Below are 55700 nucleotides of genomic sequence, written 5' to 3' on the forward strand. Positions count from 1 at the left end.
AAAGTCCAAGGGTTCCTGCGCAAGGTTAATCCACGCAGGGTGAGCCGGCCCCTAAGGCGAGGCCGAAAGGCGTAGTCGATGGGAACCACGTTAATATTCGTGGGCCAGCGGGTGTGTGACGAATGGGAAAGCGTGTCGGGCCTTATCGGATTGGCCCGGCTGGGGACCCGTTCCAGGAAACAGCCCCCGCATCAGACCGTACCCCAAACCGACACAGGTGGACTGGTAGAGTATACCCAGGCGCTTGAGAGAATGGTGTTGAAGGAACTCGGCAAATTGCCCTCGTAACTTCGGAAGAAGAGGGCCCCGTCGCGGCGCAAGCCGGGGCGGGGGGCACAGACCAGGGGGTGGCGACTGTTTACTAAAAACACAGGGCTCTGCGAAGCCGTACAAGGCGACGTATAGGGTCTGACGCCTGCCCGGTGCCGGAAGGTTAAGAGGAGGGGTTCACGCTCCGAATTGAAGCCCCGGTAAACGGCGGCCGTAACTATAACGGTCCTAAGGTAGCGAAATTCCTTGTCGGGTAAGTTCCGACCTGCACGAATGGCGTAACGACTTCCCCGCTGTCTCCAACACCAACTCAGCGAAATTGAACTCTCCGTGAAGATGCGGAGTACCCGCGGTCAGACGGAAAGACCCCGTGCACCTTTACTACAGCTTTGCAGTGGTGCTAGGGATCTCATGTGTAGGATAGGTGGGAGGCTAGGAAACCCGGGCGCCAGCTCGGGTGGAGCCACCCTTGAAATACCACCCTTGAGGTCTCTGGCATCTAACCGCGCTCCGTTGATCCGGAGCCGGGACCCTGCATGGCGGGTAGTTTGACTGGGGCGGTCGCCTCCCAAAGTGTAACGGAGGCGCGCGATGGTGGGCTCAGAGCGGTCGGAAATCGCTCGACGAGTGCAATGGCATAAGCCCGCCTGACTGCAAGACAGACAAGTCGAGCAGAGACGAAAGTCGGCCATAGTGATCCGGTGGTTCCACGTGGACGGGCCATCGCTCAACGGATAAAAGGTACGCCGGGGATAACAGGCTGATGACTCCCAAGAGTCCATATCGACGGAGTCGTTTGGCACCTCGATGTCGGCTCATCACATCCTGGGGCTGGAGCAGGTCCCAAGGGTTCGGCTGTTCGCCGATTAAAGTGGTACGTGAGCTGGGTTTAGAACGTCGTGAGACAGTTCGGTCCCTATCTGCCGTGGGTGTCGGAGTTTTGCGAGGATCTGTCCCTAGTACGAGAGGACCGGGATGGACATACCTCTGGTGCACCGGTTGTCACGCCAGTGGCATGGCCGGGTAGCTAAGTATGGACGGGATAACCGCTGAAAGCATCTAAGCGGGAAACCCACCTCAAAACCAGAACTCCCTTGAGAGCCGTGACAGACCATCACGTCGATAGGAGGCATGTGGACGGGCGGCAACGCCTGAAGCTGAGCCTTACTAATCGCTCGATCGGCTTGATCCTTCCCAGTCGGTAGCCCGCGCGCAGCGGCAAGCCCTGGGCGCACGAGCCAACACCGCAAAGAACAAGAGCAAACGTCCTCGCTCAAACGAAACCCTCTGCCGTCCCTGTCCGGATGGTTCGCGTGTGCCTTGGTGACCTGGTGGTCATGGCGAGGCTCCCAACACCCGATCCCATTCCGAACTCGGCCGTGAAACGCCTCAGCGCCGATGGTACTGCGTCTTAAGACGTGGGAGAGTAGGTCGCCGCCAGGTCACCACGGCACACGCCAAACCAAAACGGATGTGGACGCAGCAGGCTTCGCACGCACTTGACAATCGTCGCCACACTGCCGGTTCCCAGCAGCCCAACACCCGCGGGGTGGAGCAGCCCGGTAGCTCGTCAGGCTCATAACCTGAAGGTCGCAGGTTCAAATCCTGCCCCCGCAACCAAAGCAAAAAAAAGCCCTCCTGGAAGCGCAACGCTTCAGGGGGGCTTTTTGCGTGTTCCGTCCACCAGAGGCTTTGTGCAAAGTTTCGTTTGACCTGAGACCGGAAAGTTCCTCCAGGAATGGGTAGAGTCCGTCATCGAGAGGAGACGGACGCATGAGACGCAACCGCATCACCATCCTTGGCCAGACCGGCAACGTCGCCGCTTGGTTCGGCTGAGGCGGCAGATGCGCCAACCGAAACGGCGGGATCGGAGCCTTCGGATTTCGGAACCCGCCGTCTTGCGTCGGCTTACCCGAACGGAGGCGACGGGCTAATCCGTAGGGGTCTTTGCCGCCGTGGCGTTATCGGTTGGATGATGGCTCACCCGATCGAACGAATCCTCGGAGCCATTCCGCCATGCCGACATCGCCGCACGGATCGCCCGACCGCAGGCTTAAGCCGTTCATCCTCGCCATTCATCGCGAAGCGCTGAAAACCGCCGCAGCCAAAGGGCTGACCGGCAGTCTGGCTCAGGTCGCGGCCCTCCAAGACACCGCCAGCCTCGTCTCGGTCAAGGCCGGACGCCTCGTCACGGAGGAGGAGGTGATGCGCCTGTTGCTTCGGGAACGTCGCGCCCGCAAGATCCATGAGGCGGTGGGAACCGCACCGGTTGCTCCGCTCAGAAAGCCGGCGGCCCCCTCCCGATTCCGTCTGGGACGTTGGCGTGCGTTGGCGATGGGTGTGACCCAGTCGACATCCGCCGGCTTGGCGGGAAAGGTCCGGTTGTAAAATCAGGTGGCAAGCGGTCCGCCGGTACCGAGTGAGTACACCCATTGCCCTGTTGAGTGAGTAGCGGGGCGCACTGAGGCTGTCGCTTCCCCGCTGTTGGGCACGAAACACACAATGGGAGGTCTCATGTCCGTTCGCCTGGATCGCCGCCAATTGCTGCTCTCCGCCGGAGCCGCCGCGCTGGTGCTGGCCGTGGCGCCGCGCTTCGTCCTGGCCCAAACAACAGGGGGCCAAACTCCGGGCGGCAAGGGCTTCATGCTGCCGCCGCTGCCCTATGCGCCCGCCGCGCTGGAGCCGCACATCGACGCGACGACCATGAGCGTGCATCACGACAAGCACCATCAGGCTTACGTCGACAACCTCAACAAGGCGCTCGCCAACCACGGCGACCTTCAGGCGATGCCGCTGGCCGACCTGCTGAAGCGCGTACCGGAACTGCCGGAAAGCATCCGCACCGCGGTGCGCAACAATGGCGGCGGTCACGCGAACCACAGCATGTTCTGGAGCATCATGGGGCCGAACGCCGGCGGCGCCCCGGACGGCGAGGTGGGGGCTGCCATCACGCGCGATTTCGGCAGCTTCGACGATTTCAAGACGCGCTTCAACACGGCGGGTGCCGGGCAGTTCGGCAGCGGTTGGGTCTTCGTCACTGCCGACCCGTCGTCGGGCAAGCTCGCCATCGCCGCCCGTCCGAACCAGGACTCCCCCGCCATGGAGGGGGTGCCCGTGTTGATGGGCAACGACGTGTGGGAGCACGCCTATTACCTGAAGTACCAGAACCGCCGCGCCGACTATCTGGCGGCCTGGTGGAACGTGGTCGACTGGGGCGCGGTGAACCGCCGCTACGCGGCGATCCGCAAGGGCGAACTGGTGATCTAACCGGACAGCTGACCTGAAACGGAAAAGGGCGGCGGGTCATCCCCGCCGCCCTTCACGCGAAACAACTGGTCCAAGCGGCCAGTCCGGGGAGCCGGTCAGGCGCCCTGGTGCAGGCGGACGTTGAACAGCGGCCCCCGGCTCTGGCGGCGCAGCGCCTTGGCGACGGCCAGCACGGCGAGGTCGGCCAGCGGCTCGACGATGATGACAGTCATGTAGGCGGCGCCGAAGGAGGCGACCTCCGTCATGGTCTCGGCGGTGAAGCCGTGGCCGTAGAAGGCCCAGAAGGCCACCCAGGCGACGATGCCGCCCTGGTAGGCGGTGGAGAGGGCCAGAGCCTGCGAATACTTCAGGTCGACATAGGGGGTGGCGTCGGGGACGATCCGCTTCGCCAGCAGGCTGATGCCCCACAGCGGGACCAGCAGCGTGGTGACGTTCATGCCGTACTGCGGCAGGTCGAAGGGCGCGAAGAACAGGCCCTGGATCAGCAGGCCGGCGGCGAGGCCGATGGAGGCCGCACCGGCGCCGAACAGCAGGAGCAGCGTCGAGCCGAGGATCAGGTGAACCTCCGACACGCCCACGGGGTGGTGTGGGAACACTTCGAAGAAGCTGAAGACCAGCGCGGTGGCGATCAGGCTGCGCAGCACCAGCGGCGCGACCCCGCCGTTGTTGCGGACGTCGTCGCGCGCCAGCTTTCCGGCCATCGCGAAGCCGCCGGCGGCCGTCGCGTAGCTGAGAGCGATCTTGGCGCCGTCCACGACGCCGGGTTCGATGTGCATGCTCTATGCCCTTTCCGAGTCTGCCATGCGTTGGGAGGGGCGTCGTTGCTGGCAGGCACCGGCATCGCAACCCCCTTGGTCCCCTTGGATGGGCGCACCGGAGGGACGGCTTGCGGAAGACGGGCGGCCGTCGGGCCGGACATCGGCAAGCGACCACCGGGGCACCCCGCCCGAGGACGTACGTTCGGTTACGGCAGGTCTCCTGGCTCGCGGGTCAAGGCGGCATCGTCCGGCCTTCCCGGCGCCCGTTCCCGCAGGCGGCGCCAGTGACACGGAAAGGACGAGGCCGCTCACCGCTCACAGTTGCGGGGGCAGCGCCGGATTTGCCGTTTCTCCCCGATCGGGGCGGCGCACCGGCTTCCCTCTTAGCCCCGCGACCGGAGGGCGCGGGGAACCATAACCGGCGCCAGGGTAGGGGCGGGGTCCCCCGCCGTCAAGAGGGGGATGGCGATCCGTCGGGGAGTCGCACGGCTTCCTTGACACCGCTCCCGCGGAACCGACAAGGTCCGGCGGACTGCGCGAGGCCGGATCAACGGGCGAAGGACGGGGTTGCGGGCATGCTACCGGTTCATTTCCTGACCATCGTGCTGAACGGCGATCCCTTCATCCGCTACCACCTGGAGGTTTTTCGCCAACTGCCCTTCCCCTGGCATTGGCACGTCGTGGAGGGGGTGGCGGAGCAGGTCCGCGACTCCTCCTGGTGCGCGCAGCGGGGTGGGCGCGTTCCGCAGGACCTTCACCGCGACGGGCGCAGCAGCGACGGGACGTCGGCGTATCTCGACCGCATCGCCGCGGAGGAACCCGGGCGCGTGTCGGTGTACCGCAAGCCGCCGGGCGTCTTCTGGCAGGGCAAGGTGGAGATGGTGACCGCGCCGCTGGCCGCCATGACGGAGGACTGCCTGCTCTGGCAGGTCGATGCGGACGAGCTGTGGACGGCGGAGCAGATCACCCGTGCGCGCCGGATGTTCCTCGATTCGCCGTCGCGTACGGCGGCTCTGTACTTCTGCCATTTCTTCGTCGGCCCGTCCCTTGTCCTCGACCGCCTGGACCAGTATGGCAATTACCGCGCCTACGAATGGCTGCGCACCTGGCGGTATCGGCCGGGGGATTTCTGGCACTCGCACGTCCCGCCCCGGCTGATGCGCCCACAGCCCGACGGGGCGGACCTCGAACTCGGCGCGGCCAATCCCTTCCTGCACGAGGAGACGGCGGCGGGCGGGCTGGTCTTCCAGCATTTCGCCTACGCGACGCGGGAGCAGGTCGCGTTCAAGGAAGTCTATTACGGCTACGACGGCGCGGTCCGTCGGTGGGACGCCCTGCAGGCGGCGGGTCGAGCGGTCGGCAATGGCGCCCTTCCGTTGCGCGATTTCTTCCCCTGGGTGACCGACGCGGCGACCGTCACGCGCGCCGAGCATGCCATGGTGGAGCCGCTGGCGCGCCCGGATGCCGAGGGAAGCTGGGGCTTCGTGCCGCCGGCGCGGGGCGCCTCGACCGCCCCGGCGGTGGCGCTGCTGCGGAACTCCGGACCCGCCGTTCGCCGCCGCACGCTCGTCCCCGGTGAACCGCCGCCCTTCCCGACCGACCTGATCCGCAGCGTCGGCGTGTTCCTGCCGGACGGGATAGGGGCCGTGCTGCGGGAGTCGGGTTTCCTCCGGGAGTTGCGGCGGGCCTTGCCGCTGGCCCGGATCACCGTCTTCGCGACGCCGGACGCGGAGGCGGCGCTCGCCCTCTGCCCCTACGTCAACCAGCGCGTCACCCTGCCGCCGCTGAAGGGGCGGGCGCCCGACGACGCGCTGGTGACCGCCGTGCGCCAGGAGATCGGCCAGCAGTTCAGCGGTGCCTTCGACCTCACGATCAATCCCCACCGGGGCGAGGATGCCAGCTTCGCCAACCGCCTGATGCAGGATACAGGGGCGCCGCTCCGCCTCGGTTGCAGGGTCGGACGGCCGGTGCGCGGCTATTACGCCGACGCTTTCCTGACCCACGTCGCGGCGACTCCCGCCGGCCTGCTGGGGGCGTTGGCCGCCGGTGAGCCGGACCCCGCCACGGAGGTCTGGACCTCCCCCGCCGGCGAGCGGGCCGCCGCCGCGCTTCTGGCCGAGGGCGTTCCGGCGCGCTGGCGCTGCGCGGTCGGCCTGTCCGCGTCCGCCGGCGCCGGGACCCTCTCGGAGTTGTGCCGTCGCCTCGCCGCGCGGGGCGATACCGCGCTGGTCCTTGTCGGCGAGGAGGCGGCGAAGGGGGCCGCCGCGCGCATTGCCGGAGACGCGGGGGATGCTTGCCTGAACGCGGTCGGGCGGCTGGGTTTCGACGGGCTGTGCGCCATGCTGCGGCGCTGCGACCTGTTCGTCGGGACCGGCGCGCCGGCGGAGGGCATCGCCGTGGCGGCTCGGCTTCCCATGGTGGGAACCGGCCCGGAGCATGGCGACCCGACCGCCGAGGCGATGGAAAGCGCCATCGCGGGCTGGCTGGCCGACCGCGCCTATTGACAGGCGTTCCACCCGGCCTGTGAGATCCACGAGGGGAAGCGTGGAAAAACGGAGGGACGGGCGCGCAAGGCGCTTGTGTTGGCGCGTTTGCGCCGCAATGATCCGCCCCCACCAAATCCCGGACGGCCGCAAGCGGCGCGCCGCAGCGGGGCAAAACCATGGATTGAATCCGGCGGCCCGGTAAGCACACGATGCGCAGAGCAGTCATGAAACCCCGTGCGGATTGGCGTCCGGGGCTCCGCAAATACCCCTACGGCGTCCGTGCCATGAGCGCCGGCGCCTTCTGGCGCGAGGATGTGCGGTACGAGTTCTCCGCTCATCAGATCGACCTGATCGAAAGCGTCGCCGACGAGCTGCACACCATGCTGCGCGAGGCGCTGCGCGCGACGGTGGACGGGCGGGCGCTGGCCCGGCTGGGGGTCCGCGGCGGCGTGGCGCGGCTCCTCGAAGCCTCCTGGAACGATTATTGGGCCGCGGGGCGTCTGAACGAGCGGGCCGGCGCGCTGATCGGGCGGCTGACGCTGGCCTATGATGGGCGCGATTCGGTCAAGCTGCTGGCCTGCAACTATGACACGCCGGAGGGGTTGTTCGCCGCCTCGATCATCCAGCGCAACTGGCGCGAGGCCCTGATGGGCGACGCCAACCAGTTCAACGGTCTGCACGAGGGGCTGGTGGAGCGCTGGGAGGAGCTGGCGGCGGGCATGCCGGGCCGCGGGCTCGTCCATCTGGCCTGCGCCACCCCTGACCCGATGCGCGAGAGCGAGCTGGTCTATCTGGCCGCCACCGCGGCGGAGGCCGGGATCGCCACGCATCTGCTGCCGCTGCAGAGCCTGGGCTGGGACGGTCAGCGCTTCGTCGACGACGAGGGGCGGGCGGCCTCCTGGCTGGCGAAGATCTACCCGTGGCAGGGGCTGGCCGACGACGCCTTCCTGCAGAAGCTGCGGATGGGCGGCATGAGCATGCTGTCGCCGCTGTGGTGCTGGCCGATGTCGAACCACGGGCTGCTGGCGACGCTGTGGTCGCTCTACCCGCGCCACCCGAACCTGTGCCGCGCCGCGCTCGACCCCGAGGAGCTGGCCGGCTGCGACGCGGTGACCGAGCGCAGCCTGTTCGGGCTCGACGACGCGGCCCAGCGCATGACGGCGCACGGACGCGCCATTTCGGACACCGGCGGCGCCGAGTATCCGGGGGGACGGGTCTGGCTGGAAACTCCGCCGATCTTCGAGGAGGAGGGCGTCCACGCGCTCCTGCACTGCTGGATCATCGGGGACAAGTGCCTGGGCATGTCGGTCCGTGAATCGGCGGACCCGCGGGTCGGCTCCGACGCGGCGATGGTGCCGCACATCTTCCGCGGCTGACGCGCCTTCGGGGTGGAGGAGCCCGCCCTGTTCCAACGGGGCGCAGGGCGGGCGCTTCGGCGGCGATCAACCGGCAGTCCTCAGCGGCTGCGGCCCGGCGCGAAGGGATTGGGCAACGGCGAGCCGAACGCCGCCCGGCGGGCGTCCCGCCACGCGACGTCGTTGCCGACGCCGCTGTGGGTGGCCGACACCGACACCACCTGACTCTGGTGGCGCAGCCAGCCGCGCAGCTTTTCTTCGAAGCGTTGGGCGTCCTGGGCGTCCGCAACCTCCAGTTCCATCGACATCTGCAGCTCGGTCTTCATGGCGTTCCTCCTCTGAACCGTTCCGTTGGACAAACAGCCGGGCGGGCCACTGGTGCCGAAAAACAGAAAAGGGCGGGGAACTTTCCCCGCCCTGCGCTGCAACGCCGTGAACGCGATGGCCGTCGATGCGAGTGGCGACGCCGCCGCTCACTTCCCTTCGGGCTTCGCCGGGCGGGCCGGCTTGGCAATGCTGGCGATCTGCTTCTGCAGGTCGTCGATCTGCTTCTGAAGCTCTTCATAGGTGTGGCTGGCCGCCGCGGCCGCGCCGTTGGGCGGAACGGCGGATGGGCCGGGGGCCGCCGGGCGGGGCGGGACGGCGGGGTGCTCGCCGGGCTGCCCGTCCTCGGCGCCGCCGAAGGGCGAGAACATGCGCATGGCCCGTTCGAACATCGCCATGTTCTGCTTGCCGACCTCTTCCAGCCGGCCGAAGGGGAACATCCCGCCCAGCGTGTTCTGGAAATAGTCGCGCATCTGCTCCTGGTTGCGCGAGAAGGACTGCATCGAATATTCGAGGTACCGCGGCACCATCCACTGCATGTTGTCGCCGTAGAAGCCGATGAGCTGGCGCAGGAAGCTGATCGGCAGCAGGTTCTGGCCCTTGCTCTCCTCCTCCACGATGATCTGCGTCAGCACCGAGCGGGTAATGTCCTCCCCGGTCTTCGCGTCATAGACCACAAAGTCGAGCCCGTCCTTGACCATCTGACAGAGATGGTCGAGCGTCACGTAGCTGCTGGTCGCCGTGTTGTAGAGCCGCCGGTTGGCGTACTTCTTGATCGTGATCGTCGCGGACTTCTGGTCTTCCTTGTCGGCCATCGCTGTTTCTTTCAAGAAGGGTCGTGCGGCGAGAATGTTTCAGATATAAGGACTACTCGAAGGAATGCACCCTGTCCAGTGCTGTGCCGCAGCGCTGCGACCCCAGGTGGGCGCCGCCCCGATAATTCGGGATTTGCGGCATTTTCGATCGGTCCTTCGCGACTCTGGTCAAGGGCACCGCCTCCCTCATATACTCCCGGCCATGGCCGAATCGTCCGAATCCGACACCCCGTCCCTGGAAACGCTCGCGCAACGGTACCTCGACCTGTGGCAGGAACAATGGGCGGCCTGCGCCGCCGATCCCGAGATGGCCGATGCCGCCGCCCGCCTGTTCCAGATGATGGCGCAGGGCGCCGCGGCGATGGCGCCCTTCGTCTTGGGGCCGGGCGGTTTCGCCTACACCAGCCCGCCGGGCACCGGCTGGAATCCGGCGCCGGCCCCGTCCCAGCCAGCCTCATCCCAGCCGGCCCCATCTCACCCGTCCTGCGAGGGAGAACCGCGTGACCGGGGACAACGCCACGATCCCCCCGCACCCCACCCCACGGCTGGGGCCGCGGCCCCTGGCGCTGCATCTGGCAACGGTGGCGGCGACACTGCTCAGCTCCTCCGCCGCATTGCCGCACTTGAGGAACGGCTCGCTGCCATGGAAGCCGCATCTGCGGGAGCGGGCGGAAGGCCTGCGCCGGCGGATCGCCGCAACCGACGCGGACGCGTTCGCCCAGGCGGTTGACCGCGAGGTCCGCCGCCAGCTCAACCTCGCCTTGACGGGGATCGAGCGCTACCGCCACCACCCCTACCGGCGCGACCTTCCCGACCCGCCCGTGCTGTGGACGGAAGGGGCGTCCCGCCTGCTTGATTACGGGGCGCTCGGCCCGGCGACCGGCGCGCCGGTGCTGTTCGTGCCGTCGCTGGTCAACCGCCATTACATCCTCGACCTTTCGGCGCGCAAAAGCCTGATGCGCTGGCTGGCCGCGCAGGGGCTGCGCCCCTTCCTGATCGACTGGGGCACGCCCGGCCCGCTGGAGCGGCGCTACAGCCTGACCGACTACATCGCCGGACGGCTGGAGCGCGCGCTGGCCGCGGTGGTGGAGGCGGTGGGCCGCCCGGTTCCGGTGGTCGGCTATTGCATGGGCGGGCTGCTCGCCACCGCGTTGGCGCAGCGCCGCCCCAAGGAGGTCGCGGCGCTCGGCCTGCTCGCCACGCCCTGGGACTTCCATGCGGAGGACGCGGGCATGGCCCGCCGCGCCGCGAGCTTTTTCCAGCCCTTCGGCCCGCTGCTCGACGCCTGGGGGGAACTGCCGGTGGACGTTCTCCAGGGGCTGTTCGCCCAGCTCGACCCGCTGCTGGCGCTGAAGAAGTTTTCGCAGTTCGCCCGCATGGAGCCGGACAGCCGCGCCGCGCTCGCCTTCGTGTCGCTGGAGGACTGGCTGAACGACGGGGTGCCGCTGGTCGCCGGGGTGGCGCGCGACACGCTGGCCGGCTGGTACGGGCGCAACGACACCGCGCGCGGCGCGTGGCTGGTCGCCGGCCAGCCGGTGGAGCCGGCCCGGTTGCGCATGCCGGTTCTGGCGCTGATCCCGGAGCGCGACCGCATCGTTCCTCCGTCCTCAGCGGTGGCCTTGGCAAGATCAATCGACCGCGCGCAAATGATCAGGCCGCCGCTCGGCCATATTGGCATGGTGGTCAGCGCCGGTGCCGAAACAGGCGTTTGGCGCCCCCTGGCCGAATGGCTTAGTGCGGCAGGATAACCGCAGCCAGTCAGGTGTCTTGCATTGCGGGAAATCCGCGCATAAGGTTTTTCCCACTCCGTGCGGCCCACTGACACGATAATAAAACTGACAAAATCTGAGGAGCGTCAACATGACCGAGGTTGTGATCGCCAGCGCAGCGCGTACTCCCATTGGCAGCTTCAACGGGGCGCTCAGCAGCGTGCCGGCCCATTACCTGGGTGAGATCGCCATCCGCGAAGCGCTGAGCCGCGCCAAGACCGACGCCGCGGAGGTGACCGAGGTCATCCTGGGCCAGATCCTGACCGCCGGTCAGGGCCAGAACCCGGCCCGCCAGGCCGCCGTCAACGCCGGCATCCCGGCCTCCGCCACCGCCTTCGGCATCAACCAGCTCTGCGGCTCGGGCCTGCGTTCGGTGGCGCTCGGCTATCAGGCGATCCGCAACGGCGACGCCGAGGTCATGGTCGTCGGCGGCCAGGAGAGCATGAGCCAGGCCCCGCACGTCATGCATTTGCGCAACGGCGTGAAGATGGGCGCCGCCGAGATGCTCGACACCATGCTGAAGGACGGCCTGATGGACGCCTTCAAGGGCTACCACATGGGCACGACGGCCGAGAACGTCGCCCAGAAGTGGCAGCTGACCCGCGACGAGCAGGACGCCTTCGCCGCCGCCTCGCAGCAGAAGGCCGAGGCTGCCCAGAAGTCCGGCCGCTTCAAGGACGAGATCATCCCGGTCACCATCAAGGGCCGCAAGGGCGACATCATCGTCGCCGACGACGAGTATCCGAAGCACGGCACCACCGCGGAATCGCTGGCCAAGCTGCGCCCGGCCTTCTCCAAGGAGGGCACGGTGACCGCCGGCAACGCGTCGGGCATCAACGACGGCGCCGCCGCGCTCGTCCTGATGACCGCCGAGAACGCGGCCAAGCGCGGCCTGACCCCGCTGGCCCGCATCGTCTCCTGGGCGACCGCCGGCGTCGATCCGGCGATCATGGGCACTGGCCCGATCCCGGCGTCCCGCCTCGCGCTGGAGAAGGCCGGCTGGAAGCACGAGGACCTGGACCTGATCGAGGCGAACGAGGCCTTCGCCGCGCAGGCCCTGGCCGTGAACAAGGACCTTGGCTGGGACACCTCCAAGGTCAACGTCAACGGCGGCGCCATCGCGCTCGGCCACCCGGTCGGCGCGTCCGGCGCCCGCGTCCTGACCACCCTGCTCTATGAGATGCAGAAGCGCGATGCCAAGAAGGGCCTCGCCACCTTGTGCATCGGCGGCGGCATGGGCATCGCCCTCACCGTCGAGCGGGGCTGATGAAAAGCGGGCCGTTCCCTCCGGGGTGCGGCCCGCTTCGTATGTGCGCCTACAGAAACCGATAAAGAATCCAACACCAAGCTTTGGGGGAGGAGCCAATGGCTCGAGTTGCAGTCGTCACGGGCGGAACGCGCGGTATCGGCGAAGCCATCTCCGTCGCGTTGAAGAACGCCGGCTATGTCGTCGCCGCCAACTACGCCGGCAACGATGAGAAGGCGAAGGAATTCTCGGCCCGCACGGGCATCGCGGTCTACAAGTTCGACGTGTCGGACTTCGACGCCGTGAAGGATGGCATCGCGAAGATCACCACCGAACTCGGGCCGGTGGACGTGGTGGTGAACAACGCGGGCATCACCCGCGACGGCGTGATCCACCGCATGACCCCGCAGCAGTGGAACGACGTCATCGCGACGAACCTGACCTCCTGCTTCAACCTGTGCCGCAACGTCATCGACGGCATGCGCGAGCGCGGCTTCGGCCGCATCGTCAACATCGGTTCGGTGAACGGCCAGGCCGGCCAGTACGGTCAGGTGAACTACGCCGCCGCCAAGTCGGGCATCCACGGCTTCACCAAGGCGCTGGCCCAGGAGGGCGCGGCCAAGGGCGTCACCGTCAACGCCATCGCGCCGGGCTACATCGACACCGACATGGTGCGCGCGGTGCCGCCCAACGTGCTGGAGAAGATCGTCGCCCGCATCCCGGTCGGCCGTCTCGGCAAGGCCGAGGAGATCGCCCGCGGCGTGCTGTTCCTGGTTGGCGACGACGCCGGCTTCATCACCGGCTCGACCCTGTCGATCAACGGCGGCCAGCACATGTACTGATCGGCCGGTGCAGTGACTCCCGGGTCTTCGGACCCGTTTGAAGCGACACGAAGCCTTTGCCCCTTTCCCGCACCCGCGGGGGAGGGGTTTTTCTTTGGGGCGCCGAGGAATTGACGCGCGGCGCGGGACGCCGAAAAAGCGAAACCCCCGCGCGGGGGGCGGGGGTTTCAGCGGTTGTGCCAGGACATCCGCAATGGTTGAGCCGTCTCAACGGCAATGTTCAGAAATGTGTGGCCGAACAGGTCGGCTTCCTCAAGTAAGCGCAGGTGGACTCATGACAATCACACCCTCCTGACTGCGGGAACATTTGCTGTGATGAGAAGTTGGCGTTTGGGCCAACTTGATGCGGTGTCCACCGCGTCTTCACCTCAACCAGTGTTGCTCTGAGAGATAGCGTGCTCTTCCTGGCAGGGGTTGTCAATAGCTGAACTGCGGTCCCGTTACCGCTTGATGACGGGTTTTTTGACGTCACTTGAACTGGAAGCCGACCGGCCTCTTGTCGTCCAGCGAGACCACCGCGCAGCCGCCCAGCGCCGGGCCGACCGACAACTCGCCGTAGGCGGTGACCGCTCCTTCCTCCTTCAGGCGGCCGACGAAGCCGCCGCCGTCGCTGCGGGCGACCCAGGCGAAGGGGATCCAGGTCTGGCGCACCGGCTGGCCGCCGGCGCGGACCACCGCCGTGAAGGCCTCGGCGGTCGGGGTGCCCGGCGGGAAGACGGCAAGCACCGTGCCGCCATCCTCCTCGTTGAGCGCCGCCTGGTTCAACGCCACCCCCGTCACCACCGCCCAGACGGCCAGCGCCAGCGCGCCGAGCGTCAGCGCGAAGCCGTGGCCGAAGCCGGTAGAAGAGGTGGGCGCCGGGTCCGTCATGGCCTCAGGCCTTCGCTTCCGCCGCCAGGGCGGGGGCGGGCTTCTCGGCGATCGGCCAGTTCACCACCGCGGCGGCAAAGGCCAGGGCCACGCTGGCCCACCACACCACGTCGTAGGAGCCGACGCGCTCGTACAGCACGCCGCCCAGCCACACGCCGAGGAAGCCGCCCACCTGATGGCTGAGGAAGGCGAAGCCGTAGAGCATGCCGAGATAGCGCGTACCGAACATCAGAACGACGAGGCCGGAGGTCGGCGGCACCGTGGACAGCCACAGCAGGCCCATCGCCGCGGCGTAGAGGATCACCGAAACCGGGGTGACCGGCAGCAGGATGAAGAGCGCCGTGCACAGGCCGCGCAGCGTGTAGTTGGCGCAGAGCAGCAGGCGCTTGCTCATCTTGCCGCCCAGCACGCCGGACATGTAGGAGCCGACCACGTTGAACAGCCCAATCAGCGCCATCGCCCAGGAGGCGAGGCCGGGGCTGATCCCGGCGGCGGTCAGGTAGGGCGGCAGGTGCGTGGTGATGAAGGCGAGCTGGAAGCCGCAGACGAAGAAGCCGGTGACCAGCAGCACGTAGCTGCGGTGCTTGAAGGCCTGACGGATCGTCGCGGCGAAACCGATGTCGGCCCCGGTGACGGCCTGCGCGCTCTTCGACCCGCCCGCCCCGGCGAAGGAGGAGGCGAGCACCGGGATCATCAGCATCGAGGCGCCGAACAGGATCAGCGCCGTCTGCCAGCCGTAGGCGGCGATGAAGGCTTGGCCGGTGGGGGCGAACAGGAACTGGCCCATCGAACCGGCGGCGGTGGCGACGCCCATCGACCAGCTCCGCTTCTCCGGCGGGACGATGCGGCTGAAGCCGGCGATGACGATGCCGAAGGACGCCCCGGCCAGACCCAGCCCGATCAGCAGGCCGGAACTGAGATGCAGCATCAGCGGCGTGTCGGCGTAGGGCATCAGCGCCAGGCCCAGCGCGTAGAGAATCCCGCTGATCCCCAGCACCAGCGCCGGGCCGTAGCGGTCGCACAGTGCCCCGGCGAAGGGGGTGCCGATGCCCCAAACCAGATTCTGGATGGCGATCGACAGGGCGAAGACGTCTCGGCCCCAGCCGTGCGCCTCCGACAACGGTGCGGTGAACAGGCCCATGCTTGACCGCGGGCCGAACGCCAGCATGGCGATCAGGCAGCCGCAGGCGATGACGAATCCCGGCGTCCGCCAGGAGCGGGGCGACGGCGCCCCACCCACCCGGTTGCTGGTGTCCAAGTTATCCTCCCTCGGCGCGGGCTGTGGCCGGTGCGGCAACGCTGGCCCGCGACTCATCAGGGTCACACGATAAGCGTGCGCCGGGCGTGCTTCAAATTCACAATGGGAAAGAAGGTTATTCGGCCGCGGAATGGCAGGGCAGCGGCAGAGGCGCCTCTTCCGCCGGGGGCAGCAGGTCCAGCAGACTGTCCTCCAGCACGTCGAAGACGGGGCCGATGCGCCCGGTGAAGCGGCCGCGGAGCAGCCACACCGCGACGGTCAGCGCGAAGTCCGGGGTCTCCAGCGGCCGCACCTGCGCGGCGTGCAGGGTCGGGGCGATCAGCCGCAGCGGCGCCAACCCGAATCCGACGCCGCGGGCGACCAGCGACAGCAGAAGCGACTGGTCGAATCCCTCCACCGTGACGTTCAGCGCCGGGCCGTGCTGCGCCATCGCGCGGCCCATGGCGGTCCGGTACTGGCAGCCTTCGGGCTGAAGCACCCAACCCACGGCGTTCATCGCCGGCAGCGTCCAGTCCCGCTGCCCGGCCAACTCGGCGGACGCGACGACCCGCACGGGCTCGCGCGAGATGCAGACAGCGTCCAGGTCGTCCGGCGGCGTCTGGGCATCGTGGGTCAGCACCAGCGCGCCGTCCAGCGTGCCGTTGCGCACCTGCTCGACCAGCGGCGTGCTCCAGTCCGAATGCAGGCGGACGGTCAGGCCGGGGAAGGCGGCGCGCAGCCGGTCCAGCGGATGGTGCGCGGCGATGGCGGTCAGCACATGGGCCACCCCCAGCCGCAGCAGCCCCTGCGGCTGGGCCGCCCCGGCGAAGGCGTCCGACAGCTCGTCCGCCGCCTTCAGCACCCGGTGCGCGTGGGCCAGCGCCATCTCGCCGTCGCGGGTCAGGGCCAGCGGCTTGGTCTGGCGGTCGAACAGGGACACGCCGAGCTCCGCCTCCAGCCGCTGGATCAGGCGCGAGACGGCGGACTGGGTCAGCCCCAGCCGGTGCGCGGCCTCCTGCACCGATTGGGCTTCGGCCACGGCGACGAAGGTGCGGATCTCGTTGAGCTTCATGGCGGCGTCCGGGGCGGCGGTGTCCGAGGGGGGCGGCCTCTTGGCCACTGGTATCCGACTGTCCCCCTGGGTTAGCGTCGGGTCAAGCGCAACGAGGAGCAACCATGTCCACCACACCTTCCGCAGACCGTTCCGGCCGCGAGTATCCCGACCGTCCCTGGGTGGGGGTGGGCGCCGTGGTGTGGCGCGGCGACCGGGTCCTGCTGATCCGCCGGGGCCGTCCGCCGCGGATGGGGCAGTGGAGCCTGCCCGGCGGCGCCCAGTCGGTGGGCGAGACGGTGTTCGAGACGGCGGTGCGCGAGGTGCTGGAGGAAACCGGCCTGCACGTCGTGCCGACGGAGGTGGTCACGGTGGTGGACGCCATGACGCTCGACGACACCGGGGCCGTCCACTACCACTACACCATCGTCGAGGTGGCGGCGGAGAGCCCGGAGGGCGAGGCGGTCTGCGCCGACGACGCGCTGGAGGCCCGCTGGGCCACCATCGACGAGGCCGCGGAGCTGACCGAATGGGACGAGACGGAGCGGGTCATCCGCCTGTCGGCGTCGCGGCGAGCCGCCGGATGAAGTCTGGAACCTGCGCCGTGTCCAGGGGCTTGGCCAGCAGATAGCCCTGGATGCGGTCGCAGCGGTAGGCGCGCAGGTAGAGAAGCTCCTCGTTGGTCTCCACCCCCTCGGCGATCGCCTGCATCCCCAGCGCGTGGGCGAGGTCGATGATCGCCCGCACGATGGCGGCGGCGTCGCGGTCCTGGACCATCGCCTGGGTGAAGTGCTTGTCGATCTTCAGCGCCTCCACCGGCACGCGGCGCAGCAGGGACAGCGAGGAATAGCCCGTCCCGAAATCGTCGAGAACCAGCCGCACCCCGGCGCCGCGCAGTTGCGTCAGCACCTCGCGCGAGGACTCGCTGTGCTCGAACAGGGCGGTTTCGGTCAGCTCCAGCTTCAGGTTGGCGGCGGGCAGGCCGGTTTCGGCGAGGATGCCCAGAACGGTGCGGGCGAAGCCGGGGTCTTCCAACTGCTGTGCCGACAGGTTCACCGCCACCGGCACGTCGGCGATGCCGTCCTGCATCCAGCCCGCGGCGGTTTCGCAGGCGCGGCGCACCGTCCATTCGCCCAGGATGTGGATGGCGTCGCTGGTTTCCGCCATCGGAATGAAGACGTCGGGCGGGATTACCGTGCCATCGTCGAGCCGCCAGCGCGACAGCGCCTCGAACCCGGTCAGCCGCCCGCTGTGGGTGTCGGCCTGCGGCTGGAAGGCGAGGCGCAACTCGCCGTGCCGGATGGCGTCGCGGACGCGGTCGGAGAAGGTCCCGGCACCCGGCGCGATGGCACCCGGCGCGACGGTCGCGTTCTGGTTCACCGCCATATCCCCTCCGGTCCGGCCCTCGGTTGTCGCCCACTCCAGTGGACTTAACAGCCGAAACGAGGCTTGTTAACCATATCTCAGGGGTATTTAAGCGGTTTTTCCAGTTTTACGAAAGAGTTAACGGAATTTGCGGTGGTGATAAGATTGGGAAGCGTTAACCCCTTCTCCCTCATGGAGGGGAAGGGGTTAACGGATTTGCCATCAGACGTTGAAGCGGAAATGGAAGATGTCGCCGTCGTTGACGACGTATTCCTTGCCTTCCTGACGCATCTTGCCGTTGTCCTTGGCGCCCTGCTCGCCGCCCAGCGTGACGTAGCTGTCGAAGTCGATGGTCTCGGCCCGGATGAAGCCGCGCTCGAAATCGGTGTGGATGACGCCCGCCGCTTCCGGGGCCTTGGCGCCGCGGCGCACGGTCCAGGCGCGGGCCTCTTTCGGGCCGACGGTGAAGAAGGTGATGAGGTCGAGAAGCTGGAAGCCGGCGCGGATCAGCTTGTTGAGGCCGGTCTCCTCCAGCCCGAGGGATTCCAGGAACTCCTGCTTCTCGGCGGCGTCGGAGAGCTGGGCGACCTCCGCCTCGATGGCGGCGGAGATGACGACCATGCCGGCGTTCTCGGCCTTGGCCTTCTCGGCGACCTTGGCGGTCAGGCTGTTGCCGGTGGCCGCTGAGGCCTCCTCGACGTTGCAGACGTAGAGGACCGGCTTGGCGGTCAGCAGCATGAACTGCTTGAAGACCGGCTTCTCCTCCTCGCTGACCTCGACGACGCGGGCGGGCTTACCGTCCTGGAGGACCTTTAGCGCGCGCTCCATCAGATCGGCCTTGATCTTGGAGTCCTTGTCGCCGCCCTTGGCTTTCTTCTGGAGGCTGGTGAGCTGGCGCTCCAGGCTCTCCATGTCGGCGAGCATCAGCTCCGTCTCGACCACCTCGGCGTCGCGCAGGGGATCGACGTTGCCTTCCACATGGGTGACGTCGTCGTCCTCGAAGCAGCGCAGGACGTGGACGATGGCGTCCACCTCGCGGATGTTGGCGAGGAACTGGTTGCCCAGACCTTCGCCCTTCGAGGCGCCGCGGATCAGGCCGGCGATGTCGACGAATTCGAGCTGGGTCGGGATGATCTTCTGCGACTTGGCGATGGCCGCCAGCTTGTCCAGCCGCGGGTCGGGCACGCCGACGCGGCCGACGTTCGGCTCCTTGGTGCAGAAGGGGAAGTTCGCCGCCTCGGCCGCCTGGGTGGCGGTCAGCGCGTTGAACAGGGTCGACTTGCCGACGTTCGGCAGGCCGACGATGCCGCAATTGAAGCCCATGGGGGTGCTCGCCGTCGGAAATCTCGGGAATTGGGGCGCTTTATCCTACGTGGAGCCGCAAAGCGCAAACGGGAAGTGGGGGTGGGCAGGGTTGACCGCCGCGTCCGGCGCGCGGGAGTCACCGCGGGCGGAACAGGAAGGGCACGGAGAAGACACGGTCCTGCGCCGTCAGGCCGGGCGGCGGGGTGGGGAAGGGAGACGCCTTGCGCACTGCGGCCAGGGCGGCGCGGTCCAGCGCCTCGTCGCCGCTCGACGTGAGGATGGTGGCGTCGAGCACCTCGCCCGCCGTGCCGAGGGTCAGCTTGACGGTGGCCTGCCCGCCGCCGACCACCTTCTCCGGCTTGTGCCGCCCGATCCAGGCCCAGACCTGCGCCCCGTAATCCACCATCGCGCCCCGGCTCGCGGAGACCGGCTCGACCGCCGCCGCCGCGTTGCGACCGGTTCCGGTTTCGGCGGATGGCGTCGGTGATGGGCTTGGGCCCGGTGCCATCTGCGGTTTCGGCGCCGCCTTGACGGGCGGCTTCGGCTTCGGCAACGGCTTGGGCGGCGGGGGAGGGGACGGTTCCGGTGCGGGTTCCGGGGTTGGCTCCCCCATCGGGGGCACCGGTTCGGGCGCCACCTCCGGCTCGGGTTCCGTGGCCAGTTCCGTGATCGGTTCCGGCTGCGGCTCGCTCTCAGGTGCGGCGGCCGCTGCCGGTGGCGGGCCGCTGTCCGCCTCGGACGCCACCAGCATCACCTCGATCACCGGCGTTATGGTGTCGTTGAGGCTGACGGCGCCGGTCTCCTCCGCGACCGTGCCGGGGGCCGCGCCGGCGGCGGACAGGAGGACGGCCAGGACGCCGGCGTGCAGCGTCCCGGACAGGGCGAGCGCCCCCAGCGGCCGGCGGGCCGGCTGGGGACGCCCATGCAGGCGGATCGCGCGCAAGGCGGGGGGCCTCGTCAGCCGGCCTCCATCAGAACGCCATGGTCAAGCCGAGGGTGAAGGACCGCCCCATGCCGGCCAGCGCGCCGATCGGCTGGCGGCTGCCGTTGGCGCGGAAATCGCCGTAATCGACGCCGCCCAGCGGCAGGTAATACTGGGCGTCGAACAGGTTCTCGATCCCGACGTCGGCGCGCAGATTGCCCCAGACGTAGCTGGTGCGCAGGTTGACCAGGGCGTAGCTGGGGGTTTCCGGCTCGTTCCGCGCGGAGTCGACCAAAGACTTGCGCCCGACCATCTGGAACTCCAGGACGCTGCTCCAGTCGCCCAGCCGGTGGCCGAGGTCGATCGTCCCGTTCAGCGGCATGATGTGATAGAGGTCGCGCCCGGTGTCGAGGTTGCGGCCGCGGACGTAGCTGACCACGGCGCCCACCGTGAACTCGCCCAGCCGCTCGTTCTGGTGGACGATGCTGCGGCCTTCGGCGTTGATGCCGTACAACTCCGCCGTGTGGTTGGCGAAGCGCAGCTGGACGAAGCCGTTTGACAAGGTGCCGATGCGGTCGGCGTCGATGAAGTTCTCGACGTGCGAATAATAGGGCGTGAGCTTGACCGACCAGCGCTTGGCCTCGGCGTCCTGCCAAGCGGCGGTGGCGCCGACCGTGTAGGCGGTTTCCGGCTTGAGGTCCGGGTTGCCGACATAGCCGTTGGCGTCGCCGTACCAGCCGATCATCGTGGAGGACATGCCCCCGGTGCCCCAGGCGAACCGCTCGTACAGGTTGGGCGAGCGGGTCTTGCGGGCGAAGCCCAGCTCATAGCGTTCCGACGCGGACGGCGCGAAGCGGAGCAGGGCGGTGGCGTCCATGTTCACGTCGGTCTTGGAGCGGTCACCGCGGTTGAAGGCCTGCGCCGCCGCAGCGTCCGGGTTCGCCATGCCCATCATGCCCATGCCGATCGTGTTGGCCCAGGAGTAGGGCTGGACCGGCCCGTTCTCCATCCACACCACGTCGTTGCGCACGCCGAGCAGCGAGGTCCAGGCCGGTGTCCAGCGCTTCTCCCACTCGGCGAAGGTGCCCAGCCGGTCGCGCCGCGCGTCGTTCAGGTTCACGAAGGTCAGCGGCGACATCATCGCCGCCCCGGCGACCGGCGGCCACCAGTCGTCGATGCGGTAGCGGACCAGCTCGTTGCCGACGCGCAGCGTGTCCTGCGCCGACAGCGGCACCTCCGCCGAGACGGCGTAGCCCATCTCGTGCGAGTCCGTGTTCATCGGCATGCCGCCGCGGTCGGCGCCGCCCTTGTCGTGCAGGAAGTTCATGGCGTGAACGGTGCGCTGCCAGAAGGCCCGGCCGTCCAGCGTGCCCCAGTCGAATTCGCCCTTGTAATGGCCGTTCAGGGTGGTGCCGCGGTTCAGCGTCATGTCCATGCGCTGGTTTGCGAAGCCGGAGTAGGGCGAATACTGATAGCCGCCGGACAGGGTGATCTCGTGCCCGTCCTTGCGCGCGCTGGCCGACAGCGCGTGGTTCTGCACGTTGTAAAGGGTGGAGCGGACCTTGTCCCCGTTGCCGTTCTCATAGTCGTCCGCCCGGCTCCAGGCGCCGGTGTAGCGCAGGCTGAACCGCTCGGTCGCCGCGGTGGCGGTGCCGGACAGGGTGGTGCCGTTGCCGTTCGAGCGGTAGACGGTGGACAGGATGCCCTCGCCGTGGATCGGTTCGCTGGGCTGAGCGTAGACGGCGGGTTTGCTGATCACCGAGACGGTGCCGGCGATGCTGTCGCCGCCTTTGCTGACCGGGGTGACGCCGGCGATGGCCTCGATGGCGCCGATGACGGCGGGATCGGCGTAGGACAGCGGCGCGTTCATGTGGTTGGCGCAGGCGGCGGTCATCGGCATGCCGTCGACCTGGACGCGCACGCGGTCGTCGGCCAGACCGTTCAGCGCCGGCAGGCTGGAGAAGCCGCCCGCGCTGTAGAGCGACACGCCCGGCAGGCTGCGCAGCAGCGCCGCGGCGTCCGGGCTGGCGAGCTTGCGGCTGGCGATCCCGGCGGCGTCGAGCGTGCCGGCGCCGAGCGGCCGGGACAGGCCCTTCTCCGGTGCCGTGGCGGCCGGCGCGGTCTCCGTCTCGACCGGGACGGCGGGCAGGGCATGCGGGGGCTGGGCTTGGGCCGGCAGTGCGCTCAGCGCGGCAAGGATTGCCGTCAGCAGGGCGGTGGAGGCGAGAAGGCGGTTGGACAAGCGGGGGGCGTTCGCCGCGGACGCGGCGGTGGGCAGACGAATCATCGGGCGCTCGTTCTCGAATCGGACGAGGGAAGATCGGCGCAGCCTTGCCGTCCCGCCCGGCCGTCGATCCGCGCGACAATCGGCGCATAGGATCGGAACCGGCGGGTTGCGATGCGGAGGCTGGCGCGAGGGATGGGGTGGGCACAGCCGGGAGGGCCGCGCCGCCGGGCTCAACAGCCGGAGGCGGCGATCACAAGGCGCATGCCGAGGGTGGTCAGACTAGGGCCGGGGGTGCTCGGGCCTTCAGCCGCGACAGGAACCAGCCGGCGGCGATGTGCTGGCCGGGCAGCCCGATGGAACTGTGGGCGACGACGGAGACCGGCAGCACCACGGTCAGAAGCGGCGGCGGCGCGGTGAGGCCGGCGACCAGCCCGCAGACCGGGCAGTCCTCACCCATGGACAGCGTGGGCTTGCCGTCCGGAAGCAGCGACTCAGGCGGAGGGCCGTCGGGGAGGGTGATGGACGCCATGCCCTGCGGCGTGCAGATCATGACCGTTTCGCCGGTCGTGGCGTTGGCCACCGGAACCAGGAAGGCCCAGCCGAGAAGCTGCAGAAGCAAAGCGACCCCGCCCACCATCACGGCGGCGCGGCCCAGCCTGCGTCCGATGCTCCGAAATCCGGCCGGCATATCCCGGTTCTTCCCCATCTTGAATAGGGATTTAAGCTAGACGGGCTAGGCCGAATGCACAAGCGCGCAATGGCCGCAGCCCCGTCCCGGTGGTTGCCTGCCCGTTGCCCGTCTGCCGGTCAGGGACGGGCGGCTCCTCAATGCGCCTCGTCCCAATTGCCGCCGATGCCGGCCTCCGCCACCAGCGGCACGCCGAGCGTGGCGGCGCCTTCCATCACCGCGCGCACCAGTGCGGAGGCGCGCTCGGCCTGATCCTCCGGCGCCTCGAACAGCAGTTCGTCGTGAACCTGGAGCAGCATGCGGACTTCGTCGAAGCCGGCTTCCTTCAGGGCGCCGGGCACGCGGGCCATGGCGCGCTTCATGATGTCGGCGGCGGTGCCCTGGATCGGCGCGTTGATCGCCTGCCGTTCCGCGAAGGCGCGGCGGGCGGCGTTCTTGTCGTGGATGCCGGGGATGTAGCAGCGCCGCCCGAACAGAGTCACCACATGGCCGTTCTGGCGGGCGAAGGCCTTGGTCGCCTCCATCCACACCTTCAGCTCGTGGAAGCGCTCGAAATAGGCCTTGATGAAGGCGTTGGCCTCGCCCGGCGCGATGCCGAGCTGGCGGCCCAGCCCGAAGCCGGAAATGCCGTAGATGATGCCGAAGTTGATCGCCTTGGCCTTGCGCCGGATCTCCGAAGTCATCTGGTCCAGCGGCACGCCGAAGACCTGGCTGGCGGTGGCGGCGTGAATGTCGATGCCGTCCTGGAAGGCCTGTTTCAGCGCGGCGATGTCGGCCATCTCGGCGACCAGCCGCAGCTCGATCTGCGAATAGTCGATGGAGATCAGCTTGTGCCCCGGCGCCGCGACGAAGGCGCGGCGGATCTTGCGGCCCTCCTCGGTGCGGACCGGGATGTTCTGCAGGTTCGGGTCGGTCGAGGAGAGGCGGCCGGTGTTGGTCGCCGCCATGGCGAAGGCGGTGTGCACCCGCTCCGACCCCTCGACGATCTGGGCCTGGAGCGCGTCGGTGTAGGTATTCTTCAGCTTGGCGAGCTGGCGCCAGTCGAGCACGCGCTGGGCGATGACGTGGCCCTGCTCCGCCAGCTCCTCCAGCACGCTGGAATCGGTGGAGTAGGCGCCGGTCTTGCCCTTCTTGCCGGTCCCCAGCTTCATTTCGTCGAACAGGATTTCGCCGAGCTGCTTGGGCGAGCCGATGTTGAAGCTGCGCCCGGCGTGCTGGTGGACCTCCTTCTCGATCTCCGCCATGCGGACGGCGAGGTCCTGGGACAGGCGGGCCAGCGCCGCCCGGTCCACGCGGATGCCGCAGGATTCCATGTCGGCGATCACCGGGACCAGCGGGCGTTCCAGCGTCTCGTAGACGGTGACCATCCGCTCGTCGACCAGCCGCGGCTTCAGCACCCGCCACAGGCGCAGCGTGATGTCGGCGTCCTCCGCGGCGTAGGCCAGCGCCTTGTCCAGCGGCACGCGGTCGAAGGTGATCTGGTTCTTCCCGGTGCCGCAGACCTCCTTGTAAGGGATGGTCGTGTGGGCGAGGTGCAACTCCGCCAACTCGTCCATGCCGTGGCCGTGGGCGCCGCCCTCCAGCACGTAGGAGATCAGCATGCTGTCGTCGATCGGCGATACGCGCACGCCGTGGCGGGCGAAGAGCTGGTGGTCGAACTTGAAATTGTGGCCGATCTTCAGGATCGCCGGGTCCTCCAGAACCACCTGAAGCGCTTTCAGCGCGTCCTCCGCCGGGATCTGCTTCGGCGCTTCCGGCGTCTCGAAGGACAGCTCCCCGCTGGCCGCGGCGTTGGGGGCCTGATGGGCCAGGGGGATGTAGCAGGCCAGCCCCGGCTCGGTCGCCAACGAGATGCCGACCAGCGTCGCCGTGGCGGGGGTCAGCGAGTTGGTCTCGGTGTCCACGGCCAGGACGCCGGTGGTACGGGCGCGCTCGAGCCAGACGGCCAGGGCGTTGAGGTCCTGCACCAGCTCGTAGCGCTGCTCGACGTCGGTGGGCGGAGCGGGGCGGCTGCGCGGGGCGCCGGCCTCCGCCGCCAGGGCAGGGGAGGGGGCGGCGGTCTTGGCCGGGCCGGCGGACGGCGTGGCGGAGGGGACCGCGCCGTCGGCGATGGTGCCGTCCTTGCGCATCTCCGCCTCGACGCGGCTGACGATGGTGCGGAAGCCCTGGGCGCGCAGGAAGTCGATCAGCTTCTGGTGGTCGGGCTCGCGGACGCGCAGCTCCTCCAGCGGCTTCGGCGGCGGGGCGTGATCGTCCAGCAGGACGAGGCGGCGGGAGATCCGCGCCTGCTCCGCGAAGTCGATCAGCTTCTGGCGGCGGGCCGGCTGCTTGATCTCGCCGGCGCGGGCTAGCAGCGATTCCAGGTCGCCGTACTCGGTGATGAGCTGGGCGGCGGTCTTCACGCCGATGCCTGGCACGCCCGGCACGTTGTCCACGCTGTCGCCGGCCAGCGCCTGCACGTCCACCACCCGGTCGGGGGCAACGCCGAACTTCTCGAACACCTCGTCGGGGCCGATGGGCTTGTTCTTCAGCGGGTCGAGCATGCGCACGCCGGGGCGGACGAGCTGCATCATGTCCTTGTCGGACGACACGATGGTGACCTCGCGCCCGGCCTCGTTGGCCAGCCGCGCGTAGGTGGCGATCAGGTCGTCGGCCTCATAGCCCTCCAGCTCCAGGCAGGGCAGGCAGAAGGCCTCCGTCGCCTCACGGATCAGGGCGAACTGGGGCTTCAACTCCTCCGGCGGCTCGGGGCGGTGGGCCTTGTATTCGGGATAGAACTCGTTGCGGAAGTTCAGCCGCTTGGAATCGAAGACCACCGCCACGGCGGACGCCTTCAGGTCGGCCAGCAGCTTCAGCAGCATGTTGGAGAAGCCCAGCACCGCGTTCACCGGCGTGCCGTCCGGACGGTTCAGCATCGGCAGGGCGTGGAAGGCCCGGAAGATGAAGCCCGACCCGTCCACCAGATACAGGCCGCTGCCGTCCCCGGCGGGTGCGGGGGCTTCGGTGGCGGTCTGGAGCGTGTCGGTGGTCTTTTCGTCGGACATGATGCGGCCTCTTCCCTTTGGGGCGTTACCATGGCCGAAGGCGGCCCGAGAGTCGAGCGCCCGACGCCCCCGAAAAGGCCTGCCGTGGAGGGCCGGACTCTCAGTCGCCGGTTTCGCGGTTCGGGGCGGCGACCGGCTTGGATTCGGGTGAGCCGCGTTCGCGCAAGTAGATGCCGAGCACGATCAGAACGCCCATGGACAAAAATTCGCTTTGCCAGTTCTGGAAGCTCTCGTACCAGAATTCCGGATCGGCGAGGGTTTCGCCCATGGTCCGGATGGGCTGATGGTGCCACGCCGCCTCTTCGTTCGAGCGCCGCGTGCTGCCCGCCAGATGAAGGGCGAAGGACATCACGAACAGCGTCACCAGAGCGATGCTGAGCGAGTGGGAGTAGAGACGCAGCAGCAGGCCGCCCCGGTGCACCGGCCAGGGCGCGTCGGGGTCGCCGCGCCGCCGCTCGGGCGCCTCATCCTCCGGGTTGGCCTTCCCCGGCTTCTTGGATTCCGACGAGCCCTTCTGGATCAGGATGGCGGTCAGCAGCACATAGACCGACATCTGGAGAAACTCGCTCTCCCAGTTCTCGAAGGTCGCCGACAGGAAATGGCCGGTCGTCAGATAGTCGAGGAAGCCGACGGGCGGCTGGGTGTGGAGGCGAAGCTCCTCCGCCAGGGCGCGCCATCCCGCCAAGACCTGTCCGACGATCGAGACGAGGAACAGCCCGAACAAGGCGACCGACAACCCGTTGTCCCGCAGGAAGCGACGCATGAGGTGCACCTTGATTCGGATGTCACGCCCTGGTCCATCAACGCTTGGCCAAGCAGGAGGTTTCCCCGCCCTCCCGAAGTCTCGCCAGGAACCTTGAAAGACGGAGTCTTGTTGATTGGAGGCTCCACACAACAACCTTTGGTCCATTTCCCATGAACCACCCTGTCGCCGGAGCCATCGCCGGACTGGCTGGCACTGTCGCCATGACGGCGGCCATGCGCGCCATGTTCCGCGCCCTGCCGGAAAAGGATCGTTACCCCTTGCCGCCGCGCCTGATTACGGACCGCGTCGTCGGCTCGACCGGTGTGATGGACGCGATGGACGAACCGGAGCGCCGCGACCTGACGCTGGCGCTGCATTACGGCTACGGCGCGGCCGCCGGAGCGCTGTATCCGGCGGCTGCGCGCCGGATCGGCGGACCGGCGGTGGTGACGGGGATCGGCTATGGCCTCGCGGTCTGGGGCGCCAGCTATCTGGGGTGGATTCCGGCGATGGGCATCCTGACCCCCGCGACGCGCCATCCGAGCGCCCGCAACGGCCTGATGCTGGCCGCCCATGTGGTGTGGGGAGGGGTGACGGGCGTTACGGCCGCGTATTTGATGGGAGGGGGAGGCCAAAGCCGGGTCGGTGAGGAGCCGGTGGCGGGCGCTCACGAGCATTCCCCTGCTGTCCGGGAGCTGGCATAGCGATACCGGGATGCAAATAAAAAAGGCCTAGCCCGCACTGCGGCTAAGCCTTTGAAATCGCTGGCGGACCCGAATGGATTCGAACCATCGGCCTCTGCCTTCGGAGGGCAGCGCTCTATCCAGCTGAGCTACGGGTCCTTCATCAGCGGAGGCGCACCATAGCGAAAAGCCTCGCACAGTGCAAACACTCCTTTCGACATTTTTTCACCCCCCGCCGGGGCCGCCCATCCGCGCCTATTTCGCGGCCAGGAGGCTGCGGTTGCGGTCGGCGCCGCTCGCCAGGGGCTGCTTGGGGTTCTCGATCCAGGCGGCGATGTCGTTGACCACCACCTGACCCTTCAGGTCGCGCAGCAGCATGTGCCAGCCGTCGGGATACACCGCCACGACATGCCGTCCGCCGGACCCGAACTCCTCGACCGCTCTGTTGACCGGCGTCTTCGGCAGGACCTCCTCGTGGGCGCCGTAGAGCACCAGGGACGGCACCTTCAAATGCCCGCAGGCGGCCAGGGCCGTGCCCATCAGGTCGGTCAGTCCCTCCAGCGCATCGACGCGGGAGCCCTTGATGACCAACGGGTCGCGGCCCAGGGCGCGCAGCATTTCGATGTTGTCGGACGCTTGGATCTTCAAATCCTTTGGCGGGTGCACCACCATCCCAGGGACCGTGTTGTAGCTGAGCCAGAGCAGCGCCCTTGGGAAGAAGCCCATCGCGTCGCGGCCCCAGACGGCGGGGGCGACCAAAATCGTGCCGTTCACGGCGGGCGGAGTCGCGCTGGTCATCGCCGCCAGCACCACGGCACCGCCCATGCTCTCGCCCATCAGATAGACCGGCAGGCCGGGGTGGCGGGCGTGGATCTGGGACACCGCCGCCTTCAGATCGGCCACCAGCGTGTCGGTGCCCGGCCAGATGCCGGTGTTCCGCGTGGCGCCGAAGCCGCGCTGGTCGTAGGCGTAGACGGCGATTCCCCGCGCGGCGAGGCTGCGCCCGGCCCCGTCGAAGGCGTTGGAGTAGTCGTTGTAGCCGTGCAGGGCCAGAACCACCGCTTGCGGCGCCCCGCCCTCGGGCAGCCAGCGCCGCAGCGGCAATTCGAAGCCGTCGGCGGCGATCAGGGCGCTGTCGGTCAGGGCCGGCTGGGTAACGGGCAAGCCCATCGGCTGATAGGCCGCGGTGCAGCCGGACAGCAGAAGGCCGATCCCGACGATCAGTTTCGCCATCCGGCCGGCCGCCCTACGCCGCATCGTGCGCGATCTCCTTCCGGGCGTGCGCGCCGCCGGTCAGTTGCAGGAAGATGTCCTCCAGGTCCGATTCCTCGGTGCTGAGATCGACCACCCCCAGCCCCGCCCCGGCCAGCGCGGCGAGGATGCCGTCGACCCGCTGGCGGCTCGGCTGGTAGCGGACGACCAGGCGCCGCGGCTCGGCCAGTTCGGCGGTGAAGGCGGACAGTTCGGCCGGCACGGCGTCCAGATCGCGGTCAACCAGAACGGTCAGCGCCTTGGCGTCCACCCGGCGGAGCAGAGTGGCGGTCGGCTCGCAGGCCACCACCGTGCCGTGGTTGATGATGGCGATGGAGTCGCACAACTCCTGCGCCTCCTCCAGATAGTGGGTGGTCAGCAGCACCGTCGAGCCCTCGCGGTTCAGCTTGCGCACATGCTCCCACAGCTGGATGCGCAGTTCCACGTCCACGCCGGCGGTCGGTTCGTCCAGCACCAGGACGGGTGGGGTGTGCACCATCGCCTTCGCCACCATCAGCCGCCGCTTCATGCCGCCCGACAGCGACCGGGCGTAGGCATCGGCCTTGTCGCGCAACCCGACGGCCTCCAGCAGCTCTTCGGTCCGGCGCTCGGCCTTGGGCACGCCGTAGAGGCCGGCCTGAAGCTCCAGCATTTCCCGCGGGGTGAAAAAAGGGTCCATGTTCAGTTCCTGGGGGACCACGCCAATCGACGCCCGCGCCTGGCGCGGATGGGCGTCGATGTCGGTTCCCCAGATCGACACCGTGCCGCCGGTCTTGTTGACCAGCCCCGCCATGATATTGATGAGCGTGGACTTGCCCGCCCCGTTCGGCCCCAGCAGCCCGAACACCGCCCCGCGCGGAATCGCCAGGTCGATGCCTTTAAGAGCCTGTTTCGGGCCGGTCTTTCCGGAAGCTTGGTAGGTCTTGGTGAGGCCGCGCACCTCCACGGCGTAGGCGGGGACGGCGTGGGCGGGCAGGGCGGCGGCGTTCAGCGGGGCGTGCGCAACCATGGAATCGAAAGGGCCTTTCCGGTCGTGCCTCCGAGTCCGAATCCCCGGGGGCGATCACTGTCCAATCACTTGATCCGTCCGGCGCGTTGGGTATGATCCGACCCCGCGCGCGTGCCTCATTCGGTGGGCATCTTAACGATGGCGTTAACGCGCGCGTGTGTCAAAGTGGAGGATGTCTGCCATGCAGCCAATTGAAACGATTGAAGTCGAGACCCTGACCGTCGGATGCGACGGTGGCGGCGGCGCGCTCGGCCACCCGCTGGTCTATCTGACGCTGAGCGCCGAGGGGAAGGTCGAATGCCCCTACTGCTCGCGTCACTTCGTCCTGAAGGAAGGCGCCAAGACGGGCACGCACGGGCACTGAGCCCGGCGGCGCCTCTTACAGGGCGGAAATCCCGCGCGCAGCAAGGGCCGGAGCGATCCGGCCCTTTTTGTTTGCCGATGGGCCGAACCGGTGGTTCAGGGCGATTCTGTGGCCTTTCCGCCACCCGGCGCTGTGGCGATGCAACGTCCGGGCGGGATCGGTCATATGCCTCTTTTGTTGCAATTGTGAAAAATATAAAACGAACCGCCTTGACGCGCGTCGCGATCCGCCTTCTACTTTTTTGCGGCGCAAAAGAGGCGTCCATCGCAATTGCCCGCTCAGGTCCTCCGCATGCTTTTTCCTGAGGCCAACGCTCTCGCGCCAGATGAGACCCGGTCCATGAGCCAAGAGACGGAAGAGCAATACAGAAGTATTTTCGAGAACGCGGTCGAAGGCATTTACCAGACCACGGTGGACGGGCGTTATCTGCGGGTCAACCCGGCGCTGGCCCGGATCTACGGCTACCGGTCGCCGGCCGACCTGATCGACAACCTGACGGACATCGCCGGCCAGCTCTACGTCGATCCCGGCAAGCGCGAGGCCTTCGCCCGCCTGATGGCCGAGCGCGACGTGGTGCAGAGCTTCGAGGCGCGGGTCTTCCGCAACGACGGCTCGATCATCTGGATCTCGGAGAACGCCCGCTGCGTGCGCGATCCGCAGGGCCGCATCCGCTATTACGAAGGCACCGTCCAGGACATCACGGAGCGCAAGCAGCACGAGGAGAAGATCCGCCTGCTCGCCACCGTCTTCGACAGCGTGGCCGACGGCATCCTGATCGTGGACCCCGACCTGTCGGTGCAGGCGGTCAACCCGGCCTACGAGGTGATGACCGACTTCCAGCGCGAGGAGCTTCTCCACCGCCCGCTGGTGATCTTCGCCCCCGGCTCGCACGAGCGCGCCTTCATCGAGGACATCTGGCGCACCGCCCGCACCGAAGGGCGCTGGCAGGGCGAGGTGACAAGCTTCCGCCATTCCGGCGACGCCTTCGCGGCCTCGCTGTCGGTCACGGCGGTGCGTGCGCCGGGCGGGGCGCTGGAGCATTACGTGCTGACGCTCGCCGACATCAGCCAGCGCAAGTACCAGGAACACCAGATCCGCTATCAGGCCAGCTTCGACCGGCTGACCGACCTGCCCAACCGCTGGCTGGTCTGCGAACGGCTGGAGGAGGCCATCGTGCGCGCCCAGCGCATGCGCACCAAGGTCGCCGTGGCCTTCCTCGACCTCAACCGTTTCAAGCAGGTCAACGACACGCTGGGCCACCACGCCGGCGACGACCTGCTGAAGCTGGTGGCCAAGCGGCTGCGCAACTGCACCCGCGTGTCCGACACGGTGGGCCGGCTGGGCGGCGACGAATTCCTGATCGTGGCGCCCGACGCGATGGACCGCGCCTCCGGCGCCCGGCTGGTCGAGAAGGTGCTCTATTCGATGGGCGAGCCCTTCGCCGTCCACAACCAGGAACTCTTCTGCGGCGCCTCGATCGGCGTCGCCTTCTTCCCCGACGACGGCGAGACGGCGGACCAGCTCCTGCGCAACGCCGACCTCGCCATGTACCACGCCAAGCGCAACCCGGAGTGCAAGTTCGTCTTCTACGAGGCGGGCATGCGGGAGCGCACAGGCTTCACGCTGGGGCTGGAAAGCGACCTGCGCCGCGCCGCCGCGACCGGCGAGGAGTTCGAGCTGCATTTCCAGCCCAAGGTGGACATGCCGCACCGCGGCTATCACCGGGTGATCGGGGCGGAGGCGCTGATCCGCTGGCGCCACCCGGTCCGCGGCCTCGTCAGCCCGGCGGAGTTCATCCCGCTGGCCGAGGAAACCGGCCTGATCTGGGAGATCGGCGCCTGGACCCTGAGGGAGGCCTGCGGCCGTCTGGCCGGCTGGCTGGCGGCGGGGCTGGACATCGCGTCGGTGTCGGTCAACCTGTCGCCGCGCCAGTTCCAGGACGCGCGCCTGGTGAATTTCGTCCGCGACGTGGTGGACCGCAGTGGCGTCCCGCCGGAACGGCTGGAGCTGGAGCTGACCGAGGGCGCCATGATCGGCGACATCGAGAAGGCGGTGACCATCCTGCACGGGCTGAAAGGGATCGGCATCCGCCTGTCCATCGACGATTTCGGGACCGGCTACTCCTCGCTGGCCTATCTGAAGCGGTTCCCGATCAACACGTTGAAGATCGACCGCAGCTTCGTCCGCGACATCGTGCAGTCGGCCACCGACCCGGCCATCGTCAACACCATCGTGAATCTGGCCGACAGCCTGGGCTTCGACACCATCGCCGAGGGGGTGGAGACGGAGGAGCAGGCGGACATGCTGCGCCGCCAGCGCTGCACGCGCATCCAGGGCTTCCTGATCAGCCGCCCGCTGGATGTGGACGCCTTCGAGCGCTTCCTGGTGGAGAACGCCGGGTAGGGCGGCTTCCCAATGGCAGCCCGGCGGGGGCGGGCCGGCGGGAAGCCGCGCCCCGTCAGTTGCCGAGCTTGTTGGTGTCGAGCACGATCATCGCCACGCCGATCTTCTCCTTGCTGGCGGGATCGAGCACGGGAACGCTGACCTCGGTCAGCATGGCGTTCGTCTCGGCGTCCTTCTCGGGGTCGGTCATGTAGAGGTCGGAGCCGCCGCTGTAGACCTTCTGCCACTTCGGCTCGTCGCCCTGCCAGTAGTCGGAGGTGCCGCCGGTCTGGGCAACGTTCAGGCCGCGGTTGTCCATCAGCAGGATTTCCACGATCCGTCCGTTGCTCTTGTCCGTCACCTCCTTCAGGCGCTTGGTCACGGCGTTGGCGGCGATCTTGTCGTAGGTGGGGTTGGCGGACTTGGCCTTGGCCGCCGCTTTCCAGTCATTGTCCATGGCGTCGATCTTGGCCTGGTCGAGGGCCTTGTTCTGAGCGTTCTGGGCCTTGACGGCGTCGACGACCGCCGGGTCGGCGAGCCAGGTCTGGGTCTGCGGGCTCACCGTCTTGCGGACGTTGGCTTCCAGGGCGGGATCGGCGGCGTAGGCCGGCAGCGTGCCGAGCATCGTCAGAACCGCCGCGGTGGACAGCAGCAGGGAAAAGCGTTTGGACATCGGTTCCTCCCATGATTGATCCGCCCGCGGGCTGCCTTCGCGGCCTGTGCTCCGTGGGCGCAAAACCATAGGTCCCGCTTCATCCCGCCTGTCAGAGGAATGCGTGAATTATTCCGTGAGACGGAAAATCAGTAAAACTAACCATTGTTGCGCTTGAATGGGCGGCGCCTGATCGAGGGGCAGGGTTCAGCGCTCTCCCTCCGCGTCTGCCGTCTCCCGTGGGCGGCTCAGCGCGTAGTGCAGCGACAGGGCGCGGATCTGCTCCTCCGTCAGGTTGCGCACCGCGGCGGCCATGATCCGGGACAGCGGCGTGTCGCCGTGTGCGTCCTTCTGCCAGAGGCGGAGCTGGTCGGCGATGTAGCTTGCGTGCTGCCCGTCGAGGTGGGGATAGCGCGGGTCGCGGTCCTCACCGTGGCAGCCGGAGCAGGCCGGAACCCCCGTGGCGCGGTCGCCGGACTCGGCCAATCGCGCGCCCAGTTCCAGCAGGGCCGGATCGGCGTCGGCGGGCGGGGGCGGGTAGGGTGCTGTCTGCTCCGCATAATGGTCGGCGAGGCCACGCAGAATCGATTCGTCGAGCCCGGCCGCCACCGGCTGCATGATGCCGCTGTGCCGCCCGCCCTCGGCGTAGGCCTTCAGCGCGTGGAAGAGATACTCGGCGTTCTGGCCGGACAGCCGGGGGAAGGCGGCGGCGCTGTCCCCGGCGCCGGCGCCGTCATAGCCGTGGCAGCGGGCGCAATTGTCCAGAACCTCGCGGGTGGAGCCGTCCAGCATCGCCAAGTCACTCAGGGCCGAGCGGTCGCCGTCCGGCTGCGTCTCCCCGAAGGCCAGACGGCGGTATTCCTCGGCGCTCATGCCGTCGAGCCGGCGCAGGAAGGCGGCCACCGCCCACGGTTCGTCGTCGCGCGCCTGCGCCGGCCAGGCGGGCATGCCGGCGTATTTGATGCCGTTGTAGGTGATCCAGTAGAGCTGCTTGTCCGTCCAGTCCCCGGCATGGCCCGGCAGGAAGGGCGGGGTGGGCAGCATGTGGCGCGAGATCGGATTGCGCCCGACGTCCGGCGCGCCATGGCAAGGGGCGCAGCCATCCTCGTAATGGCCGGCGCCGCGCCGGATCAGCGCCGGGTCGTCAAGGTCGGGCGGATCGCTCACGAAGGCGGCGTGCGTCTCGATGGAGCTGCGCATCGCCATGCTGAAGAACCAGTGGACCGGCGGCCAATGCTCCTTGCTGGCGGCGATGCTGTAGAGCCCCGACCAGGCGAACAGGAAGCCCCCCACCGCTTGGGCGCCCAGAACCAGCCCGATGATCGTCAGAACTCTGCGCATGGATGGGACGCTCCGCCGGTTGTGAGTGTTCGTCCCCGAATGAATGCTCCCCCGATGACCGAAGTTCCGGCGGAACCTGCGGCCTTGCCGTGAGTTTAGCCGTGCAACGACGACGCCCGCCGCCGCGGGCCAACGCCGCGAGGGGGGTGCATGGACCGCAGGTCTGGCCGCAGCGAGGGACGCAGACGGAATTGGCGGGGGGCGGCCCTGGCTGGCGGAATGGGGCTCCTGGCGGCCTGCGAGCGGGGGCCGCAATCCGCGCTCCATCCCGCCGGACGCAACGCCGAGGCGATCCTCGACCTGACGCTGATTCTGGTCGCCGGGGGCGGGGTCATCTTCCTTTTCGTCATGGCGCTGGCGGGGTACGCCGTCATCGCCCGGCCGGAACGCTTTCCCGGAGGCCGCGCCTGGATCATCGGCGGCGGCCTCGTCTTTCCCATCGTCACGCTGACCGCGCTTCAGGTCTACGAGTTCGCCGTGGCCCGGCAATTGTCGGACACCGGCGGGGTGGAGCCGCTGCGCATCGAGGTCACCGGCTATATGTGGTGGTGGGAGGTCCGCTATCCCGACGTGAGGGTGGAGGGGGGTGAGGTTCTGCGCACCGCCAACCGCCTCGTCATCCCGGCCGGGCGGCCGGTGGAGGTGGTGGTGACCGCGGCGGACGTCATCCACAGCTTCTGGGTGCCCAGCCTGGGCGGCAAGATGGACATGATCCCCGGCCACGAGAACCGGCTGATCCTGGTCGGGGAGCGGCCCGGCACCTACCGCGGCCAATGCGCCGAATACTGCGGCGCCCAGCACGCGCTGATGGCCTTCGACGTGGTGGTGGAGCCGCCCGACCGCTTCGAGGAATGGCTGGCCGCCGAGCGCCGCCCCGCCGCCGAACCTGAAGGGCCGCAGCAGACCGCCGGGCGCGACGCCTTCCTGCGCGCCGGCTGCGGGTCCTGCCACACGGTGCGCGGGACGCCGGCCAACGGGGCGGCCGGGCCGGACCTGACCCATGTCGGCGGGCGCGGTGCTCTGGCCGCCGGGACGCTGCCCAACACGCCGGAGGCCCTGGCCGGCTGGATCGCCGGGTCGCAGCACATCAAGCCGGAGAACCGCATGCCGTCCTTTCCGATCCTGGGCGGCGACGATCTGCACGCCATCGCCGTCTGGCTGGAGAGCCTGAAATGACCCCGCCGCTCGACGATGCCGCCCTGCCCAACCGCCTGCCGCGCCCGAAGGAGGAATTGGAGGCGCTGAAGCGCGCCTGGAAGCCGACCTCCGGCCTCGGCCTGCTGAAGGAGGTGAACAACAACATCATCGGGGTGATGTACATCGCCACGGCGCTGCTGTTCTTCGTCATCTCGGGCACGCTGGCGCTGGTCATGCGGACGCAGCTCGCCGTGCCGGAGAACGACGTGCTGGGGCACAGCCTCTACAACCAGTTCTTCACCGTGCACGGCACAGGCATGATGTTCCTGTTCGCCGTGCCCATCGTCGAGGCCATCGGCGTCTTCCTGCTGCCCTCCATGCTGGCGGCGCGCGACCTGCCCTTTCCGCGGCTGTCGGCCTTCGCCTTCTGGGCCTATCTGTTCGGCGGGCTGGCCTTCTTCTGCTCGCTGATCTTCGAGGTGGCGCCGGACGGCGGCTGGTTCATGTACCCGCCGCTGACCAGCATGAAGTTCTCGCCGGGCATCAACGCCGATTTCTGGCTGCTCGGCATCGGCTTCATCGAGATTTCGGCCATTGCCGGGGCCATCGAGATCATCGTCGGCATCCTGCGCACCCGGCCGCCCGGCATGACGCTGGACAAGATTCCGGTCTACTGCTGGTCGATGCTGGTCATGGCGGGGATGATCGTCTTCGCCTTCCCGGCGGTGATCGTCGCGACCGCGCTGCTGGAGATCGAGCGCGCCTTCGACTGGCCCTTCTTCATCGCGGAGCGGGGCGGCGACCCGCTGCTCTGGCAGCACCTGTTCTGGTTCTTCGGCCATCCCGAGGTCTACATCATCTTCCTGCCGGCGGCGGGGCTGGTGTCGATGATGGTGCCGGCGCTGGCGCAGCGGCCGCTGGTCGGCCACGACTGGGTGGTGGTGGCGCTGGTCGGCACGGGCTTCTTCAGCTTCGGCCTGTGGGTGCACCACATGTTCGCCACCGGCATCCCGCCGCTGAGCCTCAGCTTCTTTTCCGCCGCCAGCATGGCCGTGTCGGTGCCCGCCGGCATCCAGGTCTTCGCCTGGATCGCCACGCTGGGCAAGGGGCGGCTGCAATGGACGGTGGCGACGTGGTTCCTGCTGGGCTTCCTGTTCATCTTCGTGGCCGGCGGGCTGACCGGCGTGATGGTGGCGGTCATCCCCTTCGACTGGCAGGCCCATGACAGCTACTTCGTGGTGGCGCACCTGCATTACGTGCTGATCGGCGGCATGGTCTTCCCGGTCTTCGCCGGGCTGTATCACTGGTGGCCGACGCTGAAGGGCACCATGCTGTCGGAGCGGCTGGGGCGCTGGGCCTTCTGGATGATGTTCATCGGCTTCAACGTCGCCTTCTTCCCCATGCATGTCAGCGGCCTGATGGGCATGCCACGGCGCGTCTACACCTACCCGGGCGATCTCGGCTGGAACGTCCTGAACATGGTCTCGACCGTCGGGGCCTTCGTGATGGCCTTCGGCGTCCTGCTGGTGATGATCGACATGGCGCGCGACGCCTTCGGCCGGGGTCGCCCGGCGCCGGAGAATCCGTGGAAGGCGGGGACGCTGGAATGGATCCCGAACGACAATTACGCCACGCGCAGCATCCCGCACGTCCGCTCGCTCTACCCGCTGTGGGACAACCCGAGCCTGTCGCGTGAGGTGCAGGAGGGCGCCCATTACCTGCCCGGCGCCCCGACCCGCCGGCGTGAAACCATCGTGACCAGCCCGATCGAGGCACGGCCCCAGTATCTGATGCCGATGCCCGGCCCACACTGGAGCCACTTCCTCGCCGGGCTGTTCACCGCCGCCCACTTCATCTGTCTGGCGGTGCAGCTCTACTGGGTGTCGCTGGTGCCGGGGGTGTTGGCCATCGCCTCGGTCTTCTGGTGGGTGTGGAGCCTGGACAAGGGGGCCGACCATCCGCCGCAGGACGTCGGCGGCGGCTGGCGGGTGCCGGTCTATCTCCAGGGATCGGAGAACCATTCCTGGTGGGGGACGGCGGTCCTGTTGCTGGTGGACGGGACGGCCTTCGCCTGCCTGTGCTTCACTTACGTCTTCCTGTGGACGGTCAGCCCGGACGTCTGGCCGGTGGGCACCGACGCCCTGCCGGGGCTGGGATGGCTGTTCGGCGAAGCGGCGCTCTGGGTCGTGGCGGCGGGGGCGATGCTGCTGGCGAGCCGCGCCGTGGCCGGCAACCGCCCCTGGGCGACGCGGGGCCTCCTGCTTGCCGGTCTCCTGCTGATGCTGGCCGCCGCGGTGGCCGAGCCCTACAACCGCATCGCCAGCGGCCTCGTGGCGTCGGAGAGCGCCTATGGCGCCATCGTCTACATGCTGGCCTCCTGGCAGATCTTCCACGTCGTGATCCTGGTCCTGATGACCGGCTTCACGCTGGCGCGCTCCTTCGCCGGGCGGCTGCACGCGCGGCGCCGCGTCACCTTCGACAACGTGATGCTGGTGTGGCTCTACACCTGCGGGCAGGGGATCGTGTCCCTCCTGCTGGTGCATCTGTTTCCGCGTCTGGCGGTGTGAGGTGGACCATGGAGAAGACGGCCTTCACCGCGACCTTCACCGGAATGATGTCGGCCTTCCTGATCTGGGCCGCCCATTTCGCGGCGGTCTACGGCATCAACGGCCTGATCTGCGCCCGCCAATGGGACGGGGTGGAGCTGTACGGGCACCCCGTCGCGGTGGTGCTGATTCTCGGCGCCACGGCGGTCGCGCTGTTGCTGGCCGCGGGCGTGCTGGCGGCGGCGCTGTGGGGCGCGGCGCCGGGCCGGCGGACCAGCGAGGACCCGCGCCGCTTCATCCGCCTGTTCACCGGGCTCGCCGCCGCGGGATCGCTGGTCGCCATCCTGTGGAACGGGCTACCCGCCCTGCAGGTGCCGGCCTGCGGTTAACCCAGCCGCTCAGTCCGGGATGAGCCGGCGGTAGAGGTGCCATGTGGCGTGGCCGAGCACCGGCATGACGATCACCAGCCCGACGAAGGCGGGCAGCGAGCCGAGCAGAAGACCGCCCGCCACGATCAGGCCCCAGAGCGCCATGGGCTCGGGATTCTTCAGCGTGGCGCGCACGGAGGTGCGGATGGCCGTCGCCACTCCGACCCGGCGGTCCATGAGAAGCGGGAAGCTGACCACGCTGATCGCCAGCGCCAGGACGGCGAACAGGAAACCGACGCTGATCCCCAGCACGATCATCGCCCAGCCGGCACGGGTGGTGAACAGGGCGTGGGCGAAGGCGCTCCAGCCCTCCGGCGCCAGCGGGGCGAGGGTCGCCATGTAGATGAGCTGCGCCGCGACCAGCCACAGCAGGAACACGGCCGTCAGGATCGCCCCCATCGCCAGGATCGCCCCGAAGGCCGGGGAGCGCGCCACCGCAAAGGCGTCCGCCCAGGACACGCGGTCGCCCCGCTCGCGCCGGCGGCTCATTTCGTAGAGGCCGACCGCGGCAAAGGGACCGATCAGCACGAAACCGGAGGCCAGCGGGAACAGCAGGTGCAGCGCGTTCTCGCCGAACACCACCTCGGCCAGCAGCAACCCGACCAGCGGGTAGATCAGGGCGATGAACAGGACGTCGGTGCGGCAGGCCATGAAGTCATGGAGCCCCTTCCGCAGCGCGTCGCGCAGGTCGTCGCTGCGGATGCGCCGCACGGTCGGCTCCAGCGCCGCCCGCTCCTGCGCCGGCGGAGCGATGGCGTGACCCGCCTCGGCCAGGCCATGGGACCAGGATTTGAAATGGGCCGCTCCCCATTCCGCAGGGTTTCGGATGGTCATGTCCGTTCCTCCCGAACCGTTCGTTCAGGGGGTGCGAGCCCGCCCGTGCCCGGTCGCGGCCTTCGCTGTCGCGGCCCGGCGGTCACAGGAGATCCCGCGCCCCGCCATGCAGGGATGATACGCCGACGAATGGTTGTCGGCACTGTTCATTGGGGGAGGGAGGGCGTGGGGTGGCGCCGGCTTTTCCGGAACCGGCGCCTGCCCTATGGTCCTGACCGCAGGGCAACGACACCGGGGATGAGGATGGTGGAAAAGGAAGACCGCAAGGCCGTGCTGGCCCGCGTTCATGGCAAGGTGCAGGGCGTCTGGTACCGCGGCTGGACGGTGGATACGGCGAACCGGCTGGGGCTGGCCGGTTGGGTGCGCAACCGCGGCGACGGAACGGTGGAGGCGCTGTTCGCCGGCCCGGCGGACGCCGTGGATCGGATGCTGGAGGCCTGCCGCCGCGGCCCCTCCGCCGCCGTGGTCAGCGACATCGCCGTGGAGCCGGCCCGCGATCCCGGTCCGGGCGTCTTCGAGCAACGCCCGACGCAGTGACGTCCGGTCGAGATCAAGCCCCCGCTCCCCAACCGGCCCCCGATCCCAACCGGACGTCGCCCTCATGCCTCCGCGGTTTTGGCGGCGGCGACGAACTCCGCGCTGCTGGCCTTGCCCAGGCCGTTGAAGAACAGGTTCAGCAGGACCGCCGCGATGGTGCCCAGCAGGATGCCGCTGTGCAGGAGCGGCGACAGGAAGGGCGGCATCTTCTGGAAGATCTTGTCGGCGACGACGTAGATGTTGCCGCGGTTGGCCGTATAATCGACCTTCGCCAGGATCTTGATGCCGGTCGCCGCGACCATGCCGAACATCACCAGCCCGGCCCCGCCCAGCACATAGGTGGGAACGGAAGCGACGACGTGCGCCAGCTTCGGGAACAGGCCGAAGGCGACCAGGATGACGCCGCCCGCCACGCAGACCCAGCGGCTGCGCACCCCGGTGATCCCGACCAGTCCGACATTCTGCGAGAAGGAGGTGTAGGGAAAGGTGTTGAAGACGCCGCCGATCAGCGTGCCCAGCCCGTCCGTGCGCAGGCCGCGGGTCAGCTGCTCCGGCGTCACCGGGCGGCCGACCATCTCGCCCACCGCCAGGAACATGCCGGTGGATTCGATCATCACGACGATCATCACCAGCGACATGGTCAGGATCGACCAGAACTCGAACACCGGCATGCCGAACTGGAAGGGGTAGATCACGTCCACCCACTTCGCCTGTCCCACCCCGTCGAAGCTGACCAGCCCCAGAAGCATGGTCAGGGCGAAGCCCGCGACGATGCCCAGCAGGACCGAGATGTTGGCCCAGAAGCCCTTGGCGTATTTGGTCACCAGCAGGATCACCGCCAGCACGAACAGGGCGATTCCGAGATAGAGCGGGTCGCCGAAATTCGGGTTCCCGGCCCCGCCGCCGGCCCAGGTGATGCCCACCCGCATCAGCGAGATTCCGATGATGGCGATCACGGTCCCCGTCACCACCGGCGGGAACAGCGGCAGCAGGCGGCCGACCAGCGGGGCGGCCAGCGTGGCGAAGACGCCCGCCCCGATCACCGCGCCGTAGATGCCCAACAGCCCCAGCGACGGGTTCCCCGCCATGGCGACCATCGGCCCGACCGCGGCGAAGGTGACGCCCATCATCACCGGCAGGCGGATGCCGAACTTCCAGAAGCCCAGCGTCTGGATCAGCGTGACGATGCCGCAGGCGAACAGGTCGGCGTTGATGAGCAGCGCGATCTGGTCCTTGGGCAGCTTCAGCGCGCCGCCGATGATGAGCGGCACGGCGATGGCCCCCGCGTACATCACCATCACATGCTGCATCCCCAGCGCCAGCAGGCGCAGCAGCGGAAGCTTCTCGTCAACCGGATGGGTTGGCTGTGATGACTCCACCGACGACATGATCCATGACCTCCGCGAATGAACAGGCGCGAAGTGCACGGCCCATGCCACAACCGGTGGGGCGGAGGTTCGTGGCGAAGCTCGCCGGGATGTGGCGCGAAAGGCGGCGGTGTTCGGGAGGGGTGCCCAATCCATGGGCAGCCCCATATCCCCTCTCCCCTCTGGGGAGAGGGTTACTCGCCGGTATGTTTCGGGCGTTCGCTCAGGGCCGCGCGCTGGACAGCGGCTGCGCCGCTTCCGCCACCACCGCCTTGCGGACGGGCAGGCCGGCGCCGCGCAGGGCTTCGGTGATGCGGTCGCCGTGGCCCTCGTCCTCCACCTCGATCAGCAGGGCGACCTCGGCGGACTTGACGGAGAAGGCGCCGAACAGGCGCTGGTGCTGCACGTCGATGATGTTGCCGCCGCACTCCGCCACGATGCGGGCCACCTGGGCCAAAGCGCCGGGCTGGTCGGCCACGTCGATGTCCAGGTTGATCAGGCGCCCGTCGCGGGCGAAGCCGCGCATCAGCACGTTGGCGAGCGTCCGCGTGTCGATGTTGCCGCCCGACACGATCAGGCCGACCCGCTTGCCGCGGAAGCGCTCGGGGTGGAAGAGCAGGGCGGCCAGACCGGCGGCCCCGGCGCCCTCCGCCACGGTCTTCTCCACCTCGATCAGCATGGCGATGGCGCGCTCGATCACCGCCTCGGGCACCAGCACCACGTCGCAGCCGTTCTGCTTCAGGATGTCCATGGGCCGGTCGCCGACGTCGCGCACGGCGATGCCTTCGGCCACGGTCGGGCCGCCGACCTTGACCGGCTGCCCGGCGAGGCGCTGCGCCGCGGCGGGGTAGGTCTCCACCTCCACGCCGACGACCTCCAGGCCGGGCCGCAGCGCGCGGGCGGCGACCGCGGCCCCGGCGGCAAGCCCGCCGCCGCCGACCGGGATGGCCAGCGCGTCGAGGTCCGGCACCTCCGCCAGCATCTCCAGCACGACGGTGCCCTGGCCGGCGATCACCGCGTCGTCGTCGTAGGGATGGACGAAGACCAGCCCGTCCCGCTTGGCGAGGTCGTGGGCGAAGGCCGCGGCCTCGGCCAGGGAATCGCCCTCCAGGATGACGGTGGCGCCGTGGTAGCGCGTGCGCTTGACCTTCACGAAGGGGGTGAAGCGCGGCATGACGATGGTCGCCGCGATGCCCAGCCGCTTCGCGTGGTAGGCCACGGCCTGGGCGTGGTTGCCGGCCGACATGGCGATCACCCCGGCCTGCCGCTCCTCCGGCGTCAGGTGCAGCAGCCGGTTGGCCGCCCCGCGCTCCTTGAAGGAGGCGGTGAACTGGAGGTTCTCCAGCTTGACCCAGACCTCGGCGCCGGTGATCTGCGACAGGGTTTCCGAGCGCAGGAAGGGCGTGCGGCTGATGCGTCCGGCCAGCCGTTCGGCGGCGGCGTGAATGTCGTCGATGGTGACCGGCATGTCCTGTGCTTCCTCTACGAACCGCCCTTCCCAGGCGTACTGGAGACCGCACCGTACAGGTCCGGGCGGCGGTCCGCCAGATGCGTGCCGACGCGGCGCAGGGCGGGGTCCAGTTCGACGGTCAGCAACGCCTCGCCGTCGCCGGCCCGCGCCAGCACCGACCCGTCCGGCGCCGCCACGCTGCTGAGCCCGCAATAATTGAGTGTTCCCTCGCGCCCGCAGCGGTTGGCGTAGGCGACGAAGAGGCCGTTCTCGAAGGCGCGGGCGGGGACGATGGTGGTGGCGACGATCTCGTAGGGCGTCATCAGCGCGGTCGGCACCAGCAGCGCGTCCACCCCGGCCAGGGCGTGGCGGCGCACCAGCTCGGGGAACTCCACGTCGTAGCAGATGGCCACGCCGACCCGCATCCCGCCGACCGCCGCGGTCGGGAAGGAATCGCCGCCCGGCGCGTAGGAGCCGCGGTCGAGTTCGCCGTAGAGATGCGTCTTGCGCTGGTTCAGGAGGGCACGCCCGTCCGCCCCGATCAACTGCGCGGCGTTGTAAACCGCGCCGTCCGCTCCCCGTTCCGGATAGCCGTAGAGCAGGGCGATGCCGTGCCGCCGGGCGATGTCGGCGACCCGCGTGGCCATCGGCCCGTCCGCCGCCTCGGCCAGGGCGCGCACCGCCTCCGCGCCGATGTCGTAGCCGGTCAGGCCCATTTCCGGCCCGACCAGCAGGGCGGAGCCGCGCTCTGCCGCCTCCGCCGCCGCCCGCTCCAGACGGTCGAGGTTGCGGTGCGGGGCACCGGGCTCCGCGTCCGCCTGGAACAGGGTTAGCCGCATGCGGTCAGCCTTGCTTCTGGCGGTTGGCGAGGGCGCGCACCGACAGGCAAAGGATCTCGAACAGCATCTGCGCGCCGGCGTGGGCGGTGTTGGTCGTCGCGTCGTACTGGGGCGCCACCTCCACCACGTCGCCGCCGATGATGTCCAGCCCGTCGAGCCCGCGCAGGAGCGCCAGAGCCTCCCGCGTGGTCAGGCCGCCGACCTCCGGGGTGCCGGTGCCGGGGGCGAAGACCGGGTCCAGGCAATCCACGTCGAAGGAGACGTAGACCGGCCCGTCGCCCACCACCTTGCGCGCCGTCTCGATGACGCTGGCGATGCCGCGCTCCGGAATGTCCTCCGCGTGGATCACGGTCATGCCGCTGTCGTAGGAGAACTCCCACAGATACTCGGTGCTGCCGCGGATGCCGATCTGCACCGTGCGCTCAGGGTCCAGCACGCCGTCCAGGACCGCCTGCCGGAACGGGCCGCCATGGTGGAACTTGGCACCCTCGTAGGGGCCGCCGGTGTCGCAATGGGCGTCGAAATGGATCATGCCCACCGGGCGCTCGCGGCCCAGCGCCTTGAGGATCGAATAGGTGATGGAATGGTCGCCGCCCACCGACAGCGGGACGACGCCGGCGTCCATCACGCGGTTGTAGAAGGCCAGGATGTCGCCGTGGCAGGCTTCCAGACTGAAGCGGCTGGACAGCGGCACGTCGCCGACGTCGGCCAGTTTGCAGGAGGCCGCCGGGACCATGCGCAGGGCATGCTCGTAGGGACCGATGCGCTCCATCCCGCGGACGGCGCGCGGGCCGAGGCGGGCGCCGGCCCGGTTGGTCACGCCCAGGTCCATCGGCACGCCGATCAGCGCGATGTCCAGCCCGCCGAAGTCCGCGGCGTCGGCCGCGTCGGGGCGGTAGGGGGCGTCGAGCAGGGTGGACACCCCGGCGAAGGGCTGCACCCGCTTGCCGCCGGAGAACTGGAGGGCGGCCACCCGCTGGAACTCCGGATCGTGGAAGTCGTCGCCGCCGGAGCCGCTGTACTTCGTACGCAAACGATCAAGCTTCTGAGGGTCGATCATCGTCCGGATCTCTTTGAAAAAGGAAAAGGGTCAGTCGTTTTTGGCCCAGGCGCCGAGAAGGCGGGGCAGGTCGCCGAACCACGCGATCAGCCCGAAGACCACCGCCGTCAGCGACACGAACAGCACCGTCACGGCGGCCATGGTCGGGGTGTAGCCGTAGCGGAGCGCGTTGAAGATCTTGATGGGCAGCGTTTCCAGCGTGAAGCCGACCACCATGTAGGCCACGATGTACTCGTTCAGCGACAGCACGAAGGCGAAGGCGAAGCCGGAGATCACATAGGGCCGCACCAGCGGCATCACCACCGTGCGCAGCACCGTCCGGTCGTCGGCCCCCATGGTCGCCGCGGCCTCCACATAGGAGCGGTCCACCGCCCCGAAGCCCAGCGACAGCGTGACCAGCGGCAGCGTCACGAAGAACACCGCGTGGCTGACCACCACCGTCCAGGGCGACCCGTACTCGCCGACCGCCGCCCAGAAGCTGAGGAAACCCAGCGCGGTGATGACCGGCGGCAGGATGAAGGGCGTCATGCCCAGCACCTCGAACGCCCGCGCCCAGGGCGCGCGCCAGCGCCACAGGAACCAGGCCAGCGGGAAGGCGATCAACACCGCCAGCGCCGCCGACAGGGTGGCGACGACGAGGCTGGTGATCAGCGCGCCGCGCCAGCCGGGATCGGTGAAGACCTCCGCGTACCAAGCGAGCGAGAAGCCCTGCGGCGGGAAGGTCAGGGACTTCTTCTCGTTCACCGAGACGCCGGCCACCACCAGGATGGGGGCGGCCAGGATCAGGGCGATCAGGCCGGCGGCCAGGGAATTCAGCGTGCGCATCAGCATCAGGCCGTCTCCTCCCGCCGACCGGCGAGCAGCGCCAGCCCGACCAGGGCAAGGCTGACCAGCACCAGGAAGACGGCCATCGCCGCCGCGAAGGGCATGTTGGACTGGTAGATCGCCTGATCGGTGATGAGCACCGACAGCGTCCAGTGCTGCGGCCGCCCGAGAAGCTGCGGCAGCAGGTAGGAGCCGAGCGCGAAGACGAACACCATGATCGTGGTCGCCACGATGGTGTTGCGCAGCGCCGGCACCACCACCGTGAAGAAGGCGCGCAGCGGCGAGGAGCCGAGCGTGCGCGCCGCCTCCTCCAGATAGGGGTCGAGGCGGGCGAGTGCGGGGTAGAGCACCAGCACCGTGTAGGGGAAGGCCTGATAGACCAGCCCGGCCAGCAGCGCGCCGAAGCTGGGGCTCAGCGATTGCGGCTCGGCCATCAGGCCCAGCGCCACGAACAGGTTGGTGATGCCCGCCGTGCGCGACAGCAGGGTGGACCAGGCGAAGCCGATGATGACTTCCGACAGCGAGAGGATCGACAGCAGGAAGACCAGCCAGCGGATCTGCGCGCCGCGCGACAGCTTGACCAGCCGGTAGGTGAAGGGGAAGGCGATGCCCACCGACAGCGCCGCGACCAGCGCCGCCAGCCCCAGCGAGAAGGACATCACCCCGCCGAAGAAGGCGGTCAGGAACCGCTCGTAGTTGGCGAAGACGAGGTCCGGCTCGTAGAAGCCGCCGGGCACGCGCCGGAAGACGCTGACCGCGATCATCAGACTGAAGGGGATGACGAAGAAGACGACCAGCATCAGCGCCGGGAAGAGGATCGGCGCGTGCTCGGCCAGACCACGGGGCGCGCGGCGGATCATTGCGGGCGCTCCGCCATTGGCGGCAGCACGACGCAGGCCGCCGGGGGGAACTCCACCGCCAGGGCGCCGCCGGGGGCGACCGGAGGGCGGTCCTGCGGACGCGACAGCGCGACGATCTCCCGCCCGGCGACGTCGATGCGGAATTCCACGCTGGCGCCGAGGTCGCGCATGAAGGACAGCGTGCCGGTCAGCCGGTTCGGCCCGTCCGTTCCGGCGGGATGGACGACCACGTCCTCCGGGCGGACGGACAGCAGGACGCGGCCGGTCGGCGGCAGGTCCGGCAGGTGCAGGGTGCCGCCGGGCACGGCGGCGGTGCCGGGTGCGGTGACCTCGCCCTCCAGCAGGTTGGTCATGCCGATGAAGTCGGCGACGAAGGCGTCGGCGGGCTGGCGGTAGACCTCCATCGGCGGGGCGGCCTGATGGATGCGGCCCTGCGACATCACCACCACGAGGTCGGCCATGGTCATCGCCTCGCGCTGGTCGTGGGTGACGACGATGGTGGTGATGCCCAGCCGCTGCTGAAGCTGCTTCAGCTCGATCTGCATGGCCTCGCGCAGCTTGGCGTCGAGCGCCGACAGCGGCTCGTCCAGCAGGAACAGCTTGGGCGACAGGGCGAGCGCGCGCGCGATGGCGACGCGCTGCCGCTGCCCGCCCGACAGCTTGGAGACCGGCCGGTCGGCCACGCCGGGCAGGCGCACCAGCTCCAGCAGCTCGTCGGCGCGCTTGCGCTGCTCGGCCTTCGTGGCGCCGCGGATGCGCAGGGGGTAGGCGATGTTCTCCCCCGCCGTCAGGTGCGGGAAGAGGGCCAGCGACTGGAACACCATGCCGAATTCCCGCGTGTGGGCGGGGGCCGTGGTGATGTCGCGCCCGTCGATGACCAGCCGTCCGCCGGAGGGGTCCTCCAGCCCGGCGATCATGCGCAGCAGCGTCGTCTTCCCGCAGCCGGACGGGCCGAGCAGGCAGACGAATTGCCCGTGCGGGATGCGCAGCGATGCGCCGTGCACCGCGGTCACGGGACCGTATCGTTTGGTGAGACCGTCGAGGACAAGGGCTGACATGGGCAAACTTATTTTGATTGGAGCTGTATATCCCCTCTCCCCCCTGGGGAGAGGGTCAGGGTGAGGGGGCGCCCGTCAGGGCGTCCACGCACTGCAATGAGCTTGCGTGGTCGGCCTGCGGTCGCCCCCTCATCCCATACCCTTCTCCCCAGAGGGGAGAAGGGCTCTCACTCACCCGACGATCATTTCCGTCCACTTCTGGTTCAGCCAGTCGGACTTGCTCGTGTAGAGGTCGTAGCGCGGGATGATCGGCGCGATGTCGGAGGACACGGCGGCGAACTCCTGGTCCGTCAGGTCGGTCATCTTGCGGTCGATGGTCGGGGCGGTGCCGACCTTGCGCGAGAGCAGGGCCTGGATCGACGGCTGGCACATGTAGTCCACGAAGACGTGGGCGAGATCGCCGGCCTTGGAGGCGCGGGTGACCGCCCAGCTGCCGGAGTCGAGGATGCCACCCTCCTTCGGGAAGGTCGAGCGCACCGGCTGCCCGTCCGCGGCGGCGAGGCCGGTCACGTCGTGGTAATACTGGCCCATCGGGATCTCGCCGGACTTCAGCGAGGCCTCGAACTGCGCCTCGTCGCGGTACCAGAGCTTCACGTTGGACTTCAGCTCCGCCAGCTTCTTGAAGCAGTCGAGCTGCCCCTGCTCGCTGTCCAGATGCTTGGTGCCGCCGAAGAAGGTGGCCGCCGTGACCTCCAGCAGGAAGCTGTTGCTGACCAGCGCCAGCAGGCCGAGCTTGTCCTTGTTCGCCGGGTCCCACAGCGCCGCCCAGCTGTCCGGAGCCTGCGGGTAGCTCTTGGTGTTGGTCACCAGCGTGATGTACCAGGACACCGCGCCGATGCCGCTGACCTTGCCGTCCGGGTATTTGTTGACGAGGTGCGGGACGACCTTGGCAGCGTTGGGGATCTTCGACAGGTCGAAGGGCGCCCACAGCTCCGCCGAGGCCCCCTTCAGCATCGCCACCTGCGACATCATCGAGACGTCGGCGGGCGCCTGACGGGCGCGGGCCGCCTGTTCGAGCTGGACCAGCCACGCCTCGCCGGTCGGCTCGGCGATGGCCTCCACCGTGATGCCGGTGGCCTTAGAGAATTCCGGGAAGATGTGCTTTTCGAAGGATTCCTTGAAGTAGCCGCCGTAGACGCCGACCTTCAGCGTCTTTGACTGGGCGCGGACGATGTTCGGAAAGCCGATGGCGGCCACCGTGGCCAGCGTGCCCGCTCCGGCCAGGACGGCGCGGCGGTCGATACCGCCGGTCAAGGCGGCGTGAAGTCCCTGCTTACCCGTCGTCTCGTTCATGGATGCGACCTTTCCTTGCGGACGAGCTTATCTGTTCGTGAGGCCAGCATTGCGGCCTGCGGTCATTAGACGCCCGGCGCCGTTGCCCGAAAATCAGAAAGTTTTGTATCTTACTTCGATCCGGGCCGAAGTATCGGGCGTGCCGGACCCGGCGGGCGGGGCAGGGGAGGGCGGGCGTCGTGGCGATGATTCAGCTGGAAACCGTGGATCTGCGCCTGTTGCGGTTGTTCATGACCATCGTCGAGGCCGGCGGATTCAGTGCGGCACAGAGCGAACTGAACCTGTCGCTGTCCACCATCTCCACCCATTTCGCCGATCTGGAGACGCGGCTGGGCCTGCGGCTGTGCCGGCGGGGACGCTCGGGATTCCAGCTCACCCCGGAGGGGCAGGCGGTCTATGACGAGGCGCGGCGCGTGTTCGACACGCTGGAGCGTTTCCGCGGGCGGGTGCGCGGCCTGCGCGAGCGGCTGACCGGCACGCTGGCGGTCGGGCTGGTGGACAACACGCTGACCGACCCGCGCGCCCCGCTGGAACGCGTCTTCGCCCGCTTCACCGAGGCGGCGCCGGAGGTCTCGCTGATCATCAACGTGCGCCCGCCGAACGAGCTTCTGCGCGATGTCATCGGCGGGCAGTTGCAGCTCGCCATCGCCAGCTTCCCGCGCATCGTGCCCAGCCTGTCCTACCAGGACCTCTACAACGAGACGATCCACTTTTGCGTGGCGGACGGACACCCGCTGTACACTCTGCCGGATGAGGCCATCGATCTGGACGAAATCCGCCGCTACCGGCTGGTCGCGCGCAGCTATTGGGGATCGCGCGACCTGAAGATCTTCGCCATTTCGACGCCCAAGGCGACGGTCAGCGACATGGAGGGGGCGGCGCGGCTGATCCTGTCCGGTGCCTACGCCGGCTATCTGCCGGACCATTACGCGGCCCCCTACATCAAGGCCGGCCGGCTGCGGGTGCTGCTCCCCAAGGTCCTGTCCTATCAGGCGCCGTTCCAGGTGGCCTACGACGCAAACCGTTCCAAGAGCCCCGTGGTGGACCTGTTCATCGCCCTCACCCGCGAGGAGATGACCGCGCCGGAGTTCCGGAGCGCTTCCGTCGTCCGACCGGCCTGATCGTGCGTCGTTGCGGCAAGACGGGCGGCGATGTGTAAAGCAACCTTGACAGCGGCGCGGCGCCGTATGTAAAGCTTCCTTGTCATTGGGCGGCATGGAAGGGGCGGGGGGATGTTCAGCATCAAGCGCTACGGCGTCGAATTGTCCGGGGCTCTGGCTCTCTACGCGGCGCTTCTGCTCGGTGCCAACGCGGCGGATCGGTTGCTCCAACCGGAAGGCGCGATGAAAATCGCGCTCGCGCTTCTGCCGATCCTTGGCACGGTCGCCGTCGCCTGGACGGTTTTGCGGGGGCTGCGGCGAATGGATGAGCTTCAGCGCCGCATCCAGTTCGACGCGATCGCCCTCTCCTTCACGGGTACGGCGCTGGCAACTTTCGCCTGGGGCTTTGCGGAGGATGCCGGCGCGCCGGAACTGCGGGCGTTCCATGTTTGGCCGCTCATGGCGGTGCTGTGGGTCGTCGGGGTGTGCATTGCCCAGTGGCGCTACCGATGAGAAACGCGGTGAAAGACATCCGCACGGCCCGCGGCTGGAGCCAGAGTGAGCTGGCGGAGCGCCTTCAGGTGTCCCGCCAGACGGTCAATTCGATCGAGAACGGGCGCTACGACCCCAGCCTTCCGCTGGCCTTCGCCATTGCCCGGACGTTCGGCCTGACCATCGAGCAGATCTTCTTCCCCTGAAGGATGTCCGGTCCGGAATCCACCGGTTCCGTCAGATGTGATACTCCGGCTCCGGCACCGTCTGGTCCATGGCGAGCGCCGGCACCGTGTCGCGGCACCAGCCGACGATCCGCGCCGGGACGCCGACCACCGTGGCGCAGGGCGGCACGTCCTTCAGCACTACGCTGCCGGCCCCGACCTTGGCGCGGCTGCCGATCTCGATGTTGCCCAGGATCTTGGCGCCGGCCGACAGCAGGACGCCGTCGCGGACCTTCGGATGGCGGTCGCCATGCTCCTTGCCGGTGCCGCCCAGCGTGACCTCCTGAAGGATCGAGACGTCGTTGCCGACCACCGCGGTCTCGCCGATCACCACGCCGGTGCCGTGGTCGATGAAGACGCCGCGCCCGACCGGGACCGCCGGGTGGATGTCCACCGCGAACACCTCCGACACCCGGCTTTGCAGGAAGTGGGCGAGGTCGCGCCGCTCGCGCCGCCACAGCCAGTGGCCGATGCGGTGCCATTCCAGCGCATGGAAGCCCTTGTAGTAGAGGAAGGGCGTCAGGCAATTGTCGGCCGCCGGGTCGCGTGTGCAGATGGCCTGGAGGTCGGAGCAGGCCTCCTCCACGATGCAGGGCGCGTCGGCGACCGCCGAGCGCACGAGCATGGCGAGCTGGTCGGCGGAAATGTAGGAATCGCCCAGCTTGCGCGCGAGCAGGCTGCCCAGAGCCGACGGGAAGTCATGGTGCAGCAGGATGGCGGTGTCGATGAAGGGGCGCAGCCACGGCTCCTTCACGACGACATTCTCCGCCTCGGCGCGCAGCATCGCCCACATGCCGTTGACGCCCTCCAGAAACGGGGATTCCGGGCGGTCGCGTTCCGTGAGGTTCCGATCCTTGAAGCCCTGTTCCTTAAAGCAGGGGGCGACGATGTGATTCATGGCGCGCTTGTCCTGGTGTTCCCGACCGGTCCGGACGCCGGTCCGGTCATGGGGCCTTCAACAGGCCGGACGGGAGCCTAGCACGCCGCTTTCCGGAAGGGGAGCCATGTCGTGGGAAATGAAGGGTCACCACGAATTTTTGCACATTTTCATACTGTGAAAATAGCTTGCACACTCTGACAGGTCTAACCGCGCCGGCGGACGGGCTTATCAAATGATCGCATCGTCGCCGACGACCGTCATGACGAATGGGGCGTCCAGCGAGCGTGCGACATGACGCTGGAATCCATCACCCCGCTCGGCAATCATGCTGCCCGCCCTGTCCAAATGCTCAGTTCGGCCAGACCAGCCGGAGATGGATGAGCGCCGCGGCCTTTGTATCATGCCTTGGGATACGACCCATGAGACGAATTTTCAAGCTCGCAAGCCTTCTTGTCGTTTCGCTCATCGTCGCGGTCGCAGCTTACGGTGGAAAAGGATACTGGGACGCTCTATCGGATGCTCCGCACTTGCGTCAGCGCGCCGACGATCTGATCGCCCAAGGCTTGGGAGGAGATTCGCTCGGCGCGGACCATCTAGCGATGTTGCTGAACGTTGAGGACCCGAATTTCTTTGATCACGCCGGGGTGGATTTCTCGACCCCTGGCGCCGGAGCGACGACGATCACGCAATCGGCATCCAAGCGCCTTGCTTTCAAAAATTTTCGACCGGGTGTCGGGAAGATACGGCAAACCGGGTACGCGATGGGTCTGGAACGCCGCCTCTCCAAGGACCAGATCCTCGCCCTTTGGCTCGACACGCTGGAGATGGGCGAGGGGCCGGAAGGCTGGGTGACCGGCTTCCATAAGGCAAGCTCAGCCATCTATGGGCGGCCTCCGGCTGCGTTGAGCGGTGCGGAGTTTGCCCGATTGGTCGCCGTTCTCATCTCACCGGCGTCCTTCACGCTTCGTGACGATGACGTTGCGCTCACCGAGCGTGTCAGGCGGATCGAACGTTTGGTGGCAGGAGCGTGTGTTCCCGAAGGGCATGGGGACGTTTGGCTCGAAGGGTGCCGACAGCCTCCCGGCAGCTGATTGGGTACATTCGAGCCGTCATCCAGAGCATCCCTGTGGGCAACAATGTGCAGCGCAAGTTCAACTCGCATATTTTCCATAAGACTCCTTATGGGATTTCTCTGCCGGGCGATGTGGACTCCATCCCGAAATCCAGCACCTGTATCCGTACATAAGCTTGCCGGCTTCAGGGGTCAGCCCGCTCCTTCCGTTGAACCGGGAAAAGACGAACCCGCGCCTACGTCGGCCAGCCTGTTCTCGACGCAGTTCCGATCCCCCAGCGCAACTGCGGCAAGGTCATGGGCCACGCGGGCCATGACCGGCCCCCAGTCGCCGGGCGAGTCCTGCCGGTAGAGGCGCATTGTCGGGTACCAGGGGCTGTCGCTGCGCCCGCGGAACCAGCGCCAGCAGGCGTCGGCGCGCGACAGCATCCACACCGGACGCCCTGTTCCCGCCGCAAGGTGGGCGACCGACGTGTCCACGGTGATGACGAGGTCGAGATGCGCCGCGATGGCCGCGGTGTCGGCGAAGTCGGTCACATCCGCCATGGGGTCGGTGAGCAGACCCGCCGCGATGGCCGCCCGCGCCTGCTCCGCCGCGTTTCCGACCTGGAGGCTGACGGCCTCGATCCCCGGCACGGACAGCAGCGGTTCGATCAGGGCGAAGGGCACGCTGCGGCGGCGGTCCATCGCGTGGGAGGTGGGGTCGTGGCGCCGCGGATTGCCCGACCAGACGAAACCAACGCGCAACGGGCGTTTCCCGGCAAATTCCCCGCTCCGGTTCCAGCCGAGCCGCCCCGCCCACCCCGCCGCCAGTTCGGGGGACGGCGTGATGTAGGGCTCGCCGGAGGGTATTCCGTCGATGCGCGTGCCGAAGGCGAAGGGCAGGCTCATCAGAGGGCAGCACAGGTCGAAACGCGGCAATGCCGCCGCGTCTTCGTAAGTGGCCAAACGGTCGATGCCCCGCACCGAGGCCAGCAGACGGCGCAGCTCCGGCTGGACGATCAGCAGCACCCGCGCGCCGCGATCGGCCAGCAGCGGCGCATAGCGGACAAATTGCAGGGTGTCGCCCAGGCCCTGCTCGTAATAGAGGAGGATGGTCTTGCCAGCGATGTCCTCGCCCCGCCACAGCGGCTTGCCGGACACCGCCGCGGATTGGCCGGTGTAGTCCCAGCGCCGTTCGTAAAGCGCCAGCCCCTCTTCGAATTCGCCGAGCGCCAGCTTCAGCACCGCCAGCTCGCAGACCGGGTGCGGATGGTCCGGGCGCAGGGACTTGGCGGTTTCCAGCGCCGTTTCCGCCTCGTCGAACTGGCCAGCGTCGCGCAGCGCAATTCCCAGATTCAGAAGCGTCTCGAAATGCACCGGGTCGAGGGCGGCGGCGCGTCTCAGCCAGGACACGGCCTCATCAATCCGGCCATCGGCGGCCAAGGCGGAGCCGAGATTGCCCGGAACGCCGCGCGCCGCCGGCTCCAGCGCCAGGGCGCGGGCGAAATGACGGATGGCCTCGTCATAGCGACCGGCGGCCTTCAGCGCCGCGCCCAGATTCCCGAGGAAGTCGGTGTTCAGCCCATCCCGCGCCACAGCGGCGCCGATCAGCGCGACGGCTTCGCCATGACGGCCCTGTTGGCCGGCGACGATGCCCAGCAGGTGCACGGCGTGGGCCTGCTCCGGATCGGCGTCCAGGATGCGCTGGTAGATGATCGCCGCCTCGTCCAGCCGTCCGGCCTGATGGTGGTCGATGGCGACCGTGTAGGCTTCCTCGATCGTCGCCATGCCCCCGCACCCCGCACTGAAATCATCAAACGGGAAATCGTCGAACGGACCCGCCTTGCAGTAAACCGGAACCGGCGCGGCGCGCAAGCGTCCGCCTGCGTTACGCGCCTTCCTTCTCCGGCGTGGCGGGAGGCAGGCGGATGACGAAGCGCGTCCCCTCCGCTCCCACCTCTTCCTCCTCCAAACTGATGGTGCCGCCGAGCTGGCTAACAGTGTTGTGCACGATGTGCAGGCCGAGCCCGGCGTGGCCCCGGTCGCGGCGCGTGGTGAAGAAGGGATCGAAGATGCGCGGCCGCAGCGCCACCGGGATGCCCCGCCCGTCGTCGGCGACGGCCAGTTCCACGACGTCCGCCGCGGCCCGGCGGGCAACGACCGTCACGGTGCCGCTCCGCCTTTCGCCCTCTTGCCTATCCGTCCCCTCCCCGTCCGCGAAGCCGTGGTTGACCGCGTTCAGCAGCAGGTGCGAGACGATCTGCGCGATGGCCTGCGGGTAGCCGTCCATCATCAGTCCCGGCGGACAGTCCACGACAATCCGGTGTTCCGCCGGTTCCCAGAAGGGTCCCAGCGCCTCGACCGCCTGCATGAGGCAGAGGCGGAGGTCGAAGCGTCTGCGCATCTCCCCCGCCGGGTCCATCGCCAACTCCTTGAAGCGCTGCACCAGTTCCGCCGCGCGGACGGTGTTGTTGACCAGCAGCTCGGACACGTCGCCCATGTCGGTCAGGAAGCGTTCCAACTCGCGGCGGCGCAGTTGGCCGGAATCGAGAAGACGCTTCATCTTCGGCACCTTCTCGTGGATCAGGGTCGACGTGGTGAGGGTGATCCCAAGCGGCGTGTTGATCTCGTGCGCCACCCCGGCCACCATTTGGCCCAGCGCGGCCAGCTTCTCCGCCTGCACCAGATGGGCCTGGGTCCGCCGCAGTTCCGCCAGGGTGGAGTCCGCCTGTTCCTTGGCGCGGCGCAACTCGTCCTCGCGGCGGTTGATTTCGGCGGCGAAGTGGTGGACGGCGCGGGCCATGTCACCCAGCTCGTCGCGCCGATCCAGGTCGCTCACCTGCCCATCGCTCGGGTCGTGGGCCAGTCGCCGGGTGGCGTCCTGAAGCCGGCGCAGGGGCCGCGTAATGCCGCCGGCCACCAGAAGCGCCGCCCCGGCGGCAAACAGCAGGCCGATGGTCGCGCCGATGAGCAGGGTGGAGCGCAGCAGGCCGGCGCTTCGCACCGCGCTGTCCTGGAACAGGTCGTTCAGGTGGCGGGCGGTGTTCATCACCGCGGCGGCGTCCATGTCCATCGCGGCGATGGCGCCGTTCTGGCGGGCGAGCCCGTCGGTGGCGCGCTCCAGCCCGTCGCGCCAGGCGGTGATGGCGGCCAGCATCTCGTCCTGGATCAGCGGGGAGATGGGGAGTCCGACCACCCGGTCGCGCAGCCGCCCGCTGTCGGCCGCGACATCGCGCAGCCCGCGCGTATCGCGCCGCTCCAGTGCCCTCAGGGTCCGTCCGCTCAGCGACAGGGCCGTCATGGCGACGGTCTGGGTTTCCTGCTCCATGGCGTGGGCCGAAACGGTGCGGCGCAGAAGTTCCGCCACCTCGGCCTGGACGGCACCATGGCCGGTGCCGGTGATGTCCAGCACCCGTTGGGCGACGGCGTCATAACGTGGCGCCAGCTC

Annotated in this window: 48 protein-coding genes, 2 tRNA genes, 2 rRNA genes and 1 riboswitch (2 of these 53 running past the window's edge); of the genes, 22 read left to right on the forward strand and 30 right to left on the reverse strand. The window is 68.5% G+C overall.

All coding sequences use genetic code 11. The features are described 5' to 3' along the window. The 5 genes from AMK58_RS26740 to AMK58_RS26760 all read left to right on the forward strand — a co-directional run. Window positions 1-1462 (forward strand): 23S ribosomal RNA (locus tag AMK58_RS26740) (it extends 1285 nt beyond the left edge of the window). 135 nt (window positions 1463-1597) lie between these two features. After that, a 5S ribosomal RNA gene (rrf, locus tag AMK58_RS26745) occupies window positions 1598-1713 on the forward strand. A gap of 100 nt (window positions 1714-1813) precedes the next feature. Further along, window positions 1814-1890: transfer RNA gene (locus AMK58_RS26750), tRNA-Met, on the forward strand. Window positions 1891-2286: 396 nt separating this feature from the next. Continuing rightward, window positions 2287-2658: a hypothetical protein gene (locus AMK58_RS26755; RefSeq protein ID WP_051140341.1), complete on the forward strand. Its 372-nt coding sequence runs from the start codon at window positions 2287-2289 to the stop codon at window positions 2656-2658. Window positions 2659-2784: 126 nt separating this feature from the next. After that, window positions 2785-3537 (forward strand): superoxide dismutase, encoded by a 753-nt coding sequence (locus AMK58_RS26760; protein WP_035675490.1) that lies wholly within the window; start codon window positions 2785-2787, stop codon window positions 3535-3537. Window positions 3538-3632: 95 nt separating this feature from the next. Here AMK58_RS26760 and AMK58_RS26765 read toward each other — a convergent pair whose 3' ends face one another. Then, window positions 3633-4313 (reverse strand): energy-coupling factor ABC transporter permease, encoded by a 681-nt coding sequence (locus AMK58_RS26765; protein ID WP_035675491.1) that lies wholly within the window; start codon window positions 4311-4313, stop codon window positions 3633-3635. A gap of 175 nt (window positions 4314-4488) precedes the next feature. Further along, window positions 4489-4727, reverse strand: a riboswitch (cobalamin riboswitch). A 143-nt stretch (window positions 4728-4870) separates the two neighbouring features. Between AMK58_RS26765 and AMK58_RS26770 the strand changes: the two genes are divergently transcribed. Continuing rightward, a complete protein-coding gene (locus AMK58_RS26770; RefSeq protein ID WP_059399672.1) occupies window positions 4871-6799 on the forward strand; it encodes a glycosyltransferase family protein in 1929 nt (642 codons plus the stop codon). Between the two features lie 206 nt (window positions 6800-7005). Next, a complete protein-coding gene (locus AMK58_RS26775) occupies window positions 7006-8157 on the forward strand; it encodes a glutathionylspermidine synthase family protein (protein ID WP_079285646.1) in 1152 nt (383 codons plus the stop codon). An 80-nt stretch (window positions 8158-8237) separates the two neighbouring features. On the opposite strand, the gene AMK58_RS26780 is transcribed toward AMK58_RS26775, so the two are convergent. Next, the gene (locus AMK58_RS26780; RefSeq protein ID WP_035682404.1) at window positions 8238-8462 is read right to left on the reverse strand and encodes a hypothetical protein; all 225 of its coding nucleotides are present in this window, start codon (window positions 8460-8462) and stop codon (window positions 8238-8240) included. A gap of 147 nt (window positions 8463-8609) precedes the next feature. Beyond that, complete coding sequence (phaR, locus tag AMK58_RS26785; protein WP_035682406.1) at window positions 8610-9275, reverse strand: polyhydroxyalkanoate synthesis repressor PhaR; 666 nt, start codon at window positions 9273-9275, stop codon at window positions 8610-8612. A gap of 500 nt (window positions 9276-9775) precedes the next feature. On the opposite strand from phaR, the gene AMK58_RS26790 reads away from it, so the two are divergent. The 3 genes from AMK58_RS26790 (at window position 9776) to phbB (ending at window position 13132) form a co-directional block, all read left to right on the forward strand. Further along, on the forward strand, window positions 9776-11023 hold the full coding sequence (locus AMK58_RS26790; RefSeq protein ID WP_035682408.1) for an alpha/beta fold hydrolase: 1248 nt from the start codon (window positions 9776-9778) through the stop codon (window positions 11021-11023). Window positions 11024-11135: 112 nt separating this feature from the next. After that, window positions 11136-12311 carry an acetyl-CoA C-acetyltransferase gene (locus tag AMK58_RS26795; RefSeq protein WP_035682410.1) on the forward strand — a complete coding sequence of 392 codons (1176 nt, stop codon included), beginning with the start codon at window positions 11136-11138 and terminating at the stop codon, window positions 12309-12311. A gap of 98 nt (window positions 12312-12409) precedes the next feature. Next, window positions 12410-13132 carry an acetoacetyl-CoA reductase gene (gene phbB / locus AMK58_RS26800; RefSeq protein ID WP_035682412.1) on the forward strand — a complete coding sequence of 241 codons (723 nt, stop codon included), beginning with the start codon at window positions 12410-12412 and terminating at the stop codon, window positions 13130-13132. Window positions 13133-13600: 468 nt separating this feature from the next. Here the strand turns inward: phbB and AMK58_RS26805 are convergent, their stop codons facing one another. The 3 genes from AMK58_RS26805 to AMK58_RS26815 all read right to left on the reverse strand — a co-directional run bounded on the left by AMK58_RS26805 (window position 13601) and on the right by AMK58_RS26815 (window position 16311). After that, a complete protein-coding gene (locus tag AMK58_RS26805; protein ID WP_035682413.1) occupies window positions 13601-14002 on the reverse strand; it encodes a hypothetical protein in 402 nt (133 codons plus the stop codon). Between the two features lie 4 nt (window positions 14003-14006). Next, window positions 14007-15260: an MFS transporter gene (locus tag AMK58_RS26810; protein WP_079285645.1), complete on the reverse strand. Its 1254-nt coding sequence runs from the start codon at window positions 15258-15260 to the stop codon at window positions 14007-14009. Between the two features lie 115 nt (window positions 15261-15375). Further along, complete coding sequence (locus AMK58_RS26815) at window positions 15376-16311, reverse strand: LysR family transcriptional regulator (protein ID WP_059399734.1); 936 nt, start codon at window positions 16309-16311, stop codon at window positions 15376-15378. A 104-nt stretch (window positions 16312-16415) separates the two neighbouring features. Here AMK58_RS26815 and AMK58_RS26820 point away from each other — a divergent pair, with 104 nt between their 5' ends. Beyond that, on the forward strand, window positions 16416-16877 hold the full coding sequence (locus tag AMK58_RS26820; protein WP_035682415.1) for an NUDIX hydrolase: 462 nt from the start codon (window positions 16416-16418) through the stop codon (window positions 16875-16877). Here the strand turns inward: AMK58_RS26820 and AMK58_RS26825 are convergent. From AMK58_RS26825 to AMK58_RS26855, 7 genes are all read right to left on the reverse strand, one after another. After that, window positions 16840-17676, reverse strand: coding sequence for a putative bifunctional diguanylate cyclase/phosphodiesterase (locus AMK58_RS26825; protein WP_035682417.1), 837 nt, complete (start codon window positions 17674-17676; stop codon window positions 16840-16842). The two genes, AMK58_RS26820 and AMK58_RS26825, sit on opposite strands and share 38 nt — an antisense overlap. A gap of 201 nt (window positions 17677-17877) precedes the next feature. Further along, window positions 17878-18978: a redox-regulated ATPase YchF gene (gene ychF / locus AMK58_RS26830; protein WP_014199815.1), complete on the reverse strand. Its 1101-nt coding sequence runs from the start codon at window positions 18976-18978 to the stop codon at window positions 17878-17880. Window positions 18979-19096: 118 nt separating this feature from the next. Continuing rightward, the gene (locus tag AMK58_RS26835) at window positions 19097-19903 is read right to left on the reverse strand and encodes an energy transducer TonB family protein (protein ID WP_051140929.1); all 807 of its coding nucleotides are present in this window, start codon (window positions 19901-19903) and stop codon (window positions 19097-19099) included. Window positions 19904-19931: 28 nt separating this feature from the next. After that, window positions 19932-22169, reverse strand: coding sequence for a TonB-dependent receptor (locus AMK58_RS26840; protein ID WP_059399673.1), 2238 nt, complete (start codon window positions 22167-22169; stop codon window positions 19932-19934). 214 nt (window positions 22170-22383) lie between these two features. After that, window positions 22384-22797 (reverse strand): DUF2946 domain-containing protein, encoded by a 414-nt coding sequence (locus tag AMK58_RS26845; RefSeq protein ID WP_035675343.1) that lies wholly within the window; start codon window positions 22795-22797, stop codon window positions 22384-22386. 137 nt (window positions 22798-22934) lie between these two features. Further along, a complete protein-coding gene (gene polA / locus AMK58_RS26850; protein WP_059399674.1) occupies window positions 22935-25841 on the reverse strand; it encodes a DNA polymerase I in 2907 nt (968 codons plus the stop codon). Window positions 25842-25941: 100 nt separating this feature from the next. Beyond that, window positions 25942-26604, reverse strand: coding sequence for a DUF6766 family protein (locus AMK58_RS26855; RefSeq protein WP_035675336.1), 663 nt, complete (start codon window positions 26602-26604; stop codon window positions 25942-25944). 152 nt (window positions 26605-26756) lie between these two features. Between AMK58_RS26855 and AMK58_RS26860 the strand changes: the two genes are divergently transcribed. Then, window positions 26757-27290, forward strand: a complete 534-nt coding sequence (locus tag AMK58_RS26860; protein WP_059399675.1) for a hypothetical protein — start codon at window positions 26757-26759, stop codon at window positions 27288-27290. Between the two features lie 61 nt (window positions 27291-27351). Here AMK58_RS26860 and AMK58_RS26865 read toward each other — a convergent pair. From AMK58_RS26865 to AMK58_RS26875, 3 genes are all read right to left on the reverse strand, one after another. Then, window positions 27352-27428 (reverse strand) — tRNA-Arg (locus AMK58_RS26865). Window positions 27429-27524: 96 nt separating this feature from the next. After that, the gene (locus AMK58_RS26870; RefSeq protein WP_079285643.1) at window positions 27525-28502 is read right to left on the reverse strand and encodes an alpha/beta fold hydrolase; all 978 of its coding nucleotides are present in this window, start codon (window positions 28500-28502) and stop codon (window positions 27525-27527) included. A 13-nt stretch (window positions 28503-28515) separates the two neighbouring features. Further along, on the reverse strand, window positions 28516-29529 hold the full coding sequence (locus AMK58_RS26875; RefSeq protein ID WP_051140930.1) for an ABC transporter ATP-binding protein: 1014 nt from the start codon (window positions 29527-29529) through the stop codon (window positions 28516-28518). A gap of 181 nt (window positions 29530-29710) precedes the next feature. Here AMK58_RS26875 and AMK58_RS26880 point away from each other — a divergent pair, with 181 nt between their 5' ends. Both AMK58_RS26880 and AMK58_RS26885 read left to right on the forward strand, forming a co-directional pair. Continuing rightward, window positions 29711-29893 carry a zinc-finger domain-containing protein gene (locus AMK58_RS26880; protein WP_035682430.1) on the forward strand — a complete coding sequence of 61 codons (183 nt, stop codon included), beginning with the start codon at window positions 29711-29713 and terminating at the stop codon, window positions 29891-29893. A gap of 339 nt (window positions 29894-30232) precedes the next feature. After that, window positions 30233-32296, forward strand: coding sequence for a putative bifunctional diguanylate cyclase/phosphodiesterase (locus AMK58_RS26885; protein WP_059399677.1), 2064 nt, complete (start codon window positions 30233-30235; stop codon window positions 32294-32296). A 55-nt stretch (window positions 32297-32351) separates the two neighbouring features. Here the strand turns inward: AMK58_RS26885 and AMK58_RS26890 are convergent, their stop codons facing one another. Together AMK58_RS26890 and AMK58_RS26895 are read right to left on the reverse strand one after the other, a co-directional pair. Further along, window positions 32352-32948 carry a PDC sensor domain-containing protein gene (locus tag AMK58_RS26890; RefSeq protein WP_035682435.1) on the reverse strand — a complete coding sequence of 199 codons (597 nt, stop codon included), beginning with the start codon at window positions 32946-32948 and terminating at the stop codon, window positions 32352-32354. Window positions 32949-33134: 186 nt separating this feature from the next. Next, on the reverse strand, window positions 33135-34268 hold the full coding sequence (locus AMK58_RS26895) for a c-type cytochrome (RefSeq protein WP_035682437.1): 1134 nt from the start codon (window positions 34266-34268) through the stop codon (window positions 33135-33137). Window positions 34269-34487: 219 nt separating this feature from the next. On the opposite strand from AMK58_RS26895, the gene coxB reads away from it, so the two are divergent. Genes coxB through AMK58_RS26910 form a run of 3 tightly spaced genes read left to right on the forward strand, consistent with a single transcriptional unit; the run spans window position 34488 to window position 38340 of the window. Beyond that, window positions 34488-35444, forward strand: coding sequence for a cytochrome c oxidase subunit II (gene coxB, locus AMK58_RS26900; protein WP_137165302.1), 957 nt, complete (start codon window positions 34488-34490; stop codon window positions 35442-35444). Next, window positions 35441-37972, forward strand: coding sequence for a cytochrome c oxidase subunit I (gene ctaD, locus AMK58_RS26905; protein WP_035682442.1), 2532 nt, complete (start codon window positions 35441-35443; stop codon window positions 37970-37972). The genes coxB and ctaD overlap by 4 nt, the downstream gene beginning before the upstream one ends. A gap of 8 nt (window positions 37973-37980) precedes the next feature. Next, on the forward strand, window positions 37981-38340 hold the full coding sequence (locus tag AMK58_RS26910) for a hypothetical protein (protein WP_035682444.1): 360 nt from the start codon (window positions 37981-37983) through the stop codon (window positions 38338-38340). 9 nt (window positions 38341-38349) lie between these two features. Here AMK58_RS26910 and AMK58_RS26915 read toward each other — a convergent pair whose 3' ends face one another. Continuing rightward, entirely contained in the window at window positions 38350-39213 is an 864-nt protein-coding gene (locus tag AMK58_RS26915) for a DUF2189 domain-containing protein (protein WP_079285641.1), read from the reverse strand. Between the two features lie 243 nt (window positions 39214-39456). Between AMK58_RS26915 and AMK58_RS26920 the strand changes: the two genes are divergently transcribed. Next, complete coding sequence (locus AMK58_RS26920; protein ID WP_035682446.1) at window positions 39457-39750, forward strand: acylphosphatase; 294 nt, start codon at window positions 39457-39459, stop codon at window positions 39748-39750. Between the two features lie 62 nt (window positions 39751-39812). Here AMK58_RS26920 and AMK58_RS26925 read toward each other — a convergent pair whose 3' ends face one another. From AMK58_RS26925 to AMK58_RS26960, 8 genes are all read right to left on the reverse strand, one after another. After that, entirely contained in the window at window positions 39813-41138 is a 1326-nt protein-coding gene (locus tag AMK58_RS26925; protein WP_035682449.1) for a nucleobase:cation symporter-2 family protein, read from the reverse strand. A 202-nt stretch (window positions 41139-41340) separates the two neighbouring features. Next, window positions 41341-42585, reverse strand: coding sequence for a threonine ammonia-lyase (locus AMK58_RS26930; RefSeq protein ID WP_059399678.1), 1245 nt, complete (start codon window positions 42583-42585; stop codon window positions 41341-41343). 14 nt (window positions 42586-42599) lie between these two features. Further along, the gene (locus AMK58_RS26935; RefSeq protein WP_035682461.1) at window positions 42600-43406 is read right to left on the reverse strand and encodes a carbon-nitrogen hydrolase family protein; all 807 of its coding nucleotides are present in this window, start codon (window positions 43404-43406) and stop codon (window positions 42600-42602) included. A gap of 4 nt (window positions 43407-43410) precedes the next feature. After that, a complete protein-coding gene (gene speB, locus AMK58_RS26940; protein WP_035682463.1) occupies window positions 43411-44466 on the reverse strand; it encodes an agmatinase in 1056 nt (351 codons plus the stop codon). Window positions 44467-44496: 30 nt separating this feature from the next. Then, complete coding sequence (locus tag AMK58_RS26945; protein WP_051140931.1) at window positions 44497-45297, reverse strand: ABC transporter permease; 801 nt, start codon at window positions 45295-45297, stop codon at window positions 44497-44499. Continuing rightward, entirely contained in the window at window positions 45297-46151 is an 855-nt protein-coding gene (locus AMK58_RS26950; protein ID WP_035682465.1) for an ABC transporter permease, read from the reverse strand. The genes AMK58_RS26945 and AMK58_RS26950 overlap by 1 nt, the downstream gene beginning before the upstream one ends. Beyond that, window positions 46148-47209 (reverse strand): ABC transporter ATP-binding protein, encoded by a 1062-nt coding sequence (locus tag AMK58_RS26955; protein ID WP_035682468.1) that lies wholly within the window; start codon window positions 47207-47209, stop codon window positions 46148-46150. The genes AMK58_RS26950 and AMK58_RS26955 overlap by 4 nt, the downstream gene beginning before the upstream one ends. A gap of 171 nt (window positions 47210-47380) precedes the next feature. Then, window positions 47381-48502, reverse strand: a complete 1122-nt coding sequence (locus tag AMK58_RS26960) for an ABC transporter substrate-binding protein (protein ID WP_051140932.1) — start codon at window positions 48500-48502, stop codon at window positions 47381-47383. Between the two features lie 185 nt (window positions 48503-48687). On the opposite strand from AMK58_RS26960, the gene AMK58_RS26965 reads away from it, so the two are divergent. The 3 genes from AMK58_RS26965 to AMK58_RS26975 all read left to right on the forward strand — a co-directional run bounded on the left by AMK58_RS26965 (window position 48688) and on the right by AMK58_RS26975 (window position 50300). Next, entirely contained in the window at window positions 48688-49623 is a 936-nt protein-coding gene (locus AMK58_RS26965) for a LysR family transcriptional regulator (RefSeq protein WP_035682469.1), read from the forward strand. 111 nt (window positions 49624-49734) lie between these two features. After that, a complete protein-coding gene (locus tag AMK58_RS26970; protein WP_035682472.1) occupies window positions 49735-50115 on the forward strand; it encodes a hypothetical protein in 381 nt (126 codons plus the stop codon). Continuing rightward, window positions 50112-50300, forward strand: coding sequence for a helix-turn-helix transcriptional regulator (locus AMK58_RS26975; RefSeq protein WP_035682474.1), 189 nt, complete (start codon window positions 50112-50114; stop codon window positions 50298-50300). Before AMK58_RS26970 ends, AMK58_RS26975 begins: the two co-directional genes overlap by 4 nt. A gap of 31 nt (window positions 50301-50331) precedes the next feature. On the opposite strand, the gene cysE is transcribed toward AMK58_RS26975, so the two are convergent. Next, entirely contained in the window at window positions 50332-51216 is an 885-nt protein-coding gene (cysE, locus tag AMK58_RS26980; protein WP_051140934.1) for a serine O-acetyltransferase, read from the reverse strand. A gap of 401 nt (window positions 51217-51617) precedes the next feature. Here cysE and AMK58_RS26985 point away from each other — a divergent pair, with 401 nt between their 5' ends. Next, entirely contained in the window at window positions 51618-52289 is a 672-nt protein-coding gene (locus AMK58_RS26985; RefSeq protein ID WP_035682475.1) for a transglycosylase domain-containing protein, read from the forward strand. 173 nt (window positions 52290-52462) lie between these two features. Here AMK58_RS26985 and AMK58_RS26990 read toward each other — a convergent pair whose 3' ends face one another. Both AMK58_RS26990 and AMK58_RS26995 read right to left on the reverse strand, forming a co-directional pair. Continuing rightward, window positions 52463-54040 (reverse strand): tetratricopeptide repeat protein, encoded by a 1578-nt coding sequence (locus AMK58_RS26990; protein WP_059399679.1) that lies wholly within the window; start codon window positions 54038-54040, stop codon window positions 52463-52465. Window positions 54041-54140: 100 nt separating this feature from the next. Then, on the reverse strand, window positions 54141-55700 hold the 3' portion of the coding sequence (locus AMK58_RS26995) for a sensor histidine kinase (RefSeq protein WP_236778357.1). Its footprint extends 819 nt past the window's final position; only the last 1560 of its 2379 coding nucleotides appear in the window; its start codon lies beyond the right edge, outside the window — the gene reads right to left on this strand; it ends in the stop codon at window positions 54141-54143.

It is taken from the genome of Azospirillum brasilense (genome assembly GCF_001315015.1).
Lineage (GTDB): Bacteria > Pseudomonadota > Alphaproteobacteria > Azospirillales > Azospirillaceae > Azospirillum > Azospirillum brasilense.

Bases quoted from the DNA above. Each gene is read 5' to 3' on its own strand.
- AMK58_RS26755 (WP_051140341.1), top strand. From the start codon at position 2,287: ATGCCGACATCGCCGCACGGATCGCCCGACCGCAGGCTTAAGCCGTTC.
- AMK58_RS26760 (WP_035675490.1), top strand. From the start codon at position 2,785: ATGTCCGTTCGCCTGGATCGCCGCCAATTGCTGCTCTCCGCCGGAGCC.
- AMK58_RS26765 (WP_035675491.1), bottom strand. From the start codon at position 4,313: ATGCACATCGAACCCGGCGTCGTGGACGGCGCCAAGATCGCTCTCAGC.
- AMK58_RS26770 (WP_059399672.1), top strand. From the start codon at position 4,871: ATGCTACCGGTTCATTTCCTGACCATCGTGCTGAACGGCGATCCCTTC.
- AMK58_RS26775 (WP_079285646.1), top strand. From the start codon at position 7,006: ATGAAACCCCGTGCGGATTGGCGTCCGGGGCTCCGCAAATACCCCTAC.
- AMK58_RS26780 (WP_035682404.1), bottom strand. From the start codon at position 8,462: ATGAAGACCGAGCTGCAGATGTCGATGGAACTGGAGGTTGCGGACGCC.
- phaR (WP_035682406.1), bottom strand. From the start codon at position 9,275: ATGGCCGACAAGGAAGACCAGAAGTCCGCGACGATCACGATCAAGAAG.
- AMK58_RS26795 (WP_035682410.1), top strand. From the start codon at position 11,136: ATGACCGAGGTTGTGATCGCCAGCGCAGCGCGTACTCCCATTGGCAGC.
- phbB (WP_035682412.1), top strand. From the start codon at position 12,410: ATGGCTCGAGTTGCAGTCGTCACGGGCGGAACGCGCGGTATCGGCGAA.
- AMK58_RS26805 (WP_035682413.1), bottom strand. From the start codon at position 14,002: ATGACGGACCCGGCGCCCACCTCTTCTACCGGCTTCGGCCACGGCTTC.
- AMK58_RS26815 (WP_059399734.1), bottom strand. From the start codon at position 16,311: ATGAAGCTCAACGAGATCCGCACCTTCGTCGCCGTGGCCGAAGCCCAA.
- AMK58_RS26820 (WP_035682415.1), top strand. From the start codon at position 16,416: ATGTCCACCACACCTTCCGCAGACCGTTCCGGCCGCGAGTATCCCGAC.
- AMK58_RS26825 (WP_035682417.1), bottom strand. From the start codon at position 17,676: ATGGCGGTGAACCAGAACGCGACCGTCGCGCCGGGTGCCATCGCGCCG.
- ychF (WP_014199815.1), bottom strand. From the start codon at position 18,978: ATGGGCTTCAATTGCGGCATCGTCGGCCTGCCGAACGTCGGCAAGTCG.
- AMK58_RS26840 (WP_059399673.1), bottom strand. From the start codon at position 22,169: ATGATTCGTCTGCCCACCGCCGCGTCCGCGGCGAACGCCCCCCGCTTG.
- AMK58_RS26845 (WP_035675343.1), bottom strand. From the start codon at position 22,797: ATGCCGGCCGGATTTCGGAGCATCGGACGCAGGCTGGGCCGCGCCGCC.
- polA (WP_059399674.1), bottom strand. From the start codon at position 25,841: ATGTCCGACGAAAAGACCACCGACACGCTCCAGACCGCCACCGAAGCC.
- AMK58_RS26855 (WP_035675336.1), bottom strand. From the start codon at position 26,604: ATGCGTCGCTTCCTGCGGGACAACGGGTTGTCGGTCGCCTTGTTCGGG.
- AMK58_RS26860 (WP_059399675.1), top strand. From the start codon at position 26,757: ATGAACCACCCTGTCGCCGGAGCCATCGCCGGACTGGCTGGCACTGTC.
- AMK58_RS26870 (WP_079285643.1), bottom strand. From the start codon at position 28,502: ATGGCGAAACTGATCGTCGGGATCGGCCTTCTGCTGTCCGGCTGCACC.
- AMK58_RS26875 (WP_051140930.1), bottom strand. From the start codon at position 29,529: ATGGTTGCGCACGCCCCGCTGAACGCCGCCGCCCTGCCCGCCCACGCC.
- AMK58_RS26880 (WP_035682430.1), top strand. From the start codon at position 29,711: ATGCAGCCAATTGAAACGATTGAAGTCGAGACCCTGACCGTCGGATGC.
- AMK58_RS26885 (WP_059399677.1), top strand. From the start codon at position 30,233: ATGAGCCAAGAGACGGAAGAGCAATACAGAAGTATTTTCGAGAACGCG.
- AMK58_RS26890 (WP_035682435.1), bottom strand. From the start codon at position 32,948: ATGTCCAAACGCTTTTCCCTGCTGCTGTCCACCGCGGCGGTTCTGACG.
- AMK58_RS26895 (WP_035682437.1), bottom strand. From the start codon at position 34,268: ATGCGCAGAGTTCTGACGATCATCGGGCTGGTTCTGGGCGCCCAAGCG.
- coxB (WP_137165302.1), top strand. From the start codon at position 34,488: ATGGGGCTCCTGGCGGCCTGCGAGCGGGGGCCGCAATCCGCGCTCCAT.
- ctaD (WP_035682442.1), top strand. From the start codon at position 35,441: ATGACCCCGCCGCTCGACGATGCCGCCCTGCCCAACCGCCTGCCGCGC.
- AMK58_RS26910 (WP_035682444.1), top strand. From the start codon at position 37,981: ATGGAGAAGACGGCCTTCACCGCGACCTTCACCGGAATGATGTCGGCC.
- AMK58_RS26915 (WP_079285641.1), bottom strand. From the start codon at position 39,213: ATGACCATCCGAAACCCTGCGGAATGGGGAGCGGCCCATTTCAAATCC.
- AMK58_RS26920 (WP_035682446.1), top strand. From the start codon at position 39,457: ATGGTGGAAAAGGAAGACCGCAAGGCCGTGCTGGCCCGCGTTCATGGC.
- AMK58_RS26925 (WP_035682449.1), bottom strand. From the start codon at position 41,138: ATGTCGTCGGTGGAGTCATCACAGCCAACCCATCCGGTTGACGAGAAG.
- AMK58_RS26930 (WP_059399678.1), bottom strand. From the start codon at position 42,585: ATGCCGGTCACCATCGACGACATTCACGCCGCCGCCGAACGGCTGGCC.
- AMK58_RS26935 (WP_035682461.1), bottom strand. From the start codon at position 43,406: ATGCGGCTAACCCTGTTCCAGGCGGACGCGGAGCCCGGTGCCCCGCAC.
- speB (WP_035682463.1), bottom strand. From the start codon at position 44,466: ATGATCGACCCTCAGAAGCTTGATCGTTTGCGTACGAAGTACAGCGGC.
- AMK58_RS26945 (WP_051140931.1), bottom strand. From the start codon at position 45,297: ATGCTGATGCGCACGCTGAATTCCCTGGCCGCCGGCCTGATCGCCCTG.
- AMK58_RS26950 (WP_035682465.1), bottom strand. From the start codon at position 46,151: ATGATCCGCCGCGCGCCCCGTGGTCTGGCCGAGCACGCGCCGATCCTC.
- AMK58_RS26955 (WP_035682468.1), bottom strand. From the start codon at position 47,209: ATGTCAGCCCTTGTCCTCGACGGTCTCACCAAACGATACGGTCCCGTG.
- AMK58_RS26960 (WP_051140932.1), bottom strand. From the start codon at position 48,502: ATGAACGAGACGACGGGTAAGCAGGGACTTCACGCCGCCTTGACCGGC.
- AMK58_RS26965 (WP_035682469.1), top strand. From the start codon at position 48,688: ATGATTCAGCTGGAAACCGTGGATCTGCGCCTGTTGCGGTTGTTCATG.
- AMK58_RS26970 (WP_035682472.1), top strand. From the start codon at position 49,735: ATGTTCAGCATCAAGCGCTACGGCGTCGAATTGTCCGGGGCTCTGGCT.
- AMK58_RS26975 (WP_035682474.1), top strand. From the start codon at position 50,112: ATGAGAAACGCGGTGAAAGACATCCGCACGGCCCGCGGCTGGAGCCAG.
- cysE (WP_051140934.1), bottom strand. From the start codon at position 51,216: ATGAATCACATCGTCGCCCCCTGCTTTAAGGAACAGGGCTTCAAGGAT.
- AMK58_RS26985 (WP_035682475.1), top strand. From the start codon at position 51,618: ATGAGACGAATTTTCAAGCTCGCAAGCCTTCTTGTCGTTTCGCTCATC.
- AMK58_RS26990 (WP_059399679.1), bottom strand. From the start codon at position 54,040: ATGGCGACGATCGAGGAAGCCTACACGGTCGCCATCGACCACCATCAG.